This window comes from Myxococcus sp. CA005 (genome assembly GCF_006518205.1).
GTDB classification, from domain to species: Bacteria; Myxococcota; Myxococcia; order Myxococcales; family Myxococcaceae; genus Myxococcus; species Myxococcus xanthus.
Window position 1 is genome coordinate 1 of the sequence record NZ_SRLV01000025.1, and the last position, 55,763, is coordinate 55,763.

A 55,763-nucleotide genomic window follows, 5' to 3' on the forward strand; every position below is an offset into this window, starting at 1 on the left:
GGGTGGGCGACGGCCCGGACAGGGGGTGGATCAGCCGGCCGCGAGCACCCCTCCAGGTTGTCCTACACTGAGGGTAAAGGTGGCCACGGGCAGTCGCTTGCGGGCATCCAGGTGGGATTTACCGGCATCCAGGCGAAGCTCCTGGCTGTCATCAGGATGGGAACCGTGAGGCGGCGCAGGGCCCTCACTGGCTGCCCGTCGAGGCGGAGTCAAGGCCGTCCATTTTGCAATCCCTCGCGAGGAGCGCAGGTTGGCGAGGGCCGGTCGTCCGGCCGGCACACGCCTGTTTCAATCGGGTATAGAAGAGGAGGTCATGCCCGAATCCCCCCCTTCCGGCATTCTCCGTTCCTGGTGGCCGCGCCTGCTCGTGGGGGCCGTGCTGGGTGTGTTGCTGTTCGCCGCCGAGTCGTGGCTGCTGCTGCGCTCGGGTGTCGTGGGCATGGACATCCCGGTGGATGGCCCCTACGCCGCGTTGATGGCGGCCGTGCGGCCTGTCCTCCCTGGCCTGCTGTTGCGAGTCGCTGCCGTGTACGCCGTGGCCGGCATGGTGCTGGCCGTAGCGGGGACATTGCTGGCGCGTGCCTGGGGACGGGGCGGCGCTTGGGCGACGTTGGGGCAGGGGCTGCTGTTATTCGTGCTGCTGGCGTGGGACCGGGCCATCGCGCGTCCGGCCCTCTTCGATGACCTGCCCGCGCTCCGGTTGCTGCTGGCCTGGCTGGTGGATCATGGCGAGCCCTGGCATCCCCGCGCGGTGCTGGCGGTCTGGCTGGTGTCGCACGCGGCGGTGTGGGTGGCGCGCACGCGGCAGTGGCGGCGTGCGGGATGGGCAGGCGCAGCGCTGGCGGGCGTGGCGGGGCTGCTGGTGGTGGGGAAGGGGATGGCTGGACGCGGCACGCCTGAGCATCCGCTGGTGGTCGTCATCGGCATCGACGCGTTCCGGCCGGACCGGCTGAAGTCGCAGGGAGGCTCGGGCGAGGTGGCGCCCCATGTGGAGCGCCTGCTGGAGGAGGCCACGCTCTTCACCCGCGCGTACACGCCCATTGCCCAGACGGAGCCCGCGTGGCGTTCGCTGCTCACCGCGCGGTGGCCGCATGAGACGGGCGTGCGCTACTCGCTGACGTCCGACTCGCGGATGCAACTCCAGCGAACCTTCGCGGAGTCCTTCGCCCAGGCGGGGTGGCGCACGGTGTTCGCCACCGACTGCTCGCGCTTCCACGCGGAGGGGCCCGCGTCCGGCTTCGAGACGCGCCTGCAGCCGCCGCGCGGGGCGGTGAACTTCCTCCTGGAGAAGCTGCGTTACCGCGCGCTGGGCATGTTCGCCGACCACGCGTTGGGCGCCGCCTGGTTGCCCGAGTTCATCGACAACCGCGCGCTGGCCGGTATCCATGACCCCATGGGCTACGCGGAGCGGCTGGCCTCACGGCTGGTGGACGAAGCGAGCGAGGGCCCCACGTTGTTCGCCTTCCACGCGACGGCGGCGCACTTCCCGGGCGACCCGGTGCATCCGTTCTATCGCCGCTTCGTGCCCGCCTCGGAGCCGCTGGAGCGCCGGCTGCGCATGCACTTCGCCCCAGTGTCTCCAGGCGCGAAGGGCGGCTGGAACCGGGCGGGCGCGGAGGCGCTCTACGACGAGCTGATTGCGCAGGCGGACGCGCAGGTGGGGACGCTGCTGGACGCGCTGCGCCGCTCAGGGCGCTATGACGATGCGCTCATCCTCCTGATGTCGGACCATGGCGAGAGCTTCCACGCGGACCGCGAGGACCTCGCGGGCGCCACGCCGGTGCATGGCGCGCGGCTGTCGGAGGAGGAGAACCGCATCCTCCTGGCGGTGAAGCCACCCAAGGGACGGGGGACGGCGCCAGCCCTGGTGGATTCGCTGGTGCGGCTCGTGGACGTGGGGCCCACCCTGCTGGAGTTGTCCGAGCTGCCGAACCTGTCGGATGTGGACGGCGTGTCGCTGGCGCCGCTGCTGCGCGGCGAGGACCTGGGGCCGCTGTCGCTGTACGCGGAGACGGGCTTTACCCATGTGCTGCCGGAGGTGTTCGACGCGGGGCACTGGCCGGGGGCGCCTCGCTCCTTCGATGCGTACCGCATCCGTCCGGATGGCGTGGTGGAGATGGGGCCCGCGGCCCACGCCCGCATCCTCCAGGAGAAGGACGTGGGTGCCTTCGACGGCCAGCGCTGGTGGGTGGACCGGCCCCAGGCCAACGGCACGTTGCTGCGCGCCTGCCAGGGCGACTGTGAAGGGCCGGACGCCCTCGCGCTGGAGGCGTGGTTCGACCGCGTGCAGGGGCGGACGGTGGCGGGAGGCTGGCGTAAGGTGGCCGGCCATGTCGACGACTCCGGACACCCCGAGCCTTCAGGAACGCTACGCGCCCCAAAACAGCTGCTTCGGCTGCGGCCCGGCCAACGCCCAGGGCCTGCGCATCCGCAGCCGCGTGGAGGGTGATGCCGTCGTCGCGGAGTGGACGCCGCAAGAGCACCACCACGCCTTCGAGGGCGTGCTCAGCGGCGGCATCGTCGGCACGCTGCTGGACTGTCACTGCAACTGGACAGCGGCGTACCACCTGATGCGCGCGCAGGGCGGGGATGCGCCGCCGTGCACCGTCACCGCCGAGTACACCATCACCCTCAAGCGCCCCACGCCCATGGCCGGGCCGCTGCGCCTGGAGGCGAAGCCGGTGGAAATCCAGGGTGACCGCGCCGTCATCGAAGGCACGCTCACCGCGGGTGGGAAGGTGACGGCCACTTGCCGGGGCACCTTCGTCGCCGTGAAGCCGGGCCACCCCGCGTACCATCGCTGGTAGTGGCGCCAGAAATACCAAGGCCCCGGCGCTTCCACCGACTGAGGCGGGAAGCGGGCGGGGCCCTGGCGGTACCGCGCGTGGGGCGCGTTACTTGTTCATGGACAGCAGCAGGTTGTGCCGAGCGGCCGTGGGGTTGGCCTCCTCGCGCTCCGCGATGCGGTGGACCTGGTTGCCAATCTTGTCCTGCAGGAGCATCAGGCCGTCGAGCACCTGCTCCGGGCGCGGCGGGCAGCCGGGGATGTAGACGTCCACCGGGATGATGCGGTCGATGCCCTGGAGCACCGCGTAGTTGTCGTAGAAGCCGCCCGAGGACGCGCACACGCCGAAGGCCACGACCCACTTGGGCTCGGCCATCTGCTCATAGACGCGCTTGAGGATGGGGGCCTGCTTCAGGTTGATGGTGCCCACCACCATCAGCAGGTCCGCCTGGCGCGGCGAGAAGCGGGGGAACTCCGCGCCGAAGCGGGAGATGTCGTGCCGGCTGGCGGCCACGGACATGTACTCCATGCCGCAGCAGGCCGTGGCGTACGGATAGGTGAAGAGCGAGTACTTGCGCGCCCAACCGAGGCCCTTGGAGACGATGGACTGGAGCCAGCCCATGGACTCGTCACGGCGGGTCGTCACGATGTTTGCGAGGTCAGCGTCAGCCATGATGTCTCAGCTCTCCCAGTCCAGGGCGCCCTTCTTCCAGATATAGATAAGGCCGACCACCAGCGTCACGGCGAAAACCAGCATCTCCACGTACCCGAACCAGCCGAGCGCCTGGAAGTTCACCGCCCAGGGGTACAGGAACACCGCTTCCACGTCGAACACGATGAACAGCAGGGCCACGACGTAGAACTTCACCGCGAAGCGCTGCCGCGCCGGGCCGCTCGACTCGGAGCCGGCCTCGAAGCTGGTCGCCTTGATGGCGCTCGGGCGGCGAGGACCCAGCCGCGTGGTGATCTGGGGAATGAGCATCGCCATGCCACCCGCCAGCAGCAGGACGACGGCCAGCGGCAGGTATGGCGTGAGGGGAGTCGGAGTCATCGCGCGCGGAACCTAATGACACCGTGCTCGCAATGTCAAAGGGAAAGTCCAGGGAGCGGCGCGCCAACCCCTTGAGATGACGGCGAAAAGCGGTGTTCATGGGACCCCGGGGCGCGCCTGGCGTGGATCAGCCGCCCGCACGGCTCCAGTCTGGCCGGCCGGTTTGACGCTCCGCGAAGGGACGCCTACCGTCCGAGAACCGTCGGCATCCATCCGGCGTGAAACTTTCTCACCGGGGAGATGGCAAGCATGTGGGGCCGGCTCGGCTTGCGGACGCAGGTGGCCATCGCGGTGCTCGTGCCGTGCCTGGCGGTGGTGAGCTTCTGCGTCGTGTACTTCCCCATGCACCAGCGGGAAGTCACGCTGGAGTTGCTCCAGAAGCGGGTGCGGGTGGTGGCGCGGCTGATATCGCAGCACCCCGCGCTCCTGTCCGCGGACAGCACGCCGGAATCCACGGCCCGGGTGCGGGACGTGTTGTCGATGCTGGAGGCCCCGGAGGCGCTGAACGAGCGCGGTGGCTTCACCCTGCGCTACCAGGGGCTGGTGTCGGCGGAAGGCACCGTGCTCCATGGGCGCGGCTCCATTCCCACGGCCATCCGCTCGCTCGGCGTGGAGGGGCTGGAGGGCTGCGCCACGTCCACCCAACACGACGAGGTGTCGGTCCGCTGCGCCAGTGGTGAGCGCATCTACGTGGCGGGCTTCGGCGTCCAGGAGGCGCTCAGCTCGGTGGATGACATGCGGGGCGCGGTGCTGGCCGGCCTGGCGGGCGCGCTGGTGCTGGGGCTGGCCCTGTCGTTGTTCATCAGCCGCGCCATCGCCGAACCGGTGGCCCGGGTGACGGAGGTGGTGCGGGACGTGGCCCGGGGTGACATGTCGCGCGGGGAACTGGACGTGCCGGCCACGGGCGAGGTGCGCCTCATGGCGCAGTCGTTCAACAAGATGCTGGGCACGCTGCGCACCTCGGTGATGGAGATGGTTTCGCGCACGGAGCAGTTGTCCGGCGCATCGCGGGGCCTGTTGGGGGCGTCCGCGGACCAGGAACACGTCATCAGCCAGCAGGCGGCGTACGCGCAGCAGATTGCCGCCACGTTCGAGGAGCTGAGCCGCACGGCCGAGCAGATCTCCAGCTCCACGGAGGTGGTGGAGTCGAGCGCGCGGCGCACCCACGAGGCCGTGGCGGAGGCCATGGCGGTGGTTGCGCAGGTGGTGGCGGGCATCAACGACATCCGCACCGAGTCCAAGGGCGTCGCGGACGCGATTGTCGGCCTCAACCAGGACCTTCAGCAGGTGTCGAAGATTGCCCAGGTCATCAACCAGGTGGCGGAGCGCTCCGACTTGCTGGCGCTGAACGCGGCGCTGGAGGGCACCAAGGCGGGCGAGGTGGGGCGGGGCTTCTCGCTGGTGGCCGCGGAGATGCGCAAGCTGGCGGAGAACGTGTCCGCATCCGCGCGTGACATCGCCCGCATCGTGGAGAAGGTGCAGGACTCCGGCGAGGAAGCGGCAGCCAAGGCCCGCGTGGGCATGGCCACCAGCGACCGGGGCGTGGAGGTGGCCGAGCAGGCCTCCTCCGTGTTCCAGCGAATCGTCGAGCTGGCGCGCGGCACCAGCGAGGCGGCCCGGCAGATCACCATCGCCACCCGTCAGCAGCGCCAGTCCAGTGAGCAGGCCGTGCAGGGCGCCCGCAACGTCGCGGAGCTGGTGAAGCAGGGCGTGGACGCGACGGGACGCACCACGCGCATCGCCCAGGACCTGCAGGCGGTGGCCGAGGGGCTCACCGCCGTCACCAGCCGCTTCAAGACGACGCGGAACTGAGGCTCACTCCCGCTGCCAGCGCAGCTGGAACTCGACCTCGTCCACGCCGTCCCCGCGCTCGTGCTCGATGTTGAAGAGCGCGTCGGCGGGGATGCGCAGGCGCTCGCCAGCGACCTGGATGTTGAAGGCCTTGCCCTCCTCGATGGCGTCCGCCAACCGCCGCAGCTTCGCGACGAAGTCCTTGCGCGGGTACGTCTTCTCCAGGTCTCGGTTCGCTCGCTTCGCCTTCTTTTGCGCCATCGTTGAGGGCTCTTTCGTCCAGGGTTTCCCCGGATGATGGCATCGCCTGCGATGGATGCGCAGCCTGAATCAGCGCGGCATTCGAGACACGCATCAGCTCATCAGACGGTGGAGGCTGAGGTCCAGGCGGCTCTGGACCAGGCCCAGGAGGCTCTCCACCTCGCGCCCGTCCAGCTTCAGCCGGGCGGCCAGCTCTCGGTGGGTCAGCTTCAGGAGCCGCTCACGGGCCTGGGCCACGTGGCGTGCGACACTGGAGCGGGGCTCCGCGTACAGCGTGGCGATGCGGTCCATGGTGAGGCCGTGGAGGTGGTGCAGGCGCAAAAGCGCGCGCTCCCGTTCGGACAACGTCGCCAGCGCGGCCTGGAGGGATTCGGACAGGGCTTGCCGGGAGTGGGCCTGGAGCACGTTTCGCTCGGGGTCGTCCCGGGACAACAGTTGCTCCAAGGCCTCCGGAGGCGTGGAGGACTGCTCGTGGCGGCCGGTCTGCTCCAGCAGCTCGCCGCCGATGCGCGAGGCGACGATTCGCACCCAGCCGCCCAGCGAGCCCCGGCCCGAGTACTCCGCGATTTTCGGCGCGCAGCCGTGAACGCCCAGTAGCAGCCGCTGGCGCGTCACCTGGAGCACCTCGTCCACCATCGCCGTGAGGTGCCGGGACAGTCGTGCGGCGGCTTTCTGGAGGACGTGCTTCTCGAAGAGCTGCAACGCCTGGGGCTCTCCCTGGGCACAGGCACATGCCAGGTAGACGTCCGCGGCATGGAGCTGCTTGAGCGCATCCAGGGGTGTGCCTTCCTCGCGCAGGTGCCGGCCCACGTGGTGCAACAGGGCCGCGGGCGCCAGCGCCACGGTGGGCCACGCCGCACGGCCTTGGTCGAGCAGCTCCGTGAGCAGGGCCTCCAGCGCGGGCGCGGAGCGCAGCGTGTCGTGCAGTGACTCGGGTGCCCCCGCGAGCAGCAGCGGCGTCAGCGTTTCCGGAGCCTGGCTCATCGGGTGACCTCGCTCACACGGGGCAGGTGCCGCGTCTGCCATGCCACGAGCTCGTCGTGTTCGCGCCGGGCGCGCAGACCCTGGGCTTCCAGCCACGCTTTCGCCTCGTGGATGAGGGCCGTGGCCTGCTCGCGCCCCTCCGGGGCGGGCCGTTCCCATAGGGCCTGTGCGAGGAGGAAGGACACTCGCGCGGCTTCCTTCCGGTCCAGCCACACGCGAGCATGGATGCGCCGTGCGCGCTCGAGCAACGGGACGGCTCGCTCCGGCGCGCGCAGGCTCAGGTGGGCCTCGCCGAGGCAGGCGAGGTCGAGCGCGACGTCCGGGCTGTCGTCACCCTGCGCGGCTTCATCCAGCGCCAGGGCGCGCTGGCAGCGGGTCAGTGCCGCCCGGAATGCGCCCGTCTCGAGGTCCACCCGGGCCAGGTCCCGCTCCACGCCACATGCCACCACGCTGTCGGTGCCGTTCGCCTTCTGGAGGAGGCCAAGCGCCTGCGTCAGGTTGCGCCGCGCCACCGCCGGCCGGCCCGCGCGCAGGTGAATGAGGCCCAGGTTGCGCAGCGACATCTCCAGGCGCGGCGAGTCCTGGCCCACGCTGCGTTGGATGCGCTCCAGCGCCTGCTGGTTGTGGGCGAGCGCCTCGTCGAGCTGGTCGGAATCATAGGCCACCATGCCCAGCCCGCCGAGCGCGGTGACGGTGTTGGGGTGGTCCGTCCCCTTGCTGCGCTCGAAGATGGCCAGGGCTCGCGCATAGTGGCTCCGGGCTTCCTCCAGGCGCCCCTCGCGGCGCAGCAGGCCGGCCAGGTTGTTGAGGGGGGCGGCCAGGCTCGCGTGGTCCTTGGAGCGCGCGGCCTCCAGCAGCGCCAGCGAGCGTTGGAACGTGTCGAGCGCTTCTTGCGTGCGGCCCAGGGCGAGCAGTTCGGTGGCGATGTTGTTGAGGTTGAGCGCGAGCACCGGGTGCTCGGGGCTCCACTGTCGCTCCTGGAATGCGTAGGCCTGCGCCTCCTGGTAGAGCGCCAGGGCCTCCTCCGCGCGAAGCTGGCGCGAGCGGACGCGTCCCAGTCCGGTGAGGAAGTACGTCACGCGAGGCCGTGAGGGGCCCGCGGTCCTCCGCGCCAGCTCCAGTCCCTGGGTGAACTCCGCGTCCGCTTCGTCCAGCTTGCCCTGCACCAGGAGCAAGCCGCCCATTCGCAGGTGCAGGTCGGTGGCGATGTGCGGGAAGCGCTCCCGGCCCAGCCGCTCCACCGCGGCGCGGGCGTGGTGCACCAGCCGGTTCGCCTCGTCCATGCGCGCCATCTGGTCGCCCACCACCCACAGGAGGAGGTTCCAGACACGGGCCACGGTTTCGTCGTCGCGGCCCGCCTCGGCGGCCCACAGCGCCTTGTAGAGGTGCTCCTCGGCTTCTTTGGGCTTGCCCGCGAGCCCATGGGCATAGCCGTGCAGCGTGAGGACCTCTGCCTCCAGCGGCCGGTAGTCCAGCCCCTGGATGTCCTGAAGCAAGGCCGTCGTCTCCTTCAGCGCGCCGGGGTGGTTGCCCGCGTCCATGTGGGCCCGCGCCTCGGCCAGCTTGCGTCGCGCCGCGTCCACGCGAGGCCGCAGGGCATCCGGAGGCTGCGGCCGGTTCGCCAGCTCCGGAGCATCCCGGCAGCCGGAGACGCCCTCCAGGGACGCCACCATCTGCGGCGCGTGCTGCACCGTTCGCGCGTCCGCCTTCTCCAGCACGTCGACGACGGCGGCCAGGTGCCACAGCCGCGTGTCCAGGCACGCGGCCGTCTGCCATGATGCATGGGGGGCATCGCGCGAGGCCGTGCACGCGTCGGTGCGCAGCTCGCGCCACGTGTCCGCGTGTCCGTCGAGCGTGCTGGCGACGGCTTCCCACGCGGCGGCGGCGAAGGGCTTTCCCGTGGCCAGGAAGGCCGCGTGGATTCGCGCACGGCGCTCCGGTCCCCAGATGGTGGTGAGCCGCTCCGCCTCCAACTCGCAGCGGGCCTGCCTCCGATGCGCCGCCACGTAGCCCACGGTGAGCCCTACGAGACACGCCACGGCCGTGGAGGCGCCCACCCAGGCAAGGCGCCTTCCAGCGCGGGGGGCCAGCTCGGTCAGCAGCGCCTCCATCGATGGGAAGCGCTCTTCCGGCTGGGCTCGTAAACCCCGCAGCACGGCGCGCCGCACTCGGGCCGGGATTTTCGACTCGCGCTCTGGCGCGCGGATGCGTCCTTCCCGCGCGGCCTGACCCAACGCCTCCAGCGTCCGGCCCTCGAAGGGGCGCACGCCGTGGAGCGCTTCGTACAGCGCCACGCAGAAGCTGAACTGGTCCGAGCGTGCGTCCACGCCGTGACCTTGAAGCTGCTCGGGCGCCATGTACGCGGGCGTGCCCAGCAGCGCGCCCGAATGGGTCAGCGGCGAGTCCACCAGCGACGCCGGCGCCGTCACCGTGTCCAGGCTCGCTGGCGCGGCGTGGCCCGAGACTCCCCGGTGGGAAGGCCGGGCCAGACCGAAGTCCGTCACCCGCACGCGCCCATCCTTCCCGACCAGCACGTTGCCTGGCTTGAAGTCGCGGTGGACCAGTCCGGCGGCGTGAGCGGCCGCCAGTCCCCGGCCCGCGTCCACGAAGACGCGCACCACGTCCTGCCAGGGCCTCGGCGCCTCCAGCCACTCCGCCAGCGACGCGCCCTCCACCAACTCCAGCGCCAGGAAGACACAGTCCTCGCAGACGCCCACGTCGTAGACAGTGACGACGTGCGGATGGGCCAGCCGGGCCAGGGCCTGAGCCTCGCGCAGCAGCCGCAAGCGCAGCTCCTCCAGGTGTCGGCCCTCGGGGCGCAGCAGCTTCAGCGCGACCCTTCGGTCCAGCTCCGGGTCATGGGCCGCGTACACCTCGCCCATGGCGCCCCGGCCAATGCGCTGCTGCACCACGTAGCGTGAGAGCTGGGTGCCCGTGGTCACCAGCGGGCCCTCGACGGGCGGGGGCACGGCCTCCGCCGCGCTGGCGCCCAGGGCCAGGTGCTCCTGGCAGCGCTCACATCCTTCCACGTGGGCCAGTACGCGCGTGCGGTGCGCGTCCGGGAGCGCCCCTTCGAGGAAGTCGCTCAGTGTCGTCTCGCTCGGGCACCCCATGGAGGCCCGGAGACTAACAAATTCCTGGACTTTTCACTTTTACCCGCCTGGGCGGTTCAGGCCTGGGCGCGTGACTTGAGGCGGGCGAAGAGCTCGGGAGGCATGGAGGCGGTGCCCAGCCGGTGGTCGGCGGAGATGGCCTCGCCGTGGAAGTCGCTGCCAGCGGTGGGGACCAGGCCCAGCTCCTTGGCCAGGCTGAGATACTTCTGGCGCACGCTGGGGTTGTGGTCCTCGTGCAGTACCTCGAGGCCCGCCAGTCCCGCCTGGGCGAGCGCGCGGATCTCCAGTCGCTCCATGCGCGATGAACCCGGGTGGGCGAGGGTGGCCGTGCCGCCCGCGTTGCGGATGAGGCGGATGGCGTCCTCGCCCGTCAGCTTGAAGCGCTCCACCCAGGCGGCGCCGCGCATGCCCAGGAAGCGGTCGAAGGCCTCCTTCACGTCCACCACCCAGCCGCGGTCCACCAGCACACGGGCCAGGTGGGGACGTCCCAACTGCGCGTCGCCGGCCACCGCCCGGACGTGCTCCATGCGCACGGGGTAGCCGAGCTGCCGCATGCGCTCCAGCAGGGCTTCCATGCGCTGCTCGCGCTCCAGTCGGAGCCGGTCGGCGAAGCGAGCGATGTCCTCGTCGTCCGGCCTCAGGAAGTGCCCCAGGATGTGGCACTCGCGTCCATGAATGAACGCGGAGATTTCGATGCCCGGCACCAGCTCCACGCCGTGGGCGCGCGCCGCCACCTCGGCCTCGGCCAACCCCGCGACGGTGTCGTGGTCGGTAATCGCCAACACCGTCACCCCGGCGGCGGCGGCGCGGGCCAGCAGCTCCGTGGGAGCATATTGACCGTCGCTGGCGGTGGTGTGCGAGTGCAGGTCAATCACGGCGGGCTCCAGGGTGTGGGGGGAATGTTCCCCATACGCGACCTATGCCGGGTTTCACACCAACTTGCGGCATGGGGGGTGCCGCCGCCACCCAGGATGTGGCTACTGTCCGAGCCCTATGGGCAAGAAGTCCGATACGACCATCGAGAACCGGGTCTACCTCTTCGAGTCATTGGCGAGCAGCTACGTGGCGTCCGCCACCGAGGTCTTGTCCTCGGAGGACCCCGCGGTGCGGCAGCGCGCGCGCCGGGCCCTGGCGGAGCTGGCCTTCGTGTCCTGTGTCATGGCGGACACTGCTCATCTGCCGGCCGAGCAGGTTCGGGCCCAGGTGCTCGGCGCGCCCGAGCGCGTCCCGGAGGCTCCGTCGAAGGTGTCCGGCGGCGCGGCCCGGAAGCGCAACAAGTAGCGGCCTCTGTCGCGGTTCGGGTGGTATGTCGGCGGAGCCCTTTTGCTTCGAGGAGCGCCGACATGAGCCCGCCGCAGACGCCCGCCACGGGCGTGGTGATGACGCTGGTCAGCCAGCCCCAGTTCAAGACGCAGCTCACCCATGGCCCGTCGGGCACGGTGAATCAGACGGAGGCGCCGCGCGACAACGGCGGCACCGGTGGCAGTTTCTCGCCCACGGACCTGGTGGGCGCGGCGCTGATGTCGTGCGCGGTGACGACGATGCACCTGTTCGCCTCGCGTGAAGGCATTGCCCTGGGCGAGGTGAGCGCCCGTGTGGAGAAGCGGATGTCGCCGCCGCCGCGCCGCATCGCCGAGCTGGTGCTGGACATCCAGATGCCGGCCGGCCTGTCCGCCGAGCACCGGGCCACCCTGGAGAAGGTGGGCCGCGAGTGCCCGGTGGCCCGCAGCCTCCACCCGGACGTGAAGCTGCCGCTGACGTTCAGCTATCCGGACTGAGGGCGCCAGGCCGCTTGCCCTCCAGGGGGCCTGCCCGCGAATGCTGCGGGTGGGCCCCTTCGTGTTCATCCTCCCCGACTGCGGGGCTCGTCCTGGAGGACACGGCATGCATGCGAAGCGGCTGGGCATCTACCTCAATGACCACCTGGCGGGCTCGGTGGGCGGGCTGGAGCTGGCAATCCGCACAGAGGTGGAGAACCGCGGCAACCTGCTGGGCCGCTATCTGGCGACGCTCGTCCCCGAGCTGAAGGAAGACCAGTCCACGCTGCTAGCGGTGATGGACGCCCTGGCGCTGAAGCGAGATGGGCTGAAGACGCGCGCCGCGTGGGCCGTAGAGAAGGTGAGCCGGCTGAAGCTGAACGGCACGCTCGTGCGCTATTCGCCCTTGAGCCGGCTGCTGGAATTGGAAGGCCTGTGCGCGGCCACGGAGGGCCGCTTGTCCCTCTGGCGCACGCTGGCGCGCGTGTCGGTGAAAGACGCGCGGCTCGCGGTGTTTCCCTTCGAGTCGCTCGTGCAGCGCGGCGAGGCGCAGCGCTCCGTGCTCCAGCGCCTGAGGGCCCAGGCGGCCGACGTGGCCTTCGCGGAGGAGCCGCAGCCTTTCGGCACCGGAGAGCCTCTCATCGCGGGCCACTGACGGAACGCCCGGGGATGAAAAAGCCCCCTGCCGCGGCGAGCGACAGAGGGCGAGGACTTCATTCTGGCGCGGGGCTCAGGTGCCCGACGTTCCCGACGCGCCGGCGGGCGGTGTCGTGGGCCGGGCGCCCGAGGCGTCCGGCGTGGGCACCAGACGGAGCTGGCTGGCGCTGCTGCCGAAGCTCGCGTCCACCTCGCGCTCCAGGTACGTGTAGCCGGACAGGCCATCCTCGTACATGCGCAGCAGGTTGCGCGATTCGTCCAGGGTGATGCGGCCCTGGCGCAGCGCGGCCTCAGTGAACTTGCGCAGCTTCGCCACCAGGTCGTCCTTGGTGTAGCTGACGTAGTTGAGCACCTCCGTTACCGTGTCGCCGGCCACCACATTGTCGATGAGGTAGCCCCCGTTGGGCCCCAGCGACACCTGCACGGCGTGCGTATCGCCGAACAGGTTGTGGAGGTCGCCGAGGATCTCCTGGTAGGCGCCCACCATGAAGATGCCCAGGTAGTAGTCGTCATCGTTGAGCGCGTGCAGCTCAAGGGCGTCCTTCACCTCGCGCTTGTCGATGAAGTGCTCGATCTTCCCGTCCGAGTCGCAGGTGATGTCCGCCAGCGTCGCGCGGCGGGTCGGCTTCTCCGCCAGCCGGTGGATGGGCATCATCGGGAAGAGCTGGTCGATGGCCCACGAGTCCGGCAGCGACTGGAACACGGAGAAGTTGCAGAAGTACGTGTCGTTGAGCGCCTTCTCCAGGGAGTCCAGCTCCTCGGGAATCTCGCCCTGCTCACGCGCGATGCGCATGATCTTGTGGCAGGTGGCCCAGTAGATGTTCTCCGCCGCCACGCGCTGCTCCAGCGACAGGTGGCCCAGCGAGAAGAGGGTGAGGCTCTCCTCCTTGGCGTCCTGCGCGTCGTGCCACGCCTCCAGCAGGTTCTTGTTGGTGACCTCGCGGTAGGTGGACCAGAGGTTGCGCACCACGGAGGGGGCCTTCTCGTCCACCTTGTCGGGGACCGGCGCCGGGCCGAACTCACTGGTGCCCAGCACGTCCACCACCAGCACCGCGTGGTGCGCCACCACGGCGCGGCCGGACTCCGACACCAGCGTGGGGTGCGGTACGCCGGCCCGGTCGCAGGCCTCCATGACGCCGAACACCACGTCGTTGGCGTACTCCTCCGTGGTGTAGTTCATGGAAGAGGCGAAGTTCGTCTGGGAGCCGTCGTAGTCCACGCCCAGGCCGCCGCCCACGTCCAGGTACTTCAGCGGCGCGCCCTGACGGGCCACCTCCACGTAGAAGCAGCCCACCTCACGCAGCGCGTTCTTCACGTTGCGGATGTTGGAAATCTGGCTGCCCAGGTGGAAGTGCAGCAGCTCGAAGGAGTTGAGCAGGCCCGCGTCCTTCATGAAGCCGATGCAGTTCATCAGCTCGGAGGAGGTCAGGCCGAACTTGGAGCGGTCGCCGCCGCTGGCCTCCCACTTGCCGGCGCCGCGCGTGGACAGCTTCACGCGAATGCCCAGCCGGGGGGCGATGCCCGTGCGCCGGGCGACCTCCGCGATGAGCGGCAGCTCGCTGGGCTTCTCCACCACCAGGATGACGTTGCGGCCCAGGCGCGAGTAGAAGAGCGCCGTCTCGATGTACTCCTCGTCCTTGTAGCCGTTGCAGATGACGAGCGCGTTCTCGTTCTCCAACAGCGCCATCACCGCGAGCAGCTCCGGCTTGCTGCCGGCCTCCAGCCCGTAGTTGTAGCCCTTGCCCGCCTCGATGAGGGTCTCCACCACGTAGCGGTGCTGGTTCACCTTGATGGGGTACACGCCGCGGTAGCCGCCCTTGAACCCCTGATCGCTCATGGCCTTACGGAAGGCTTCGTTCAGGTGGACCACGCGGTGGCGCAGCACGTCCGTGAAGCGGATGAGCAGCGGCAGGCCGATGCCCCGGCGGCGCACTTCGTCGACCAGCTCCTTCAGGTCCATGTTCGGGGCCTGGGGACCGTCCGGGTGGACGATGACATGGCCCTTCTCATTGATGCCGAAGTAGGGGTTGCCCCAGTTCCGGATTCCGTACAGCTCATGCGCGTCGGCGAGGGTCCAGCGGTGGGGAGGGGCGTTTACGGGCATCGGCGTCTCGAGGCTCCCTGGGGTAGATGGGGTGGACTCCCGTGAACAACGGACGATCACAGGAATCGCGCGGGAACTATCGGAAAGCCTCTCGGTATTCAACAGCCGCTTGTGCGGAGGGCAAGCAGGCTGGCGGGGCGGCCGCCCGGTGCTCCTCCTCCCGCGGGCCGACCCTCCATTCAATTCCTACCCTTTCCCCGTGAGTCCTGAGGGACGCGTGGAAACAAGGGGAGGGTACATGGAGTCGTCCGCACGCAGGGAAGAGGCGCTGCTGACCCCGCGGGAAATCTACGAGCGGCTGGATCGCTTCGTCATCGGCCAGGACGGGGCCAAGCGCGCGGTGGCCATTGCGGCCCACAATCACCTCAAGCGACTGCTGGCGCGAAGGCTGCGCCGGACGTCGCTCATCAAGAAATCCAACATCTTGCTGATGGGACCCACCGGGAGCGGCAAGACGCACATCGCCCGCAACCTGGCGGACATCCTCCACGTGCCGTTCACCACCGTGGACGCCACCGAGTACACGGAGGCCGGCTACTACGGGAAGGACGTGGAGGTGATGATCTCCGACCTCCTCTTCAAGGCGAACCACTCCGTGGAGGACACCCAGCGGGGCATCATCTTCATCGACGAGGTGGACAAGATTGCCCGCCGCTCCCAGGGCGCCCGCAACGGCGCGGGCAGCCGCGACATCGGCGGCGAGGGTGTCCAGCAGTCGCTGCTGAAGCTGCTGGAGGGCCGCGAGGTGTACGTACCCCTCAACGTCACCCAGGCCTGGAACAAGAGCGACTTCGTGCAGGTGGACACGCGCGACATCCTCTTCATTTGCGCGGGCACGTTCAGTGACTTGCACGACGATGGGGATGAAGGGCGCCGCGCCATGGGCTTTGGCGCGGAGGACTCGGCGAAGCGCAGCCAGAAGCGCATCAGCACCCGCCAGTTGACGGACTTCGGCATGCTGGCGGAGTTCCTCGGCCGTCTGCCGGTGGTGGTGCAACTGGAGCGGCTGGGCGAGGAGGACCTGATGCGTGTGCTCACCGAGCCGCCGGACTCCATCGTGCGCGAGTTCCGCGAACTGCTGTCCATGGACGACCTGGAGGTGGACTTCGCCGACCCGGGCCTGCGTGAGGTGGTGCGTTATTCCGTGGAGCGCGGGCTGGGCGCTCGAGGATTGCGGTCCGTCCTGGAGCACGTCATGGCGGACGTCATGTTCGAGGCGCCCGAGCGGCGGCGGCGCCAGGTGATGGTGGACGCGGGCTTCGTGCGAGAGCGGCTGCGGGGGCTGGATTCGACGCAGTTGGACGTGTGAATCAGGGCTCGCGCTCGGAGGCGCGGGCCGCGGCGCCCAACCGGGCCGCCACGTCCGGGTCCTGGATGAGCTGGAGCACACCGTCGTGGCGCAGCAGCGCGGCGGTGTCTCCTCGCGCCAGGGCCTGCTTCAGCTTCGGGTCCTGGAGCAGGCGCTGGAAGCGAGGGTCCTTGCGCAGGGCCTTGTAGGCCGGGTCGTCCTGGAGCCGACCCGCGCGCTTCGGATCACCGGCGGCCTTGGCGACCTCCACCAGATTCTTCACCGGGGCGAACTGCGTCATCTCGAAGAGGTTGTAGCGGCGGGCGACTTCGATGGAGAGCGACTCCTTCGGGGACAGGCCCACGCGGCGGCCCGCGATGACGACGTGCTGTTCGAAGAAGGCGATGGCGCTGAGGACGACCCAGGCGATGATGCCCATCTTCGCGCCGCCCAGCACGAAGCCGAGGAAGCGGTCCACGCCCCGGTTCTCATTGTGCTGACCGGTGGAGAGGATGCGCAGCAGCAACGCGCCCAGGGCGTAGCGCACCGCGAGCCACGTGCAGATGAACAGGAGCACCGTGCCCACGATGGCGCCCAGGAAGAGCGGACTGCCCAGGGCCTCGGCCAGGTGTGGGGCCGCCACGGGGCCCAGGCGGCGCGAGGCGAAGTAGCCCACCGCCAGGCCCACCACGTTGGCGACCTGGCGCGACGCCCCGGTGATGGCGCCGATCATGGCGAAGAACAGCACCAGTCCGAGGATGATGAGGTCGATGACCATGGGCGCCGCCGCCGTCAGCGGATCTTGAACGAGCCGCCCTTGTCGCGCGCCTCGTCCTGGGACTGCTTCTGGACCTCCGCCAGCCGCTCCTTGTAGCGGGCGTTGGAGGGCTCATAGGTGAGCGCCATCTTCAGATTCCGCTCGGCCGCGGACCAGTTGCCGGCGTCCGCGTCCTTCTGCGCCTGCTGGAAGAACTGGCGTCCCTTGGGGTGGGTGCCGATCTGCTCTTCCTGCTCCTTCTTGGCGGCGGCCTTGGTCTCCGCTTCGGAGGCTTCGGTGAAGCGCAGCTTCTGGGCGCGCTCGGGGCCCGTCACGTCGACGACGTACTTCTTGCGCTTCGTGTCGTCGCGCAGGACGTAGTAGGCCTCGGTGACGCGCTTGTAGAGATCGTTGATGCGCTCCTTCAGCTCCTTCGAGTCCATGTGGAAGAAGCGGTCCGGGTGGTAGGTGCGGCTCTCCCGGTAGAAGGCGCGCTTGATGTCCGCGGGGGTGGCGGTCCTCTCCAGCATGAGCACTTCGAAGTAGTCGAGTTGGTCCAGCTTCGCGCAGCGCGATTCCAGGTCGGCGAGCTGCTGGATGTCCAGTCCCAGGTCCGTTGACGCAGCAGGCGCCGGCGGTGGCGTGACCGCCGTGGCCGCAGCCGGGGCGACGGACGGGACGATGGGCGCCACGGAAGGAATCGAGGGCACCGCGCCGGATGGAGCGTGTGGGGCCGGCGTCAGCGGTGCGATGCCTGGGACGGCGGGCGCCACGGACGGAACGGCGGGCGCCACGGATGGGGGAGGGCGCGGCGGCGTGGCGCCGGCGGGCACCAGCGCTGGGAGGGACATGGTGGGCCGGGCACCGGGCTTCTGCTGTGGGGCCGTGGAGGGCGTCACGGGAGGGACAACCTGTCCCAGCGCGAGTACGGGAGGCGGCCTCAGCGTCGGTGCTGTTCCTTGGGCGCGCGCCGGTGCGGAAGGTACGGCGCCTGCCTGCGGCGCGGCTGCGGGGATTGCCGGGGCGACGGGCGGGACAGTCCTCGTCTGGGCCGGAGCGCGGGGCGCTACCGGGGCAACGGAGGGGACGACGCCTGTCGATGCGGGCGAAGTTGGAGCGCCCACGGGTGCGATGGAGGGCACTGCGCCCGCGAGTGGAGCGGAGGCACCCACGGGAGCGATGGGGGGAGCGACACCAGCCGAGCTTGGCGACGCTGTTGCACCCACGGGCGCGATGGCAGGGGCAACGGCGGGGATTGCGCCCATGGTGGGTCGCTGCGCCGGAGGAACTGCACCGGCCGGGCGCGGAGGAAGCGTGTTTCCTCCACCTGCCGGGCGAGGCGCGGGCGTCGGTGCCCCCGCCGCATTGGGATTCGAGCCCTGGCGCGGGGCGGACGTGTTGGCTCCAGTGGCAGTGGCGCCAGCCGTCGCGACGCGTGGCACGGGCGTACTCGCGCCAGCGGCGGGGGAGGCCGGTGCAGGTCGCGAAGCGGGCGTAGTGGTGCCCGCAGGGGGCACGCGGGGGACAGGTGTGTTGGCGCCTGCGCCCGCCACCTGGCTCGGTACGGGCGTGGCGGCCCCCGCTGCATCGGTAGGCGGACGCGGTACGGCTGTGGCGGCTCCCGCTGCACCGGCAGGGGGACGCGGTACAGGTGTGGCGGTTCCCGCTGTCCCGGTGGCCGGATGCGGCACAGGCGTGGCAGCCCCAGCTGCTCCGGCGGCCGGATGCGGCACGGGCGTGGCAGCCCCCGCTGTTCCGGTGGCCGGGCGCGGTACGGGCGTGGCGGCTCCCGCTGCTCCGGTGGCCGGACGCGGTACGGGCGTGGCGGCTCCCGCTGCTCCGGTGGCCGGACGCGGTACGGGCGCGGCAACCCCCGCTGCTCCGGCGGACGGGTGCGGCGCGGGTGTCCGCGCGTCAGCTCCGCTAGTGCCCTGCGGAGCCGTGGGCGCCTGCGCGCCAGGGTTCGCGAGCGCCGAACGCGGCACGGATGTCCGAGCGTCAGCGCCAGTTGCACTCGCGCCAGCCGCCGTACCCGGCGCGGACGCCAAGGTCCCTGTGCCAGCTCCAGCCGGGCGCGGCACCGCCGTCGTGGCGACCGCGGCGGATGGCGCATCTCCAGCAGCACTCCGCGGCCCAGGCACTACGCCAGTTGCCGGCTGCCTCGCGGCAGGACTCGTCGCGGCACCCACAGCAGGAATCGCAGGCAGCGTCGTGGGCGTGCCTCGCGGCGCACTCCCCGAACCCGGCGCAGACGGCACCGCACCCGACGCCGGACGTGCCGGTGCCGCCGCAGGACTCGCACCCGGCGCCGTCGCACGTCCGGGAGTGGAAGGCGCACCCTCTCCAGCGCCCGTGCGCACCGTGGGAATCCCCGTCGTCGTGGCCCGGGGCGGCACCGGGGGCGTCACGCCGGTGGGACGTGCGAGAGGTGTTCCCTGGGGCCGAGGCGGCGGAGTCGGCGCGCTGGCGGCGGGCGACGACGGAATCGTCCCGGGCGTGACGGGGCCGGGGACGGCGGCCGTCACGCGCGGGACTGCCGGCCGGGCGGGCGTGGCCGGTGTCCCGGGCGTTGCTCCCGGCGGTTTGCCGGCGCTGGGGTCTGAAGGCTCGGACATCGGCGTGGTCGAGTCGCGGCCTTACTGCGCCGCGGCGGGCAGGTCGTCGCTGTTGTGGCCAGCAAGCCGAATGTTCCGGTTGGCCTGGATGGACTGCTGGATATCGGCCTCGCTCATGCCGGAGGACAGGGTGATGGAGGTCGACGTCTTCTGACCCGTCGCCGTGTCGCACGCGGACACGTGCACCAGACCATCCGTGTTGATTTCGAAGGTGACCTCAATCTTCACCTCGCCGCGGTAGCCGATGCGGAAGCCCGCGAACTCGAACTCGCCGAGCATCTCGCACTCGTCGGCGCGGTTGGACTCGCCCTGGTACACGCGAATCTTCACCTTCTCCTGGCCGTCGCGGCTGGTGGTGAACGTCTTCGAGCGGTCGATGGGAACCGGCGTGTTCTTGTCGATGATCTTCTCGGTGTACCCACCCACCGTGCCGATGCGCAGCGACAGCGGCGTGACGTCCACCAGGAACGTCTGCGTCTTGCTGTCCAGCAGCGCGTGCGACTGGAGCGCCGCGCCCATGGCCACGACCTGGTCCGGGTTGATGCCTTCCAGCGGTTCCTTCTGGAAGTAGTGCTTCACCGAATTGCGGATGATGGGCAGCCGCGTCGGCCCGCCCACGAGGATGACCGCGTCGATGTCTGCAGCCGTCAGGCGCGCGCTCTGCAGCGCCTCGTCGCACACCTTGAAGGTGCGCTGCACCAGGTCCATCACCATGCGGTTGAACTGGTCCTGGTTGAGCTGCCCACGCAGGTCCATGACGTTGCCGTCGGCGTCCTGGCAGATGCCCTGGCAGAGAATCTCCGCGGAGCCCGTCTGGCCCACGTCGATCTTCGCCTTCTCCGCGGCCTCCTTGAGCATCTGCAGGCAGAACTTGTTCTGCCGCACGTCCAGGCGCGTGCGGGCCAGGAAGTCATCCGCCAGCCACGTCATGATGCGGTCGTCGAAGTCGTCGCCGCCCAGGTACGTGTCGCCAGCGGTGGCCAGCACCTCGAAGACGTCCTTGCCAATCTCCAGGATGGAGACGTCGAAGGTGCCGCCGCCCAGGTCGTAGACCACCACGCGCTGGTTGACGTCACGCCCGAAGCCGTACGCGAGCGCCGCGGCGGTGGGCTCGTTGAGGATGCGCAGCACCTCCATGCCGGCGATGCGGCCCGCGTCCTTGGTGGCCTGGCGCTGGTTGTCGTTGAAGTACGCGGGCACGGTGACCACGGCCTTGGTCACCTCCTGGCCCAGGTACGTCTCCGCCACCGCCTTCAGCTCCTTGAGCACCAGCGCGCTGATCTCCGGGAGCGAATAGGAGTGCTCGTTCATCGCGATGCGCACCGAGTTGTTGTCGCCCTCGACGATGCGGTACGGCATCACCGCCTGCGCCTTCTTCACCTCGTCGGAGAAGTAGTAGCGGCCGATGAGGCGCTTGGCGGAATAGACGGTCTGCTCGGGGTTGGTGATGATGTTCTTCTTGGCCGCGTTACCGACCAGGACCGAGCCATCCTCGAGGAACGAGACGCAGGAGGCGTGAGTCGTCTCTCCCCACTCGTTGGGGATGACGGTGGGCTGGCCGTCCTGGACAACCGCCACGCACGAGAATGACGTGCCCAGGTCGATGCCGATTGCGATGTCGTCCGCCATTCCGTCTCCGGTGAGGACCTTCATCAGAGGTCCGTCGGTGAAGGGCACGGAGGTTAGGCACCCCCAGAAGCGGGTGTCAACGTTCCCGTGTCAATAAAGCCCAGCCATTTCAAGGGCTTAGCGAGGGTGCAAGGGAGCACGCCCACTGGCTTGAGGGGGCGCTCCGAGGCCATTATCTCTCATGGCGAAGGGGGTTTACTCATCCATGTCCGTCATCCTCGCCGCTCTGACGTCCGACCCGAACCTGCTGCGCTGTGAGCTGCACCGCCTCCAAGGCCAGGTCCTGCTCCAGGGAGAGCCGAGGGCGAACGCCGTGGGGGTGGGAGCCTACGCCCAGGAGGAGGTCCTGTTGCGGCGCTTCTCCAGTGGCGAGGAGCTGACCCTGGACTCGCTCGTGCCCCCGCATGAATCGGAGGCGCTGCTGTTCCACGCCGGCCAACTGCCCGTGGGCTTGTCGCTGGAGGAGAACACCCAGCCCTTCCGCTCCCGGCGCTGGTTGTTCGCCCTTCATGGCGGCGTACAGGGTTTCGAGCTGCTTCGCGCCCCGTTGCTGGCGTCGCTGCCGGACCACCTGCGGCGTCAGGTGCGTGGCGGAACCGAAGGGGAGCTGCTGTTCGCCGTCTTCCTCAGGCGCCTGCGCGACCTGGGCCGCACGGAGGATCCTCGGCTGGAGGCCGAGGTCGCTGGACGCGTGCTGGCGGACACGGCGCGCGAGGTGGCCCAGGCCGCGACCCAGGCCGGCGTGACACGCACGCCCACGCTCAACCTGGTGGCCACCAACGGCATCCTCCTGGCGGCGACCCGGTACGGCGAGCACCCCTTGTACTGCACGCGGCTGGAGGGGGCGGCCGAATGCGAATTGTGCGAGGTGACGCCCTCGACACCCGATACGCAGCCCGCGGTGGGAGCGCACCGCCGCCGTCGCACCGTGGTGGTGGCCAGCGCGCTCAAGCGCACCACGGGATGGGTGGAGCTGGCTCATGGCCACACGCTGGCGGTGGGGCCGGATCTGCAGATGCACGAGCTGTCCGGCACGTGAGCGACGTGCGCGAGGCAGGCGCCCGGAGGCCGCTCCCGAAGGGGATGCGGGTCTCGGCGCCACCTCGTGGAAGTCCCGGCGGTCCCGCCATGAAGGGCTGAACTCCCGACCGCGCTTCACGAACACCCCTCATTCACACCCAGGCTTTCCCGAGATGGGCGCTCCGGGTCCAGGATGACTGCGGGCCGCTTTACATCCCCGGAGGGGAAGTGCTTCCATTGAGGGTGCTTCATTGAAATATTGAAGAATCGCTGGATTTTTGGTGCTCGTGTCTCCCATGCTCTCAGAAGTTGAGCCGATGTTCAGCATCGAGATCCGCTTGAGGTCGGATGCGGCGGTCGCCGCCGCGTTGAGCCGCCGCTACGCCCGTGAGCATGGCCTGACGGCGCAAGCCAGCGCCGAGGTGGCGGTGGTGGTGAGCGAGCTGGCCACCAATCTGGCGCGCCACGCGGGTGGCCGGGGCTGGGTGGAGCTGTGGCTCGAGGCTGAGTGGCTCTTCATCCGCTCCCGCGACCGCGGCCCTGGCATGGAGGACCCATCCCGGTTCTTTGCTGGCAGGGAAGGGCGTCCAAGCCCGCTGCCCGGAGACAGCCTGGGGGAAGGCGGGGCCGCGGTGCGACGGCTCACCGACGACGTCCAGGTGGCCAACCGCGAAGGTGGAGGGTTCGAGGTGCTGGCGCGCAAGCGGGTGGTGGTCCAGGCGAAAAGGAGGCACGGGTGAGCGGTGGTTGGGTGTGCTCGGCGCTGTTGCGCGTCTTGCAGCAGTTCATGTCGGAGACGGCGGCGTGGTTGGTGCTGCGAGGCACCGTGGAGTCCCTCGGACTGTCCCTGGACACGGCGACCGCGGCGGACCTGCCGCGCATCATCGAGGCGCTGGAACCCGCCACCCGCCACTTCGTGGACCCTTCTCGCCGGCCGCAGATGATGGCGCAGCTTCGCGCGCAGCGCGCGCCCTCGGCGGGGCCGGAGGGCACGGCCACTTCCGCCTCGGCGGAGGTTCGGGCGACCACCTATCTGGTGCGCACGGAAGCGGACGCCAGTCACGCGCGGCTTGCCGCCCGGATGCTGTGCGAATCCCTGGGCGGGCGCGGCTACGAGTGCCAGAAGGTGGCCACGGCGGTGAGTGAACTGGCGCGCAACCAGATTTCGTATGCGGGTGGCGGCACCATCCAGCTCGCGCCGCAGCTTGCGCCCAAGCGGCTGCTGCGTGTCAGCGCCGAGGACTCCGGGCAAGGCATCCCGGACCTGGAGCGCGTCCTGTCGGGGACGTACAAGAGCAAGACGGGCATGGGCCTGGGCTTGTTGGGCGTGAAGCGGTTGGCGGACCGCTTCGACGTGCGCACCGGCCCGACGGGCACGCAGGTGGACTTCGAGGTGTGGCTGTGAGGCTCGCGGTCGCCCACCGCTCCCGTCCGAAGGTGGGGGCGTTGGAGAATGGCGACGGCTTCATGGTGCGCCAGGAATGCGCCCGGACGCTGGTGGCGGTGGTGGACGCGCTGGGGCACGGGCCCGTGGCCGCGCAGATGCTGGCGGAGGAGATGCTCGGCCTGGTGTTGCCCGCGCCCACGAAGTCCTCTGTTTGATCGCCCGGGGAGTGGGGTGTGCCGGCGCGTGCCGCGAGGTGTGAGGGCACTGCTCTCGCTCTCAAGCGCGGCGCGTCGACGACTGTGTGTCCATACCGCACAGTCGGGGCATTGTACGAAGATGGGCCATGGGAACTACGCTATGGCTCCGTCCCACGTGGGGGCTGTGTCCACCTCCGCGCAGATGCTCGCCGTTGACGAATCGCCGTAGTGGCATTCCATTGGGTGAGGTCTGATGGTGCGGCTTAATCGGGACCGGATGGAATCAAGGAGCGGGTCGATGGCCGGCAACTCAGGGGAAGACAACGCCAACCCGGGAAACGCCCGGGAGGTGGCCCCAGAGCGCCCTGACGAGGGCGATTCGCCCGTGTTGGATGGCGTGTCGGATGCGGAGCTGGATGCCATCGTGGGCCAGCTGCGCACGGACAAGAGCCTTCGTACCCGGCCCAGCGCGCAGCCGCGCTACCGCGAGGCCACGCAGTCGGAGCGACTGCACCGGGGCGCGGGCCGTTCACGGGCGTCCACCTTGGGCGAAGAGGAGGCGCCGCCGAAGGAAGCCGCGCCCGTCGTGAAGCATGCCTGGTACTTCGTTGCGGGCGGCGCGGCCTACGGTCCTCACGACCTCGCGGACCTGAAGGCCCACGTGGAGCGGGGTTTTCTGGGCTTTGATTCCCTGTGCTGGCGCGAGGGGTTCAGTGAGTGGCTGCCCCTGGGGCACATCCCGGAACTCGCTTCCGCGCTGCTGCCGCCAGCCGTGCCCGCGGGACCTCCGCCCATTCCGCCGGAAGCGTCCGGGGCCTTCATGCCCCCGGTTGCGCGCGCGGTGGACGTGTCCGAGGCCACCACGGAGCGGGTGATCCTGAACGCACCGGGCACGGTGGTGCCCCCCTTCGCGGCCATTGCCCCTGCCGCCGTCGTGGCCACTCCCGCGGTGAGCGCTGCCGCCATGCCGCAGACGCAGGCCTCCGGCGCATCACTTTCTGTGGATGCGCCAAGGGCTCCGGCCGCGGGCGCTGTCGTCGGGCCTGCTCCGGAAGCTGATGTCGCGGCGCTCGCACCGGAACCTGTCACCGTGCCGGCCGCGAGTGACTTCGCCGCGCACGGAGCCCCTGCGCCGGACCCGATGCCCGTGGCGGAGCCCGTGGGAACCCACGCGGTGCTCGCGTCGCCGTCCCCCGAGGAACGCGCGCGTCGCAAGCGCCGGCTGGGTTTCATCCTGGCGGGTGGTGCCATCGGCGGCGTGTCGGTGGCCCTGGCGCTGAGCGTCCTGGGCGTTGGGGCTGGCCGTGGTGCCTCGAGCCCCGGTGAGGCCGTGGACACGACGCGTGGCTCCGGTGCGCCGCCGCCCGTGGAACAGCCGGTGGCCGCAGCGCCCACGCCAGAAGCGGTCGCGGCTGGCGGCACGGCGTCGGGTTCCTCCACGTCAGTGGGCGGCACAGGCAGCGCGGGTCCTGGCCTCCGCGGCGCGGGCGTCGCGACGTCGGCCGCCGAGAGCGCGCGCGACCCGAGCCCGGTGCAGGAGCCCACACGCCCTTCGACGCCCGCGCTCTCGGCTGTCTCGGTCGAGCGCGGAGGCCGCGTGCCGGAGCTGACCGGCACGGAGAGCACGGCGCGCGCCGCGACTGGCGGCGGACGACCGTCGCCGGAAGAGCGCGTCTTCGAGCGGCCCACGGGCAGTCTCTCCTCGCGAGACGTCGCCGTGGCCTTCGTCATCGGGAAGCACTCCGTGGCGCCTGCTCCGGAGCCGGAGCCAGCCAAGCGGCCCGCGACGACTGTGGCGGAAGCCGCGACGGCTGGCAGCTCGGAGGACGACCTGGGGCCCGACGCGGACTTCGACCGCGTGCTCTCCGGCCCAGGGCCCAACGCCACCAAGCACCACAAGCCGACCGTCTATGTTCCGCCCGACCCGACGGCGCCGCGCGAGTCGCTCGACCTGGCCACCGTCTTCGCGGTGGTGCATGCCCGGCGTTCGGAGCTGGCGGCGTGTGCCCGGGAGCAGTCCGCGCCGCCGCAGGAGGGGGACCGGGCAGTCCTGCGCTTGAGCGTCCTTCCGAGCGGGAAGGTGGAGTCCATCACCACCGAGACGCCGTGGCTGCGAGGCACGTCGCTCGTGCGTTGCATGCAGCAGAAGATAGGCGCCTGGACGTTTCCCAGGCATCGAACGCAGGGAGCGCCCGTCGTCTTCCGATACGAGTTCTGAGCCGCCGCGAGGAGCGCCCATGCCTGCTTACGTCCTGGTCGAGGTCTCGGTGCACGACGCGCAGACCTACGAGCGGTACAAGCAGCTCGCGCCTCCGTCGCTCAAGGCCTACGGGGGCCGCTACCTTGTCAAGGGTGGCCCCACCCAGGCCCTGGAAGGCACCTGGCAGCCTCCGCGCTTCGTCCTGCTGGAGTTCCCCAGCGTGGAGCTCGCCAGGGCCTGGTGGGCATCCCCGGAATACGCCGCCGCCAAGGCGCTCCGCCACGAAAGCGCGCACTCCATCATGTTGCTGGTGGAGGGCGTGCCGGCCACGACGCCCGTTACCGAAGTAGGGGAGTCGCCGGCCTGAGCGGCCGCTGGAAAGCCGAAGCCCGGCGCCAGTCCGCGGTGTGTCGCGGGCCGGGCCGGGCTCGGGTGTCTTCAGTGAAGCGGGAGGACTAGTTCACGCCGACGGCGGTCCAGCTCTCCTTGACCTTCGCCACTTCAGCGGAGTCCGCGCCGTAGAGGTCCGTCGCCGCGTTGATGGTCGCGGTGCGGGCCTGGGCGAACGTGGTGCTCGGCGTCATGTAGTGAGCCAGGGCGCGGTAGTAGATCTTCAGGCCCTTCTCCATGCCGATGGCGTCCTTCACTTCGATGCCGGACGTGCGGTTGGTTCCGCCGTTGGTCAGCAGGTAGAAGGCGTTGTTCGCGATGCCGCTGGAGCCGTGCACCTCGGTCTGCTTCGGGTAGTTCTTGTAGTTGTCGACCGAGTAGTTGTCCTTCGTCGGATCGTCCATGTAGCGCAGGCCGTCGGTGGGGTCGCCGTTCTTCGGCGTCCAGGCCGTCTCGCCCACCGTCCAGTTGAACTTCACGTCGGGGTTCTTCTGGGACGCGTACCACTCGAGGCCAGCGCCCATGATGTCGCTCATCGCCTCGTTCAGACCACCGGACTCGCCGCGGTAGATGAGGCCGGCGGTGCGCTCGGTGAGGCCGTGGGCAATCTCATGGCCCGCGATGTCCAGCGCGGTGAGCGGACCGGAGTTGCGGCCGTCGCCGTCGCCGTAGCTCATCTTCTCGCCGTCCCAGTACGCGTTCACGTAGTTGTTGCTGACGTGGACGTAGGACACCAGCTTCTCACCCGCGCCGTCGATGGAGTCACGGCCGAGGATGTCCTTCATGTAGTCGTACATCATCTGGCCGCCGTAGTGCGCGTCCACCGCGGCCTTGTTGCGCTCCGGGTCCGTGGCCTCGCCCCAGACGTCGTTGTTGTCCTTGATCTGCGTCTGGCCGCTGGCGCGCTCGCGGTTCATCGCGTCGTAGGTCGCCACGCCCTTGCCGCGCGTGCCGTCCTCGAGCGTGTACGTGCCGTCCGCCTGCTTCTTCGTTTCCAGCGCGACCTTGCCGCTGTACATGGACGTGTCGTCCGCGATCTTCTCGCCGGGACCGGGCTCGTTGGGCTCAACGGCCTTCGGGGTGATGGTCAGGCCCCAGCTGTTCAGCGTGCCCGTGTCGCGGCGCGCGTTGTCCTTCACCGACAGCGTCCACTCGCCCTTCGCGGACTCGCCCGCGAAGCCGCTCAGGTCGAAGCTGCCCTTGATGTGGTCCGCGCTGCCACCCTTGCGGTTGTGCACCGTCTCCGACTTGCCGGAGGGGCTGGTGAGCGTGACCGACAGGTCGCCCTTGAACGTGTGGTCGATGTCCAGGTCCAGCTTCAGCTGGTCCACGGTGCCGTCCTGGGTCACGTTGATCTTCGACGTGACGGTGGCCAGGTCGGCGATCTCCGCCTTCGGCGTGGCCGAGGCCTTGATCTCGGAAGCCGTCGCGGCAGCGCCGTGGGCGTGGTCGGCGTGGTCCGCGCCTTCGGCGTGGGTGTGGCCATGCGCGGCGCCGTGCTGGCGGGCGAAGCCGTCAATGGTGTTGAACTGCTCGAAGAGCTTCCCGGTGTTGGCGTCCACCAGGTAGTTCATCTTGCGCGGATTGTCGGTGCCATCCACGTTGGTGACTTCCACCCGGTAGGCGGAGTGGTACTCACCGGAGATGTCCTTGTAGATGACGCGCTCGGAGTTCGGCTGGCGGTCCGGCTTGCCGTCGAACGCCTTCATCGCGATGTCCAGCGCCTGGCTGTGCGACACCTTGGGCTTCTCCTTGCCCAGGCCGGCCGGGATCTCAGACTGGTCGCCGGTGGTGCTCTTGACCTTGCCCTCGGCGTCGAGGTGCGTGACGACCTGCTCGCCGAAGACCTTCACGCCCTCGTGCTGGCGGTCCAGACGCACGTGCGTCATGCCCAGCGAGTCACGCTCCACGCTCTTCGGCGTGTACGCCGGGAACTGCACGCCGCCGATGATGCCGGGGTTGCGGATGGAGGTCTGGGTGGAGGGGGCCAGGTGCGCCAGCGACGTCTGGATGGCGGTCTGCGCCTCGCGGCTTTCCAGGGAGAGCCGGCCCACGGGAGGCGGCAGCGGCTTCAGCGTCTTCTCCGCGCGCGCCAGGTCCGACGTCTTGGCCGCGGGGCCGAACCCGTCCTTGATGACGTTCGGGGCGATGGTCGCGGGCTTCGCGGCCGTCTTCGACTGAGCCTCGGAAGCAGCAGTGGAGCGAATCGTGGGCTTCGGACCTTCGGTGCGGCGAATCGTCATTGGGGGTCTCGAACTCAGTGCAAGGGGGTTGAAGAGTTATCGCCGCAGTGTGGCGCGGAGTTTCTTGCGATATTTTCAACGCAATAAGCCATTCTCGAAAGGCAAGTAAAACCCTGTCGAGGTTCCGTTGAAATCAGGTTACGGACGTGTAAACACGCCCGTTCTTTCACGGGGTGTGTGCGCGATGCTGCTGCACGGAGTGGAGGGGCGGCGAAATTCGGCAGAAATCAGCCGAAAAAAGAAACCTCGAGAAACCGCACATAGAGGTTGCAAGCCGCGTGAAACAAGGCGGCGCCGATGACGGTGCCGGTGCGCTCCCGCATCCACCCGAAGATCAGCGCTGGGAAGAACACGGACAGCCGCCACGCCTGGAAGATGGCCAGGTGGCCCAGGGCGAACAGCAGCGCCGTCAGCCAGAAGGCGGGGCCCAGCCGGCCCCCCAGGAACTTGCGGCCCTGGGGCCAGGCGTCGCGCAGCCGCGTCTGGAGGTAGCCCCGGTAGAAGAACTCCTCCGGCAGCGCGACGACGAAGAGCTGGTCGATGAACCACTCGCCGAAGCGCGGGGGCAGGCGGGGCTGGAAGCGGGCCTCGCCCATCAGCGGAGTGAGGTGCTTGGCCAGCGCCGGGGGCAGGTGGGGGAGCACCTCCACGAACGCGGCGAAACCCAGGAAGAAGAGGGGGCCCACCACCGCGGACAGCAGCAGGAACAGGCGCAGGTCCTCGCGCCACGCGCGCAGTGACAGGCCGTAGTCCCCGTAGTCCTCGTCCCGCCAGCGCATGGGGATGAGCGGCAGGTAGAGGAAGCCCACTGTCGCGACCAGCTTGGGGATGCTGGTGCCGCCCAACAGGAGGAACGCGGCGACGATGGACAGGAAGCCCACGGCCCACAATCCCACCGCTTCCTGAACGGCGTTCGGTCGCCAGGGCGTCGTCACGGCCTGGGTCATGGCATGTCCACCGACGCCAGCTCCACCTTCACGGCGCTCAGCGGAAGCACCCGGCAGCCGCGACGGTGCTTCTTCACCACCACCGCCACCAGCCGCCCCTCCGCGTCGAAGACGGGGCTGCCCGCGGGCAGGGCCAGGGGGACATCATAGAAGGGGGGCTGGGCCGCCCGGGCTCGCGCCGGCACGGGGCGCGCGGGCTGGCCCTTCTTGGCGGGGAGGACGCCCACCAGCCAGCGGCCGTCAAGGCTGTCGCCGTCCCGAAGCACCTTCACGGGCGCCGCCGGGTACGCGCCATCCGGAGCGGCGAGCACCGCCACCTGGAGGTCCTGGCTGGCCATCACCACGCGGGCGGGCAGCGTCTTACCGTCGTGCTCCACCGTGGCGGCATTCAGGCCGGTGAAGCTGGCCCCCACTGGAGTGACGGACGTGAGGACCTGTCCCGCGGACCCCACGAAGACACCGGGCCCCGCGTTCCGAGGACCCTTGACGTGCACCACCGAGCGCCCGTGTCGCTCCAGCACCCGTTGGAGGTCGGCGCGCGAGGGCTTGTCGGCCTCCGCCGCGGCGGAGGCGAAGGGGAGGAGGCAGAGGAGGAGCAGCGGCGGCAGGCGGGACATCGGCGGGTGCCGCAGCCTATCACCGGCGCTCGCGCAGCGCGGTGACGAAGCGGTCCGTCGGGAGCGTGTTGAGCACGTCCCCCTTTCGGGCCCAGCCCCGGCGCGCGGTAGCCACCGCGAAGGCCAGGTTCCTCAGGTCCTCCTTCTGGTGCGCGTCGCAGCTCACCACCAGGCGGACGCCCCGCTTCACAGCCTGCCGGACATATTCGGCCTTGATGTCCAGGCGCGCGGGCTTGCCGTTGACCTCCACGGCCACGCCGCGTTCGGCGGCCCGCTCCAGGACCTCGTCCATGCGGACGGGGTAGGGTTCCCGGCTGTTGATGAGCCGGCCGGTGGGGTGCCCCAGAATCTGGAGGCAGGGGTTGTCCATCGCGGCCAGCAGCCGGCGCGTCATCTGGTCCTCGTCCATGCCGTGCCGGACGTGGATGGAGCCGATGACGACCTCGAGCTGCTCCAGGACGCTGTCGGCGTAGTCGAGCGCGCCGGACTCCAGGATGTCGACCTCGATGCCCTTGAGCAGCCGCACGCCGGAGACCGCCGCGTTGATGCGGTCGATCTCCTCCCACTGGCGCTTGAGGTCATCCACCTTCAAGCCGCCTGCGTAGATGGCTGCCTCGCTGTGCTCGGTGACGGTCAGGTACTTCAGACCCAGCGCCCGCGCCGCGAGCGCCATCTCCTCCAGGCTGTTGCGCCCGTCGGACCAGGTGCTGTGCGCGTGGACCGCACCCTGGACGTCCTCCAGCGTGAGCAGGTCCTGGGGAAGCTGTCCCTCGCGTGCGGCCTCCACCTCGCCGTTGTCCTCCCGCAGCTCGGGGGGCACGTACTGCATGTCCAGCAGGGCGTAGAGCCCGGACTCGTCCGTCACGGGCACCTTGGTGCCGTCGTCCCGGTGGACGCCCCATTCGGAAATCTTGAGGCCGCGTTCCTGCCCCAGGTTGCGCAGGCGGATGTGGTGCGCCTTGGAGCCGGTGAAGTGGTGCAGGGCGGTGGCGAAGTCCTCGTCGGGCAGCACGCGCAGGTCCACCTGGAGGTCGCCGGCCTCCAACCGCACGGAGCATTTGCTTTCGCCCTTGCCCAGCACCGCGGCCACGCCGGGTGCGTTCGCCAGGGCATCCAGCACCGGTCCCGCCTCCGGCGCGGAGGCGATGATGTCCACGTCCGCCACGGTCTCCGCCTGTCGGCGCACGCTGCCGCCCAGGCTGGCGCGCACCACGCCCGGCGCGGCCTTCACCCGCTCCAGCAGCGCCGTGGCCACCGGCAGTACCTCGCCCAGCAGCTTGCGCTCGCCGCGCGCGCGGCGGTACAGGGCGATGCCTTCCAGCATCTTCGCTTCGCTCTTCGCGCCGAAGCCGCGGACCTGCCGCACGCGGCCCTCACGGCAGGCCCGCTCCAACTCCTCGATGCTGCTCACCTGGAGCTCACGCCAGAGCGTGGCCACCTTCTTCGGCCCCACGTCGGGCAACTGCGTCAGCTCCAGCAGCCCAGGAGGAAACTAAGCCCGCAGCTCCTCCAGGTAGCCGAGCCGGCCGGTGGACACCAGCTCGGAGATTTTCTCGGCGAGCGCGCGGCCGATGCCTGGGAGGCTCTCCAGCCGGCCTTCCGCGACCAGGGGGCCCAGCTCCTGGGGAAGCCCGGCGATGCGGTCCGCCGCCATGTCATAGGCGCGGACGCGGAACCCGCTTTCTCCCTGGAGCTGGAGCAGGAGGGAGATGTCACGGAGGACCTGGGCGACGGTGGCCTTGTCGACAACGGTGGGGATGGTCACGTCGGGAGTCACGGGGAGAAGGTAATGCCCGGGCATCGGGAGTGCAGCCAGTCCCGCGTTGTGGGAAAAGGGGCCGCGATGACGAAGATCAAGCTGGGACCGGCGGACTTCGCCGAGAGGGAAATGCGGGGCTACGAGGTCGGCAAGCGCAACGTGTGTATCGCGAAGATCCACGGGCGCTACAAGGGCCTGGATGACTGGTGCAACCACGCCGGGTGTCTGCTGTCCGGCGGTCGCATCGAGGACAACATGGTCGTCTGCCCGTGCCATGAGGTCGGTTTCGACATGGACACCGGGCGCAACGCGACCTCGCCGGGGGTCTGTGACGACCAGCCGACGGTGCAGGTCGCGGTCGAAGACGGCTCGCTCGTCATCGATTGGCCCGACACGCCCTGAAGTCCCTCTCGCACTCCGGAGTACCTGTCATGGCACACGACCACGACCACGACCACGACCATGGGCCTCACGGGCACCATCATCATGACCACGGGCCTCATGGGCACCACGGTCATGACCACGACCACACGCATCATCACCACGACCACCATCATCATCACCCGCACGGCCACGACCACGGCCCGGCGGAGGAGCACAAGGCGCGAGCGCCGGTGCATGTCAGCACCTTCATCGTGACGTGCTCGGACAGCCGCGACGCGGCGCGCGATGAGAGTGGCCAGGTCCTGCGCGAGGGCCTGGAGGCGGCGGGCCACGGCATTGCTGGCACCCTCGTGGTGAAGGATGACCCGGAAGCCATTCGCGGCGCGCTGGATGCCGCGCGCGAGGCGGGGGCCCGGGCCGTGTTGTTCACCGGAGGCACCGGGATTGGCCGGCGCGACTGCACGGTGGAGACGTTGCGTCCGCTGTTCGAGAAGGAACTGCCAGGGTTTGGTGAACTCTTCCGGATGCTGTCCTACCGACAGGTGGGGAGCGCGGCGATGATGTCCCGCGCCACGGCGGGCACCTACCAGGGGATGATTCTCTTCGCGCTGCCGGGCTCGCCCAAGGCCGTACGGCTCGCGCTGGAGGCGCTCATCCTCCCTGAGCTGGGCCACGCCGTGCGTGAGCTGTCGCGATAGCGTCCGCTCCGCGCTTGTCTCAATCCATGAGAATGGCTGAGGCCGGCGTGTTTCGTTGCGAGGAGTGTCCCCTGTTTTCGCCGGAAGTGTAAGTTAACGGTGAAGGCGGGGATTTCTCTCCCTGCCATCTCAACCGCACGTCCCCGCCTGGCAGTGGAGAAACGTATGTATATGAAGCGCCTCGCTTCAGTCCTCCTGGTGCTCTGTAGTGTCTCGGCGTTCGCGAAGGCGCCCCCGGCGAAGGCTCCCGACCGCGAGGTGTGGATCACCCTCGGCTCCGATGCCCTCGAACACGTCAACGCCGCTTTCGCCAACGCCGGACATGCGGCGCCATCGATGAGAGGGCAGACGGCGGACGTCACCGCGCTACGCGTGCGTGAGTCCCAGCTCAACCTCATCTCGCGAATGATGCACGAGAAGCTCAACCGCTGCGGTGGCTTCATCTACCACGACACCGAAGCGGCCGCGCTCACCGCCCTGGACCCGTCGGTCGCGGCGAAGGCCGCCAAGGCCACCGCCGTCACGTACAGCCTGGACAACGCGTCGACGGTCAACGCGTTGCAAGCGGGGGTTCAGGAGCTGGCCATCCGATGGGTCATCGACCACCTGTCCAGCTACGCGACGCGTTACTACACGTCGACGACGGGCGTGGCGTCAGCCAACTGGCTGAAGGGCCATTGGGAGTCGCTGGTTCCGCCGGCGCGCTCCGACGTTACCGTTGAACTCTTCAACCACGCCTCGTGGGCGCAGCCTTCCGTCATCTTGACGATTACCGGCACCACCCTGTCGGAAGAGGTCGTCGTGCTCGGTGGCCACCTGGACTCCACCAGCAACGGCAGCACGGCTCCCGGCGCGGACGACGATGCATCGGGAATCGCCACGCTCACCGAGGTGATTCGCGTGGCCATGCTCCAGAACTACCGCCCGGAGCGCACCGTGAAGTTCATGGCCTACGCGGCCGAGGAAGTGGGCCTGCGCGGCTCTTCGGCAATCGCCACCAAGTACGCGGCGGATGCAGTCGACGTGGTGGGCGTGCTCCAGCTCGACATGACGAACTACAACCTGCGGTCGAACATCGACGTGGCCTTGGTGAGCGACCGGACGAACGCGGCGCAAAACACGTTCGTCACCAACCTCATCGACACGTATCAGCCCGAACTCGAATGGACCACGACGACGTGCGGCTACGCGTGCTCGGACCATGCGTCATGGACGAGCGCGGGCTTCGCGGCCTCGATGCCCTTCGAGGCGCCGCTGAGCGCGTCCAACCCGTACATCCACACCGTCAATGACACGCTCCACAACAGCGGGGGCGATGCCCGTCACGCGCTCAAGTTCGCGAAGCTGGCCGCCGCGTACGTGGCGGAGCTGGCGAAGGGTGGGGTGACGATTGACGAGACGCCGCCGGAGGTCGCCATCACCGCCCCTGCCGCCGGAAGCACGGTGGCTGGAGTTACGACCGTCACGGCCTCGGCCACGGATGCTTCCGGTGTGAACCGCGTGGAGTTCTTCGTGGACGGCGAACTGAAGGCGACGGACACCACGGCGCCGTACGCGTTCGACTGGGACACGGCCGCGGTGCCCAATGGCAGCCACATCGTGACGGCGCGGGCGGTTGACCTCGTGGGCGTCGCGGCGACCAGCGCCGGGGTGTCCGTGACGGTGAGCAACGCGACCAGTACGGCTGGATTCGATTCTGTCCTGAGGGCGCCGCGGTGTGCCTCGGCCTCCAACGCGTGTGATTCCGGTACGCTGCTCAATGGCCGCGGCGGCTTCGTCGGGCCCGAGGTGAACGCGCCGAACACCATCAAGAACTCCTGCAGGGACGGCTTGTCGGGTGCGCACCTGGTTGACCAGTCGAACGAGCGCATCGTGGTGTCCACGCTGGACGGGACGAACTTCGCGCCGGGCAAGTTGGTGCGCGTCGATGCAACGGTCTTCGCCTACAACAAGCTCAACGACAAGTTGGACCTGTTCTACGCGGCCGACGCCAACAACCCTGTCTGGCAGCTCATCACCACGATGCCCGTTCCGTCCAAGGGCCTCCACACGCTGTCCGCCACCTACACGCTGCCGGAGGGCGACGCCGCCCAGGCCGTGCGAGCGGTCTTCCGCAACCGCGGAAGCACGGCGCCTTGCGTGGAAGGCAACTACAACGACCACGACGACCTCATCTTCGCCGCGCAGCCGTCCGCGCTGCTGCGCTGACGCTCCTGGTGCGTCGGGTCCCCAGGCTTCGTTGTTGTCTGGGCCTGGGGACCTCTGACGGAGCGCGCACCTTGAGTCGCCCCAAGCGCGTCGATAGGGTGCGCGCATGCGAACCGTGGATGAGTGGAAGGCGGCACTGCGCGCTGCATTGAAGGAGGCCATGCGCACGCGGAGCCCGCAGGCTTCAGCGGTGCTTCGCGAGCTGCTCGCGGCCATCGACAACGCGGAAGCGCCGGACATGCGCGTGGCGCCCACCGCCGTGGGTGACGTGTTCGCCGGAAGCGCTGGTGGGCTGGGGCATGGCGAAGTGCCCCGGCTGGCCTTGACTCCGGAGGCCGTGCAGGCCGTCATCGACCGCGAGCTTCAAGAGCGGCGTGACGCGGTGGCCCTCTACGAGAAGCTCGGCAAGCAGGACGAGGCGAGTGCCGTGAAGGCCCAGTTGGATGTGCTCCTGGCGCTATGAGGCGCGAAGGCGCACGAATGCCCGCGGCGAGCATCGGGAAGACGGGCGGGCCGCTTGCCGTTCCTGGACCATGTGGGACCGCCTGACGTGACACCTCGCTCGAAGAGACGCACCGCCCCGGTCGTTGGACTCTCGCCTCGAGCCGCCGAGCACCTCCGGCCACGGCTGGAGGCCGTGCTGACGTCCACCGACGCGCGCGCCCGCATCGCCTTCGATCCGGTGGAGTTCCCGCACCGCTACCAGGACCCACGAGACATCGAGGTCAGCGCGCTGCTGGCGGCCGGGTTGGCGTACGGCCGCGCGGACCTGTTCCGTCCCAAGGTGGACGCACTGCTGCGCCGCATGGGGCCGTCTCCCGCCGCCTTCGTCACGGCCCTTGGCGTAGCGGGCGCGCGGGCGCTGCTCGAAGGCTTCGTGTACCGCTTCAACGTGGGTACGGACGTGGCGGTGCTCCTGCTGGGCATGGGGCGTGTGCTGCGGGAGCAGGGCAGCCTGGAGGCGTTGTTCCTTCAGGGGCTCCAGTCGCGTGACACCTTGCACGGCGCGTTGGACCACTTCACGACGGGCCTGCGCGCCATCCCCATGGACGCCTTGCGAAAGGCCCTGGGGCCGGAGCGCGGCCTGCATCACCTGCTGCCCTCGCCGCTGGGCGGGGGAGCGGCCAAGCGGCTCAACCTCTACCTCAGGTGGATGGTGCGGGGTCCGGACACCGTGGACTTCGGCATCTGGAAGCGCGTGCCACCTTCCGCGCTCCTGATTCCTTTGGACACCCACATTGGTCGCATCTCGCGGCACCTGGGACTGACTTTCCGCAATGATTTGACGTGGCGCACGGCGGAGGAGGTGACAGCCGCGTTGCGTGTGTTGGACCCGGCCGACCCTGTCCGTTACGACTTCGCACTGTGTCACTACGGCATGAGTGGGGCCTGCCCCGCCCAACCCATCGCGGAGAATTGCGGTCGCTGCCCGCTGCTGCCGGCGTGTGCCGTGGGGCCACAGGTGGTGGCGACGGCGACCCGCCGGGTCCAAGGAACCACCGCTCGGAAGCGCAGGGAACTGTCGGCGACGCGACGACGTTGACCGTGAAGCGCCCGGGCGCTGCAATGGGGACGTGGCTCCGGCTCCTGCGCGCGGAACCCGGGGCTCTTGGGGCCGGAGGATTGACGCCGTGTTTGTGACGCTGGTGGCATTACCTCCCGAGGTGTCGGAGGAGGTCGAGCGAGGGATTCTCGAGTCCGACGCGGGGCGGAACTGCCAGATCTTGCGTGTGCCCCTGGCGGGTACCTTGCCCGGGGCCATCTCCGAGGGACTCATCGTCCTGTGGGACGACGGCGGCCCGCTGTCGGAGCTGTGCACGAGCTGTCAGCGGTTGAATGCCCTGCGCCGCGTACCCCGCACGCACCTGGTCGTCCTCACGGGCCGCGCGCCTGTGGAAGCCGACGCCCTGGCCGCAGCCGGTGCGGATGAGTGTCTGACCGCGCCCGGGACACACTGGGGCGTACGGCTCGCGAGCCTGCGCCGGCGCCTGTCGGCGCTGTCGGATGGGGATGCCTCGCCCGCGCCGAGCCTCCTTGAAGCCTCGGATCGCGCGCGGCTGGAGTCGCAGTGGGTGCTGGCGGATCGGATGGCGTCGATTGGCACGCTCGCCGCGGGCGTCGCGCACGAAATCAACAACCCCCTGTCCTACGTCAGCTCCAATCTCTCGTACCTGCGCGAGCTGCTCGCCCAGCCGGAGCTGTCCCACGAACAGCTCATGGAGCTGCGTGAGGTGGTGGCCGAAGCGCAGGAGGGCGCTGGTCGCGTCAGCGCGATTGTCCGCGACCTGCGCACCTTCTCCCGCGCGGATGAAGAGCTGCATGGTCCGGTGGACATGGTGCACGTGGTGGACGGCGCGCTGCGGCTGCTCCGCAACCAGATTGGGTTGGTCGCCCGGTTGACGTGCACGTTGGAGCCGGTGCTGCCCGTGCATGGCAACGAAGGGCGCCTCACCCAGATTGTCGTGAACCTGCTGTTGAACGCGCTCCAGGCGCTGCCGGACCGTGCGCCCGAGGAGAACCGGGTGCGGGTGTCCCTGCGCGCCAGCAGCAGCCGGCACGTGGAGCTGGAGGTCTCCGACAACGGACACGGCATGGCGCCGGACGTGCAACGCCGCATCTTTGACCCGTTCTTCTCTACACGCCCCGTCGGAGAGGGCACGGGGCTGGGGCTGTCCATCAGCCTGACGCTGGTGCAGGCCATGGGTGGACGCATCGAGGTCTCCAGCGCGCCCGGCTGGGGCAGCACCTTCCGCATCGTCCTACCCGCGCAGGCCGCGGGCTGGACGGATGGCGCGGAGCAAACGCAGGTTGTGGAGCCGGCGCCCGCTCGTATCCGTCGACGTCTGCTGCTCATCGATGACGAGCCCTCCGTGGGCAACTCGGTGAGCCGGCTGGTGCGTGACGTGTATGAGATTCACGTCGTCCAGGACGCGCGCGAGGCCCTGCGCTTGCTCACCATGGGAGAGCGGTTCGATGCCATCCTGTGTGACGTGATGATGCCGGGCATGAGCGGGCTGGACTTCGTGGTGGAGCTGGAGCGGCTGGCGCCGGAGCTCGCGCTGCGCACCGGGCTGATGACGGGGGGCGCCTTCACCGCGCAGGCGCGTGAGTTCGTGGGCCGCCGCACGCGCGGGCTGCTGGAGAAGCCCTTCGAGCGCGAGCGCCTGTGCACCTTCGTGGAGCACCTCATCCAATGATCCGTGCGGCGCGGCGGAGTCTGGCGGCGTCGCTGGTGGCGCTGCTGGCCGCGGGCTTGTTCGTGGTGCCGGGGTGGCTGCAGGGCTTGTCGCTGGTGGTGCGCGCTGCGGGCATGCAGGGTCGCGTGGAGACGGCGCTCGCGGACTGGCGCACCGGGCCCTTCGACGTGAGCGACGTCCAGGTGCCCACGCGCCACGGTCCGGTGCGTGCCCGGTTGTACCGGCCGGTGACGCAGCGCGGACGCACGGTGGTGTTGACCTCGGGCGTCCACGCGGATGGCATCGACGAGCCTCGGCTCGTGAAGCTGGCGGAGGACCTGGCCATGGGCGGCCAGGCGGTGCTTACCCCGGAGCCGCCGGACCTGCTGCGCTACGAAATCACGCCGCGCCTGCCGGACATCATCGAGGACGCCGCCGTGTGGGCCGCGTCGCAAGCAGACCTGGCGCCCGACGGCAAGGTGAATCTGTTCGGCATCAGCTTCTCCGGCGGCTTGTCGGTGGTGGCGGCGGGACGGCCCGCCTTGCAGGACCGGGTGGCGGCCACGCTCTCCTTCGGCGGTCATGGGGACTTGCCGCGCGTGCTCACCTTCCTGTGCTCGGGCGACTTGCCGGATGGAAGTCACCTGGCCCCGCATGACTATGGCGTGGTCATCATCCTGCTCAACGTGGCGGAGATGCTGGTTCCTCCCGAACAGGTGGAGCCCCTGCGCGCGGGCATCCGGACCTTCCTGCGCGCATCCCATCAGGCCATGGTGGATGGCCGCCTCGCGGCGGAGACGTTCGCCAAGGCGCGTGACCTCCAGGCGGAGCTGCCGGAGCCTGCGGCCACGTTGATGGGCTACGTGAACACGCGCGACGTGGCGGCGCTCGGCCCACGCTTGCTGCCCTTCGTGAAGACGTTCGCCGCGGACCCGGCGCTGTCGCCAGAGCGCTCGCCTCCGCCCACCGCGCCCGTCTTCCTGTTGCATGGCGCGGGGGACACGGTGATTCCCGCCATGGAGTCCAGCCGGCTGGCCGCGGCTCTGCGTCCCCACACCGAGGTCAACGCGCTGGCCACGCCGCTCATCACCCACGCGGAGATGGACGGGCCACAGGCACTGATGGACGTGTTGCGGCTGGTACACTTCTGGGCGGACCTGCTCGACGCCTGAGCGGCGCCGGCCTCCGCTTCGCGAGGCGATGCTCGCGGCGGTGCGCCTCCCTATACCTTCTTGGCCTTGGGCGCGCGTCTGGGCTTGGGAGCAGCACGTGGGGCCGGAGCTGCCGGTTCGGCCGAGGCACCTCGAGCCGGAGCCGCCACGGGCGCCTGAGCCGCCGAGAGCTGCTGTCGCGCACGGGAGCTGAAGTTGGGGTTGGTCGTCCACCAGTCCAGGCCCATCTCCTGTGCCCGCTCCACCGAGCAGATGATCAGTCGGATCTGGATGGTCAGCAGCTCGACGTTCGTCAGATTGATCTTGATGTCCCCGGTGATGACGATGCCCTTGTCCAGCACCCGCTCGAGGATGTCAGCCACGGAGCTGCTGCGGGTCGAGGTGGGCGGGTAGTGTCGCTGAGGGGGCGGCGTCACGCGATCGTCGATTTGGGCCATGGCTCCTCGCTCTCTGTCCGCTGCTCGGCCAGCCTCACAGCGTCGTGCCCAGCGGCCCGAGGTCCAGATTCAGGTCCTCGTCCGTCAGGTCGAATTGCTTCTTCAAGACATCCATCTGCTCCTGCAGGCGCAGGAAGGTGACGCCCAGCCTTTCAATCTGCTCCTCGCTCAGTGAGCCGGCGTCGATCCGGCGCAGCGCCTGCCTCTCCAGCAACTGGCGGATGAGCTCGACGACGGCGAGCACCAGCCGTACGAGCCCGGCCTGGACGTTCTCCTCGTCCAGTTCCAGCTTGGGCGGCTTCGTCGGCTCCAACGCTCGGGCGAGCTCCTCCACCGCCTGTGGTGCGCCCTCGACTGCCATGGTTCACCCCGTCTCCCATCCCGCGCGTGGGCGGGTCTTCCTCCCGCCTCACTGCAAGCGCTGCGGATGTTCGGGAAGGGTGCCCACCTCCAGCGCCGTCTCCACCGAGGTCAACAGCAGCCGCAGGCCCAGGTAGATGAGGTCCACGTCGGCCACTGAAATCACCAGGTCACCGCTGATGACCACGCCCTTGTTGAGCACCCGGTCCAGCAACTCCAACACCGAGGCGCGCTCCTGCTGTGCCTCGGGTGTCGTCGCCTGCCCGTTCATCTGTTTTCACCTCCAGGGCCTGTTTCAGGAGGCGCAGGCCCTGCCCCCTCCTGCGCTGCCTTCAACGCGTCCAGGCGGTCGAGCAGCTGCGACTCCTGCTCATCGAACTGCTCCTCCGTGATCTCGCCGCGCTCGAGCTCCTGGTACAGGTCGCTCAGGCGGGTGCGGAGGTCGGTCTGTTCCTGGGCCTGTTCGTCCTGAACGGCCTTGTGCACCGAGCGGAAGATCCACGCGATGCTCCGAACCGGGGACATCAGGATGTCGTCCAGGATGATCAAGGCGCCCCCTGCGCTGCCTCCTCCACCTCTTCGAAGTGGATTCGCAGATGGGTGAAGTTGTACGGCGGCCAGGGTCCGGTCACGTTCACCTGGAAGTTCTCGGGCAGCGTCGCGCCCAGCTTCTCCACGGTCGCGTTGAAGGCGTCGACCTTCTTTTGTGGCACCAGCGCGGCCAGATTCACCACCTCCGACTCATTGCGCGGCTCGTTGACCACGGTCTGCCTGGCCACGGACTCGATTCCATCGAGCACCTTGTCGGCGGTCGCCTCACGGAAGCCGTTGAGCAGGTCGACGAAGTACTTCCCCAGCTCGATCTTCTCTTCGCGCGACGGCTCCCCCTCGCGGTAGAGGTCGTCCCGCATCGCCTTGAGCTCGGGGAAGGCGTTGACGTAGTACCCGAACGCATCGGGGTCGCTCAGCCGGATCCGAAGGCCCATCTCCACGTTCCCTCTCACCGCACGGAGCTGCGTGAGGAAGTCGTTCGCGTGCTCGGCCAGCAGGTTCCGTACTTCCCGCTCGCTGCCGGCAATGATGCCGAACGCGACTGGTAGCATCGGCGCCTGGTCCATCACCTGACCCAGCACTGCGCTGTGGGTGCTGAGGTGTTTGCGCTCCGGCCGAAGCGTCTGCTGCTCGATATCGCTGACGATGGCCGCCAGCTTTCCGGACGTCACCGGGTGCACGTCCGCACCCTGGATGCCGGGAGTGTCGAGGTTCAGCGAGTCGACCACCTCTATCGGAACCACCGCGTACAGGTAGCGTCCCTCCGGGGTGGACTTCTCGTGTCGAGTCTTGGCGCGTGGCATGACGTTGTCCTGTCCTGTTCAGGTGAAGATTCAGACCGCGACAGGCGCAGCCGCAGCGGCGGTGAGGCCGATGGCGTCGGCGTACTTGAGGTAGGTCTCAATCGAAGCGATCACGACGCGTGCCTCGATAGAGAGCACTTCGATGCCGACCAGCGAGACCTTCACCCAGGCATCGACCACGATTCCCTTGTCCAGGATCCGGTCGATGACGTCGGCCGTCGAGGTCGTCCCGGTAGAAGTTGAGACGTTTGCCATGACGTATTCATCCTTTCTCTTGGAGGTGCTCCAGCTCGGCGAGGGCCGCGACGGCAGGCTTTGCCAGGTCTGCAACGAAGCCGTAGGGGGGCCACGGGCCGCTGCACATCACATTGCCGGGGCCGTCTTTCTGGAAGCGAAGGAAGGCCCGCCGGAACTCGGCGAGCTTGGGGCGCTCCACCAGGAAGGCCATGGAGAGCAGCTGCCCGTCTGGGCGAGCGGCATGGTCCCAGGTGCAGCGGACGAACTGCCCGGAGAAGGCCGCCTGCGCCCGCTCCGCCATGCGCCGGGCAGCGCGGTCCACACGTGTCTGCTGCGCGTAGAAGCGACGCCGGTTGTCCAGGTAGGCCCGTCCGCGGGTCTGGGCGTCCGCCCCGGTGGGCGCCCCTGCCTGCTCCGGGGGCTCGGCCACGTCCGACTCCTGGAACAGGATGCGCAGCCCCATCTCGTCACAGCCCTCCACCTGGGCCAGCGCGTCCGAGAACTGCCGCTCGTAGCGGTGCAGGAACTCCACCACCTGTTCGGGGTGATGGACGAAGCAGCCGTAGCGCATGGGCAACACCGAAAGTCGGCGGTGCAACTGCTCGACCACCCGGGCGTACTCCAGCGCCTGCTCGATGCCGGCCGAGGAGGCCAGCTCCTCCTCCACCGGCGAGATGGCCGCAGCCAGGTTGCCGTGCTTCACCGCCATCAGCGGCGCCTGGTTCAGCCCCGGCGGCAGCGACTCCTTCGCTGCCTGCCGTGCGTCCAGGATGCCGTACATGATTGACTTCACGGCCGCTCCTCCAGGCTGGGGCAGAAGCTGTAGGGAGGCCAGGGGCCGGTCGTCTCCACCGTCAACCCCTGCGGCTGGTACCGGGCCGCGAGCTGCTGCACGCGCTGGGCGAACCGCTGCACCTGCCCGGAGTGCACCAGGAACGCGGAGTTCAGCACCATGTCGTCCTGCCGGCCCGAGATCCCGCGATCTGCCAGGCGCAGGGGTTTCACCGAGAGCGCCGCCGGGGCGAGTTCCTCGCGGATGTGGGCCGCCAGGCTCTGTCCCTCGTTGCGGCTGCGCACGTCGAGCTCGCGCTGCATCTTCTTCTCGTGGAAGTAGCGCGCGCCGGGAGACTCGGGGAGGTGCTGGAGGCGCTGGCGGAACTCAGGCGCTCGCTCCAGATGCGCGCGCAGGCGTTGGGCGTTGGCGTAGACCTTGACTGCCCATTCCTCCTTGTCGGCGATGTCGTCGAGGAAGCTGGAGATCTCCTGCCGGTGGGCGTCGACCGCCTTGGACAACGCTCGCGGTGAGGAGAAGATCGCCCCGAAGCTCACCGGAAGCACCGGCGAGGACTGCATCACCTCCTCGAGCACGCCCTCGTGCCTGACCGCCCGGGGGGCCACCCACTCCAGGTCCTGGGTGTGGTCCGCACCCTCCGGCCCCAGGAACTCCTCCATCGAGAGCGGACTGTAGATGGCGGCAAGGTTCCCCAGCTTCAGCGCCCGCACGTCGGCGGCGCCGCTGATACCGGGAACGGAGAAGTGCTCCACCGCCCCTGCCCGCGTGAAGCCATAGACGTACAGGGCCTGCTGGCCCTTGCGTCGCCCCTGCACACCGGGATTGCTGTGGGCTCTCATGGCCGGCGTGCCTCCTTGTGCCCTCGGATCGCCTTGAGCAGGCTCTCGGATGTGATGACGAGCCGCTTTCCCTTGCCGCTGATGACGTGACGCACGGCTTCCCAGGCGGCCTGATTGCACACGGCCTGGATGTCGGCGCCGGAGAAGGACTCGCTGCGTGCAGCGAGTCCGCCCAGGTCGAGGTCCTTCTCCACCGGCTTGTCGCGCAGGTGGACCTGGAAGATGTCGCGCCGCGCTTCGCGGTCCGGCAGCGGCACATCGACGAGCAGGTCGAAGCGTCCCGGGCGCAGCAGCGCAGGGTCGAGCAGGTCCGCGCGGTTGGTGGCCGCGAGCACCAGCACGCCGGTCAGCTCCTCGATGCCATCCATCTCGGCCAGGAACTGGCTGACGACCCTCTCTGTGACGCGCTCGTCCATTCCCCCGGCGGAGCGCGTCGGCACGAGCGAGTCGATCTCATCGAAGAAGATGATGCAGGGGGCCGCTTGACGGGCCTTCTGAAAGGTCTCGCGCACCCCCCTCTCGGACTCCCCCACGAACTTGCTGAGCAGCGCCGGGCCCTTGACCGAGATGAAGTTGACCTGGCTCTCGTGGGCGGCGGCCTTGGCCATCAGCGTCTTGCCGCAGCCAGGAGGGCCGCTCAGCAGCACGCCCTTGGGGGGGCGGACCTTGGCCCGCGCGAACTCCTCGGGGTACCGGAGTGGCCACTCCACCGCCTCGATGAGCCGCTGCTTGAGCTGCCCCAGTCCGCCCACGTCCTTCCAGCCCACGTCCGGGGTCTCCACGAACACCTCGCGGATCGCCGATGGCCCCACCTCGTGCAGCGCCGCCTGGAAGTCGGCCATCGTCACCTGGACCTGTATCAGCTCGTCGTAGGGAATCTCGGCCGAGGCGAAGTCGATGTGGGGAATCAGCCGGCGCAGGCAGAGCATCGCCGCCTCGCGGCACAGGGCCTGGAGGTCTGCGCCTACGAAGCCATGCGTCACGGCCGCCAGATGGTCCAGGTCCACGTCCTCTGCCAGCGGCATGCCCCGGCTGTGGATGGCGAGGATCTCCTTGCGCGCCGTGCGGTCGGGGATGGAGATGGCGATCTCGCGGTCGAACCGCCCCGGGCGACGCAGCGCCGGGTCCAGCACGTTGGGGATGTTGGTGGCAGCCAGCACGATGACGTGCCGGCGTTGGGCCAGGCCGTCCATCAGCGACAGCAACTGCGCCACCACCCGCTTCTCCACCTCGCCCTGCACGTTCTCGCGCCGGGGAGCGATGGCGTCTATCTCGTCCACGAAGATGATGGCCGGGGCCCTGCGCTGGGCCTCGTCGAAGATCTGCCGGAGGTGGGCCTCACTCTCTCCGTAGAACTTGTGCATGATCTCCGGGCCGGTGATGGTGAAGAACGCCGCCGCCGTCTCGTGGGCCACCGCCCGGGCGATCAGCGTCTTGCCGCAGCCCGGCGGGCCATACAGCAGCACCCCCTTGGGGGCGTCGATCCCGAGCCGCTCGAACACCTCCGGATACCGCAGCGGCAGCTCCACGATCTCGCGGATGCGGCCCAGCTCCCGCTTCAGCCCACCCACGTCCTCGTAGCTGACGGCGCGCGCCCGCTCGTGCGTCACCTTCTCCTTCTCCGGCGCCTTGGCGACCTCCAGCAGGGTGTTGGGGTGAATCACCACCGCCCCCACAGGAGTGGTCTCGACGACGCGGAAGTCGGCCGTGCGGCTGCCGAACAGCAGCGCGCGGACCCGGTCTCCCTTCACCACCGGCAGTCCGTCCAGCAGCGTGCCGATGTAGGCCAGGTCACGCTGCGCGGGGGTGAACTCCAGGGGCGCCAGCACGACCTTCTCGGCGTGTCGGGCGGGGGCCAGGGTCAGCTTCACCGGTTCGTCCAACTGCACCCCGGTGTTGGCCCGGGTCACACCGTCAATCTGGAGGATTCCGCGCCCCCGGGCGTCCGGGTAGGAGGGCATCACCTTGGCCGCGCTGCGGCGCTTGCCGGACAGCGTGACGATGTCGCCGACATGCGCCCCCAGCCGCTTCATGTCGGCGGGGTCCATGCGGGCGAGGCCACGGCCCAGGTCTTTGCCGAGGGACTCGGCGGCGCGCAGCGTCCGCGTATGTTCCCGTGTCGCGACGGTCACGAGCGGCGCTCCTCCTGGGCGGTGAGGCGGATCTCGAGGACGCCGTTGCGGCAGTTGGTGTGCATCTGCCGGCGGGTGAAGCGCCTGGGGAGCAGGACCTCCTTGTGGTACTTGAGCGCCTCGTGCTCGGCATGCAGGGTCAGGATGTCTTCGCGGAGCTCCAGCGTGATGTCCTTGCGGTCGACACCCGGCAGCTCGGCCACCACCAGCACGTCCGGCCCCTCTTCGAAGACATCCACCAGGGGCTCGCGGATGGGGTGGACGACCGCCTTGCCGGTCTGGTGATCCTGGCGGATGTTCCCGAAGGGCTCCACGCGCGGAATGCCGCTCGGTTGACCGGGTGCGCCTCCTCCGATTCGCACGTTGAAGCCATAGACGCCCCTGAGCCCCTTGTCGGAGGCTCCGAACTCTCCGGAGCGTTGGAGCTGTTCGCTCTTCTCCGCGAGCTCCGCCAGTTTCGTGACGAGGGTGGTGATTCCTTCGAGGAACCCTCCACCGCTGATGCCAGTCTTCTCTGCCATTGCTCCACCTGTCGTGATTCAAAGCTCTGGCAGCCCCTCCTCCATGCCCAGCGGCAAGACTCTAAGGTGGGGATTCCGCCCGCCCCATGTCCGGCGAGGAGCGGCACGGATAGGGGCCGGCTGGTGATGCCTGGTCGGCGGGTATCGGCGCATCGCCTGAGGGGGGCTCGTCAGTCATGTCGCCCCCTGCCCATCGCCCGGGAGGTGGCAGATCGATCTGGGAGGGGCGGGGCCGCCTCACCTCCCTGAACTTCGCCGCCTGTCGTGTCTACGTTCTGCATGGACAACGCATGCGCGTCCGGCACGCGTGTGCGTCAGCGGTGTGAGTACCCATGGCCTCGGTCAAAGGAATTGCGAACGGGGGGAACACGCGCAAGCGCGTCCAGCAAGAGACGCTCCCCCAGGATGTACAGGCGCAGGAATTGGAACGCTTCCACGCGCAGCGCGAGGCGCTCATCGCCAACGTTGCGCAGTCCGGAGCGAGGCTCCTCACGGTCGCGGCCCGGCGGTTGCCGACCGTGCTGACGCGGCCCGTGCTCGAGGGGGGAAGCCGCATTCTCCAGGACACCACCCTCTACCTCCAGGAAGCGTCGATGGAGGAGTGGCTCCGCGCCGCGCAAAAAAAGCTGAAGGCGAGGCCCGGGAGCTCCATCCTTGGGCTGCTGGGCATTGGACTGCTCGCTGGGCGGCTGCTCCGTAAGGTGGCGGAGAAGGGGGGAGCCGAGTCCTTCCAAGACCGATTGCGCGAAAGCATGTTCCTGGCGACCCATGGTGGAGTGGGGCGGCCCCCAGCCGCCGCACGTCAGCGATTGCTCAGGGGTGGCGCGGGTGGAGCGCCGACGCAAGGAGGCGTGGCCGAGGGCTTCAAGGAGCGATTGCGCGAAGGCATGTCCATGGCGACTCTTGGTGGTGGAGTGGGGCGGCCCCCGGCCGCGATGCGCCTGCGCCTGCAGAAGGCTGGAGGGTCGAAGCAGGGGGCGCCACGCAAGCGCGACGTGAAGGAGCGAGCGCCGCGCGAGCCCGCGGTGAGGGCGAAGGAAGTGGCGCGAGACGTCGCCGAGGGCGCCCGGGACGCAACACGCGCCTTCGACGAGGTCACCAAGAGCGCCCAGGGTGCAACACGCGCGTTCGCAGAGGCGACCCGGGGCGCAGCGCGCAAGGGCGGTGAGGCTGCGAGCGGCGCGCGAAAGGCGATGAAGGACACAACGCGCGAGGTCGCTCGAGGGGCCGCGAAGCCAGGGGGAAAGAAGTCGCCGGCCAGCACCGAGGCCACGTCCACGAATGCGCCCTCACAAGCGCCGAGCGGCTACCTCGGGATGGGGGCCTTCCCCGTCCGGCTGCCGGAGAAGCTCGCGAAGACCCATGGCACCCAGAGCGGCCTCAAGGTCGCGAGCGTGGAGCCGGATGGCCCGGCCGAGGAGGCGGGGCTGCATCCGGGTGACACGCTGCTCACGCTCGAGGGGCAGCCATTGCGAGAGGTGGATGACCTGGTCGCGCAGCTGCCTCCGGAACGTGTGGGCCAGACCGTGCACGCAAAGGTGCTGCGCGCCGGGGCTGCCAAGGTCATCGACCTCACCGTTGGCGCGCACCCCTGAGCCGGGGGGCGCGAGCGCTCATGCGGCTCACGATGACTTGACGGGGCCGGAGGAGGACCTGCGGCGCGAGGAGGATGTGCGGGGCCTGGGCGCTCCCTGCGAACGAAGGCGCGCCAGCCCCGCGAGCCCTTTCAAGCCACTTCCGGAGTGCTTGCCTGGCGGTGGACATCTCCCAGCCGAGGAGGCTCGGGACGTGTCGATGTGTTTCGAGGCTCCGGATGGAGGAACTCCCGGGCATAGACTGGTGGCCGTTGTCCTCGCATCCTTCGAAGGGGCCCTCGCGCGTGCGTCCATTCTTCATCGTCCTTGGTTGTTCCTTCGTCCTCGGGTGCGCGTCCACGCCGAAGCCCGTCCCAGCAGCGCCTCCTGAAGCCGCCGAGACGTCCCAGGCGGAGCACGAGACACCGGCGTACCTCTCGCCCTCTGAAATCGTGAAGGTGCTGGAGGATTCCAAGGTCGCCTATCGGGTCGAGGGCAAGGACTCACCCCCGGGCGGGTGGGGCGACCAGTTGTGGCCTCAGCGCGTGGCCCTGATTGACGTCCCCCAGGTGGAGGTGGAGGACGGCCGCCGCACCATCCGCGAGTGGCCCACGCCCGCCGGGATGAAAGCCCTGCTCGATGAGGCCGAGCCCCACTTCCAGGCGAAGCGCTACGACGAGGCCGCGAAGCTGTACGCCCAGGCCACGGACCTGTGTCCCGAGTGCTACGTGGCGTGGGTCTTCCGGGGTGACGCGGACTACTTCGCCGGAGACGCGGCCACCGCGCTGGAGCACTACGGCCGCGCCACCACCCTCAACCCCTATGACCACCGTGCCTGGTTCTTCCAGGGCAATGCCTTGGCGAAGCTGGGGCGCTTCGAGGAGGCGCTGGATGCCTGGGCGCAGTGCCTGGCGCTGAGCCCGCGCTATCCCATCATCCGCCAGTTCTTCCGCACCAACGCCCACCTGGGGTTGGTCATCCGCGGTGACACCATTGTTCCGCGCGGGTACGCCGAGCGCGACGCGGAGGGCGTCTCCATCCAGTTCGACCCCAACCACGACCCTGCCTGGCTGGCGTTCGCCAATTGCAAGGCCCTGTGGCTGGGCGAGCCGTCACACCGGGCGAAGATGACGGGCTCCACCGAGGAGCAGTTCACCTCCGTGGAGGAGATGGAGTGCCTGGCATCGGCGCTGGCCGTCCATGAGAGCCAGAAGGCGGAGGGCAAGACGGATGCCTTGGACCCCACGCTGGACCGCCTCTTCGCCATCGCCCAGGAGGGGCTGCTGCTGGAGGCGGTGTTGTTCGAGGTGGGCGCGCGCGTCCACCCTCAAATCGCGCTCACCCTGGAGGATGAGCTCCGCCGGCGCCTCAAGAAGTACGTCCTGACGCACGTCCTGGTGCCGGCGGGAGGCCACGGGGGCTGAGCGCCCTAGCGCGGCAGCTTGAGCCGCAGGGTGAACACGTAGGACACGCTCACCGTCCGGCCCTGGAACTGCACCGGGGTGTAGCGTCGGGCGTGGAGCGCATCGAGCACGGCCTCATTCATGTGAGGCAGGCCCTTGATGATGCGGCAGTCCGTCACGTCGCCGCGCACCGTGATGACGCACTTGGCGATCATGGTGCCCTCCACGCGGGCGGCGAGCGCCTGGTGCGTGTACTCGATGCCCGGGTTTCCCATCAGTCTGGGCGGTGACATGCCCTGGCCAAAGGGCATGATGTCGGTGCCCGTGGCTTCCTGCCCAGGGACCAGGCCGGGCACGTACTGCACGCCAATCACGTTGCTATCCTTGTAGCCCTCCGGATGCCCACCCGGCACGCCAGTCCCCGGGTCGTCCGCCACCTCGTCCGTCGAGGTGCTGGTGTCGGTGCTCGCCACCGCTTCCACCGGCTTGGGCGGCGCGTCTACCACCGGCGGCGGCACGCGCGCGGGCACGCGGTCCCGGTTGCGCGGGCGAGGGCGTGGCGCGGTGGCTGCTTTCGGCTGCGCCGGGGCGGGGGAGCCCTTCGCCACGCGCGGGAGCTGCGCCACGCGGAGCACCAACTCTTTCGGCTCCGGAGGCTCGCTGGGACCCGGCGGCCTCGCGGAGATGAAGAGCACCGCCCCGAACAGGGCCGCATGCAGGGCGATGGACACCCACACGCCCGTGCCAATACGTCCAGCCCGCTGCCGCTCGATGACCGAATTGAACATTCCGGATGGCCTCCCTCAGCGTCTGGCGCTCCCGGTAACGGCCGTGCAAGACGGACGGCACCGACGGGGACGGGTGGCTGCGGAGCGCCCTGTCCACGCAAGAGTCAACCTACGGAGTTGGCGTCTTCGAATGGCGGTGGGGCGGCCATCGCTTCGTCATGGTTGTGTCATGACGAAGCGACCTCCATGCGGTAGCCCACGCCCCGGATGGTGTGGATGGAGAATCCAGAGGTGCTCGTCCACCCCAGCTTCTTCTTCAGGCTGGAGACGAAGTTGTCCACCGTCCGCGGGTCCACCACCACGTCGCGGCCCCAGACGGCGTCCAGGATTTCGCCTCGGGGCAGGGCCCGGTCCTGGTGCCGCAGCAGGAAGGCCAGCAGGTCGAACTCCGTGCGCGTCAGCTCCACCACCGAACCGTCCGCGCGCGACACCTGCCGCCGGCCCAGGTCCAGGGTGAAGCTGCTGAAGCCCATCTGCTCCGGCGGCGCCGTGCCGGAGCGGCGCACCAGGGCGCGTACCCGGGCCAGCAGCTCCCGCAGCCGGTAGGGCTTGGTGAGGTAGTCCTGCGCGCCCACCTCGAAGCCCCTGAGGATGTCGTCCTCCAGAGAGCGCGCGGTGAGCATCAGCACCATGCTCTTGTTGCCCTGCGTCCGCAGCCGGCGGCAGAAGCTGTAGCCGTCCTCGCCGGGCAGCATGACGTCCAGGATGAGCAGGTCGAACGCACGCTCTTGCAGCAGCCGCTCCGCGTCGCGGGTGCTGGGGGCCTCGGCGACGAGGTAACCCTCGTCCAGCAGGTTGTCCCGGAGGCCGACGCGCAGGTGGGCGTCGTCCTCGACGATGAGGATGGCGGGACGGAGGGGCGGGGTGGATGTGGCGGTGTTCATCGAGCCGGCTCGTTGAATATCAGCGCGAAGGTGGTGCCGTCGGGTCCCGAGGCGGCCACCTGGATGTCGCCCCGGTGCAGCTTCATGATTTTGCGGCACAGGGCAAGGCCCAACCCGCTGCCATGGACCTCCGGTCCGGGCACCGTCAGCCGGTAGAAGTCCAGGAAGGCGTTCTCCCATTCGGACTCGGGGATGCCGATGCCGTTGTCCTGGAAGAGCACCGTGCAGCCGTAGCCCGGAATCATCTGCGCGCGGATGGAGATTTCGACGGGGCTTCTCCGGTTGTAGGCGCACGCGTTGCGGCCCAGGTTGGAGAACACCATCCGCAGCAGGCCCGGGTCCGCTTCCAGCTCCACATCTTCCAGATCCGAGGTGATGTGGACGGGGACGTTGGTCGCATTGGCCAGGTCGTCGCGCAACGGGGGGATGAGCTCCTCCAACCGCACGCGCGAGGTCCGCAGCGTCCAGCGGCCCTTGTCGATGCGGTTGAACGACAGGATGTTCTCCACCAGGAAGTGCAGCCCGTCCGCGGCCTGGACGATGCGCGCCGGGTAGTCGCGCACCTCCGGTGCCTGCGCCAGCTTCCGCTCCAGCGTCTCACCGAGCAGGCGGATGGAGGCCAGGGGCGTGCGCAGCTCGTGGGAGACGGTGGCCACGAAGTCGCTCTTGAGCTCCAGGAAGCGGTACTTGCGCTGCTGGGCCACCACCGCGAGCGCGAAGATGGCCACCGCGAGCCCTCCGCACACGGCCACCAGCAGCGTCTTCAGCCCGTAGCGCGCGTCGATGTCCGCCTCCTGGCGCGCCCACTGAGGCATGTCCACCGCCAGCTTCAGCGTGCTCAGGGGACGGACGGCGCCGCCCGCGCGCAGCCGCAGGCGCCCCGTCGCGTCGAAGAGGCCGCGCGCCTGCATGTCCTGGGTGATGGGCTGGAGCATCGCCTCCAGGTCCACCGCGATGCCGTACACCGCCTCGCCGCGCAGCGCCACGTACCAGGACTCGCCCAGGAGGGTGGGCTCGTAGAGCTCCTCGGGAATCACCAGCATGCCCGCGCCCGCTTCGCCCGCTCGGGCGAGGAAGTCGCCCGTGGGCTCGCCCAGCGCGGCGCTCACCCGGACGATGCGCGCATGGAGGAAGTCGAAGTCCGCCCGCGTGAAGCGTGAGCGCTCGCGCAGCACGTCCCGCTGCAGCCCCGACGCCCGGGCGAAGCCGCCCAGGTCCTCTGGAAGGCCCTCGCGCAGCAGGGCCCGCACCAGCGGCATGGTGGCAGGGCCGCGCTGGAGCCGCTCCACCACCAGCAGCAGGAAGGGCAGCTCCTGCTCCGGTGTCAGCCGGTTCGCCGCGTGGTAGCGCAGCAGCTCCTCCACGCGGGTGGCCGCGCCCCGCGCGTCCCGGGCCGCCAGCGCCGCCTCCACCGCGCGCAGCCGCGTGAGGCGGGGCTCCCATTCCCCCGCGGGGGCGCCGTCCTTCAGCCTCGCGCCCAGCAGGGCATGCACGTCCCGCGCGGGCGTCCCGGTACCCGGCATGGGGATGGTGAGGCGCGGCAGGAACTGGTAGCCGCGGAAGTTGATGTAGTAGCCCTCGCCGGGCTCGAGCGGGTCGCCCACGGCGGCGTGGAGGGGGGGGATGCTCTCATCGAGCTTCTTCGCCAGGTTCTGCCGCAGGGCCTCTTCGGCCGCGTGGGCCAGCGCGTCCCGGCGCGAGCGCAGCTGCGCGTGGGCGTCATCACGCTCCTGGCTGAAGATGCGCTGGAGGCTGACCAGCCCCCAGCCAAGGGCCAGGAGGCCACAACCCAGGGCGACGAGCGTAGGAAGGAGCCGGCGCAGCATGTGGAGCCGCCGCTGACTATCGCACAGCCGCCTTCCCCCAGAGGCTTTTCACTTCAGCCTCCTGGCCGGGGCGAGTGTCCTGGGCCGGTGAGCGGGCGGACTTCGGGTCCACGTCCGGACAGCCCCGGTGCCGCGCGGCTGGCGTGGGACGTCCCCACCGGGGAGGTTGGGGATGGAGGTTCACGCATGCGCGTCGTGTTTCCCTTGTCACGGCCCTGGCCGGGGGGGCCGGTGGTGCTCTGGGGTGGAGCGCTTCCGGCGGGCAGTCTGAAGTACCTGACGTTCTCCCATCACCTCCAGTCCGCGCCCGCGGAGACAAAGGGCCTGGTGGAGCTGTCCGGTGCGTCGTCGGCGCTGGCGCTGGATGCGCTGGGCCGCGAGCGCGGGCTGCCGGTGGTGGCCCTCACGGACACGATGGGCACCGCGTACCTACGCGCCAACGGCTTTGGTGGGGAGGTGCGCACCGTGCACGGCTTCACGCAGGCCTGGGAGCTGGCGCTGGACTACGAGCGCCAGGGCTGGTTCTGGCCCCGGCAGCTCGCCAACGGCGCGCTGGTGGAGAGCGTGGAGTCATGGACCACGCGGCTGCTCGACATCGTCCAGGACGTGTATCCCGCCGTGCGCAGCGTGGTGTGTGGCTTCGGCACGGGCGCCACCGTCGCGGGGCTGTACCGGCCCTTCTCCGCCGCGGGCTACGAGGTGGTGGGCTTGCAACCCGCGTCCGGCAGGACGATGCCCGGCTGGCGGCGCTGGGCGGAGCAGAGCCTGGGCTCCAAGGACCTCTTCTATCCGTACCGCGAGGATGTGCCCCTGGAGACGGCGGATGCGAAGGCGGTGGACGCGCTCGCCGCGCTGCTGGCCTGGGCGCGCTCGGAGCGGCGGCCAGAGGAGGTGCTCGTCATCTCCCACAACGCGAGGCCCCCATTCGAATGATGGGGGCCTTCGTCACGGCGCTTCAGCGGCCGCGGCCCTGGCCACCGCGCTGACCGCCCGGGGGGCCACCCACGGGCCGGTCCTCGCGGCGCAGCGACTGGTACTGGGAGCGCTGGCCTTCGTCGAGGATGGCGTTCATCTCCTGGTCGGTCTGCTGGCTCTCCGTGCGCAGCGCCTGGCGCATGTCTCGCACGGTCTTCGTGCCGGCGCGGACCTCCTCCATGAGCGCCTGGCGCTTGGTGGACTCCGCCTCCAGCCGGCGCGACAGCGTCTGCTCCTGGGTGTAGTTCAGCCGAGCGTCGGTGATGAACTTGCGCACGCGCTCCTGCTGTTGCGCCTGCTGCTGAACCTGCGCCTGCTGCCACTGCTGCTGCCGCTCGGCGCGCTGCTCATTGCGCATCTCGTTCTGGACGTTGCGCACCGCGTCCTTGAGGTAGTCGCGGCCGCCCTCGGAGTTCAGCGCTTCGCCGGCGACCATGCCGCGCACCTCGGCGCGCAGTTGCTCCACCTCCGCCGCGAGCGCCGCGGGCGGCGGCGAGGCCACCACCTTCCCATCCGCCGTCAACGTGGGGCGCCGCTCCACCTCCATCAGCCGCCGGGACAGGCTGATGGACGTGTCCTCCAGGGCTTTGACCCGGCGCTCCAGGTTGATGACGTCCGCGGCGACGCTGGTGGGCTGCTCGGGCGGAGGGGACGGGGGCGGAGCCTGCACCGTCTCACGTGGACTCCAGAGGGCCACCACGAGCGCCGTGGCGGCAAGGAAGAGGGCGGCGATGCTGGCGAGCTTGTTCACGTCTACTCCGACGGAAGCTGGAACAGCTTATTCCATATCAGGTGCTGTCCAGCCCTGTCCGCCGGCCAACAGGGGCGGAAAGTGGCTCCCCGGCGGGCCCGTTCTGGCCGCCCGGATGCCCGCCCCCCGCGCAAGGGGCCTTCCCAGATGAAGCAGGCGTGAGCCCTAGTCCGCGCGCAGGGACTCCGACGGGGAGACGCGGCTGGCGCGAAGCGCGGGCACCAGGCACGCCAGCAGGGAGAGGGCCGCCAGCGCCACGGCCACGCCCAGGAAGATGTCCGGGGCGAAGGGCTCCACGCCATAGAGCGTCGCCGCCATGAACCGGGTGGCGCCATACGCGGCGATGAGCCCCACGCCCACGCCCAGGGCCGTCAACCACAGCCCCTGGCTCAGCACCAGCCGCAGCACCTGGAGGGGATGGGCCCCCAGCGCCATCCGGATGCCTAGCTCTCGCGTCCGCTGGCCCACCGAATACGCCAGCACGCCATAGACACCGACGCCGGCCAGGATGACGGCGAGCCCGGCGAAGGCCGCCAGCAGCCGCGTCGTGGCCCTGGGCCGCAGCAGGAGCTTCTCCACCCGGTCCGTGAAGGGCAGCAAGTCGTAGACGGGCTGCTGGGCGTCCACCGCCTTCACCTCTTCGCGCAGCGCGGCCAGCGCCGAGGCGGGCGGCCCCTGGGTGCGCACCAGCATCGTCATGGCTCGCAGGGGAAACTGCGCATAGGGCAGATAGCTTTCGGGCGTGGCGGGCTGGGTGAGCGACTCGTGACGGACGTCCTCCACCACGCCGATGATTTCCCGGAACGGCTGCAGGTCATTCCAGGTCAGCCGCACCCGCCGGCCCAGGGCATCCCCGCCACCGAGGTACCTCTGGACGAAGGCCTCGTTGACGATGATGACGGGGGCGCTCTTCTCCGTGTCCTCGGGCCCGAAGTCGCGGCCCTGCCGCACGCCAATGCGCAACGCGGAGAAGTAGCCGGGCGAGGCCACCCGGTAGGCCGTGATGTGGCGGTCACCGGGCGAGGCCGACATCCCTTCCAGGATGAAGTCACCATTCGAGCTCGAGCCTCCCAGCGGGGCATCGTTGACGAAGCCCACCGCTTCCATGCCGGGCCGCGCCATCAGCCGCTCCGCGACGCCTTCGAAGAAGGCCCGCTTGCGCGCGTCCTCCTGGTACGCGTCGGGGGCGAGCGTCAATTGCGCGCCGACGACCCCCTCCGCGTCGAAACCCGGGTCCACCGCCTGGATGTTCTGCAGCGAGCGCACGATGAGGCCCGTGCCCACCATCAGCACCAGCGCGAGCGCGAGCTGCACCATGACGAGCGCGCTGCGCAGCGGATGCCCGGAGCGCGCGCCCACGGCGCTGCCGGATTGCCGCAGCAGGGGCAGCACGTTCATCCCCGACGCATGCATCGCGGGCGCCAGGCCGAAGAGCAGGCCGGTGCCCACCGACAGCAGCACGCTGAAGCCCAGGACGGTGCCGTTGAGCTCCAGCGGCGCCACGCGCAGCATGCTGGCGGGCAGCAGGGTGCGCACCAGTTCCATGCCCCACAGCATCAGCAAGAGCCCCAGCACGCCGCCGAAGAGGGACAGCAGCACGCTCTCCACCAGGGACTGCTGGAGCCGCCGTCCCTGGCTGGCGCCCAGCGCCGCCCGGATGGCGCCATCCCGCTGCCGGGACAACGTGCGCACCAGCAT

General features: G+C 69.5%; 51 protein-coding genes and 1 pseudogene (1 of these 52 running past the window's edge). 23 read left to right on the forward strand and 29 right to left on the reverse strand.

All coding sequences use genetic code 11. From position 1 onward, the window contains the following. Positions 1 to 313: 313 nt before the first annotated feature. Positions 314 to 2,449 (forward strand): sulfatase-like hydrolase/transferase, encoded by a 2,136-nt coding sequence (locus FMQ63_RS13420; RefSeq protein ID WP_020478793.1) that lies wholly within the window; start codon positions 314 to 316, stop codon positions 2,447 to 2,449. Then, the gene (locus FMQ63_RS13425; protein WP_020478792.1) at positions 2,439 to 2,807 is read left to right on the forward strand and encodes a PaaI family thioesterase; all 369 of its coding nucleotides are present in this window, start codon (positions 2,439 to 2,441) and stop codon (positions 2,805 to 2,807) included. Before FMQ63_RS13420 ends, FMQ63_RS13425 begins: the two co-directional genes overlap by 11 nt. Before the next feature lie 87 nt (positions 2,808 to 2,894). On the opposite strand, the gene FMQ63_RS13430 is transcribed toward FMQ63_RS13425, so the two are convergent. Together FMQ63_RS13430 and FMQ63_RS13435 are read right to left on the reverse strand one after the other, a co-directional pair. Further along, entirely contained in the window at positions 2,895 to 3,458 is a 564-nt protein-coding gene (locus tag FMQ63_RS13430; protein ID WP_011552800.1) for an NADH-quinone oxidoreductase subunit B, read from the reverse strand. A gap of 6 nt (positions 3,459 to 3,464) precedes the next feature. Continuing rightward, a complete protein-coding gene (locus tag FMQ63_RS13435; protein WP_011552801.1) occupies positions 3,465 to 3,836 on the reverse strand; it encodes an NADH-quinone oxidoreductase subunit A in 372 nt (123 codons plus the stop codon). Positions 3,837 to 4,085: 249 nt separating this feature from the next. Here FMQ63_RS13435 and FMQ63_RS13440 point away from each other — a divergent pair, with 249 nt between their 5' ends. Beyond that, complete coding sequence (locus FMQ63_RS13440) at positions 4,086 to 5,648, forward strand: methyl-accepting chemotaxis protein (RefSeq protein ID WP_026113956.1); 1,563 nt, start codon at positions 4,086 to 4,088, stop codon at positions 5,646 to 5,648. Between the two features lie 3 nt (positions 5,649 to 5,651). Here FMQ63_RS13440 and FMQ63_RS13445 read toward each other — a convergent pair whose 3' ends face one another. The 4 genes from FMQ63_RS13445 to FMQ63_RS13460 form a co-directional block, all read right to left on the reverse strand. Next, positions 5,652 to 5,888 (reverse strand): amphi-Trp domain-containing protein, encoded by a 237-nt coding sequence (locus tag FMQ63_RS13445; RefSeq protein WP_011552803.1) that lies wholly within the window; start codon positions 5,886 to 5,888, stop codon positions 5,652 to 5,654. Positions 5,889 to 5,981: 93 nt separating this feature from the next. Further along, positions 5,982 to 6,872 (reverse strand): sigma-70 family RNA polymerase sigma factor, encoded by an 891-nt coding sequence (locus FMQ63_RS13450; RefSeq protein ID WP_011552804.1) that lies wholly within the window; start codon positions 6,870 to 6,872, stop codon positions 5,982 to 5,984. Continuing rightward, positions 6,869 to 9,985, reverse strand: a complete 3,117-nt coding sequence (locus tag FMQ63_RS13455; protein ID WP_011552805.1) for a tetratricopeptide repeat protein — start codon at positions 9,983 to 9,985, stop codon at positions 6,869 to 6,871. Before FMQ63_RS13455 ends, FMQ63_RS13450 begins: the two co-directional genes overlap by 4 nt. Positions 9,986 to 10,041: 56 nt before the next feature. Further along, complete coding sequence (locus FMQ63_RS13460; RefSeq protein ID WP_011552806.1) at positions 10,042 to 10,860, reverse strand: PHP domain-containing protein; 819 nt, start codon at positions 10,858 to 10,860, stop codon at positions 10,042 to 10,044. A gap of 118 nt (positions 10,861 to 10,978) precedes the next feature. Between FMQ63_RS13460 and FMQ63_RS13465 the strand changes: the two genes are divergently transcribed. The 3 genes from FMQ63_RS13465 (at position 10,979) to FMQ63_RS13475 (ending at position 12,397) form a co-directional block, all read left to right on the forward strand. After that, a complete protein-coding gene (locus tag FMQ63_RS13465; protein WP_020478791.1) occupies positions 10,979 to 11,266 on the forward strand; it encodes a hypothetical protein in 288 nt (95 codons plus the stop codon). Between the two features lie 62 nt (positions 11,267 to 11,328). Then, positions 11,329 to 11,763 carry an OsmC family protein gene (locus FMQ63_RS13470; RefSeq protein ID WP_011552807.1) on the forward strand — a complete coding sequence of 145 codons (435 nt, stop codon included), beginning with the start codon at positions 11,329 to 11,331 and terminating at the stop codon, positions 11,761 to 11,763. A 106-nt stretch (positions 11,764 to 11,869) separates the two neighbouring features. Continuing rightward, positions 11,870 to 12,397 (forward strand): hypothetical protein, encoded by a 528-nt coding sequence (locus FMQ63_RS13475; protein ID WP_225909937.1) that lies wholly within the window; start codon positions 11,870 to 11,872, stop codon positions 12,395 to 12,397. Between the two features lie 75 nt (positions 12,398 to 12,472). On the opposite strand, the gene speA is transcribed toward FMQ63_RS13475, so the two are convergent. Then, positions 12,473 to 14,503: a biosynthetic arginine decarboxylase gene (speA, locus tag FMQ63_RS13480; protein WP_171452255.1), complete on the reverse strand. Its 2,031-nt coding sequence runs from the start codon at positions 14,501 to 14,503 to the stop codon at positions 12,473 to 12,475. Positions 14,504 to 14,741: 238 nt separating this feature from the next. On the opposite strand from speA, the gene clpX reads away from it, so the two are divergent. Then, the gene (clpX, locus tag FMQ63_RS13485) at positions 14,742 to 15,812 is read left to right on the forward strand and encodes an ATP-dependent Clp protease ATP-binding subunit ClpX (protein ID WP_026113955.1); all 1,071 of its coding nucleotides are present in this window, start codon (positions 14,742 to 14,744) and stop codon (positions 15,810 to 15,812) included. A gap of 1 nt (position 15,813) precedes the next feature. Here the strand turns inward: clpX and FMQ63_RS13490 are convergent, their stop codons facing one another. From FMQ63_RS13490 to dnaK, 3 genes are all read right to left on the reverse strand, one after another. Next, the gene (locus FMQ63_RS13490) at positions 15,814 to 16,569 is read right to left on the reverse strand and encodes a CvpA family protein (RefSeq protein ID WP_011552811.1); all 756 of its coding nucleotides are present in this window, start codon (positions 16,567 to 16,569) and stop codon (positions 15,814 to 15,816) included. Positions 16,570 to 16,583: 14 nt separating this feature from the next. Beyond that, complete coding sequence (locus tag FMQ63_RS13495; protein ID WP_020480714.1) at positions 16,584 to 17,447, reverse strand: J domain-containing protein; 864 nt, start codon at positions 17,445 to 17,447, stop codon at positions 16,584 to 16,586. Positions 17,448 to 19,184: 1,737 nt separating this feature from the next. Further along, positions 19,185 to 20,792 (reverse strand): molecular chaperone DnaK, encoded by a 1,608-nt coding sequence (gene dnaK / locus FMQ63_RS13500; RefSeq protein WP_011552814.1) that lies wholly within the window; start codon positions 20,790 to 20,792, stop codon positions 19,185 to 19,187. A gap of 181 nt (positions 20,793 to 20,973) precedes the next feature. Between dnaK and FMQ63_RS13505 the strand changes: the two genes are divergently transcribed. The 6 genes from FMQ63_RS13505 (at position 20,974) to FMQ63_RS13530 (ending at position 25,963) form a co-directional block, all read left to right on the forward strand. Beyond that, positions 20,974 to 21,831: a class II glutamine amidotransferase gene (locus tag FMQ63_RS13505; RefSeq protein ID WP_020478789.1), complete on the forward strand. Its 858-nt coding sequence runs from the start codon at positions 20,974 to 20,976 to the stop codon at positions 21,829 to 21,831. Between the two features lie 277 nt (positions 21,832 to 22,108). Next, complete coding sequence (locus FMQ63_RS13510; RefSeq protein ID WP_228556415.1) at positions 22,109 to 22,552, forward strand: ATP-binding protein; 444 nt, start codon at positions 22,109 to 22,111, stop codon at positions 22,550 to 22,552. Continuing rightward, positions 22,549 to 23,217: an ATP-binding protein gene (locus FMQ63_RS13515; RefSeq protein ID WP_020478788.1), complete on the forward strand. Its 669-nt coding sequence runs from the start codon at positions 22,549 to 22,551 to the stop codon at positions 23,215 to 23,217. Before FMQ63_RS13510 ends, FMQ63_RS13515 begins: the two co-directional genes overlap by 4 nt. Continuing rightward, positions 23,214 to 23,414, forward strand: coding sequence for a hypothetical protein (locus FMQ63_RS13520; protein WP_020478787.1), 201 nt, complete (start codon positions 23,214 to 23,216; stop codon positions 23,412 to 23,414). Before FMQ63_RS13515 ends, FMQ63_RS13520 begins: the two co-directional genes overlap by 4 nt. A gap of 280 nt (positions 23,415 to 23,694) precedes the next feature. Beyond that, positions 23,695 to 25,614, forward strand: a complete 1,920-nt coding sequence (locus FMQ63_RS13525; protein WP_225909939.1) for a GYF domain-containing protein — start codon at positions 23,695 to 23,697, stop codon at positions 25,612 to 25,614. Between the two features lie 19 nt (positions 25,615 to 25,633). Further along, positions 25,634 to 25,963 (forward strand): DUF1330 domain-containing protein, encoded by a 330-nt coding sequence (locus FMQ63_RS13530; protein ID WP_011552820.1) that lies wholly within the window; start codon positions 25,634 to 25,636, stop codon positions 25,961 to 25,963. 88 nt (positions 25,964 to 26,051) lie between these two features. Here the strand turns inward: FMQ63_RS13530 and FMQ63_RS13535 are convergent, their stop codons facing one another. From FMQ63_RS13535 to polX, 4 genes and pseudogenes are all read right to left on the reverse strand, one after another. Beyond that, a complete protein-coding gene (locus FMQ63_RS13535; protein WP_011552821.1) occupies positions 26,052 to 28,229 on the reverse strand; it encodes a M4 family metallopeptidase in 2,178 nt (725 codons plus the stop codon). A gap of 227 nt (positions 28,230 to 28,456) precedes the next feature. Then, entirely contained in the window at positions 28,457 to 29,176 is a 720-nt protein-coding gene (gene mrtX, locus FMQ63_RS13540; RefSeq protein ID WP_011552822.1) for a myxosortase MrtX, read from the reverse strand. Then, the gene (locus FMQ63_RS13545; protein ID WP_011552823.1) at positions 29,173 to 29,793 is read right to left on the reverse strand and encodes a serine protease; all 621 of its coding nucleotides are present in this window, start codon (positions 29,791 to 29,793) and stop codon (positions 29,173 to 29,175) included. Before FMQ63_RS13545 ends, mrtX begins: the two co-directional genes overlap by 4 nt. A gap of 19 nt (positions 29,794 to 29,812) precedes the next feature. Then, positions 29,813 to 31,558, reverse strand: a pseudogene (gene polX, locus FMQ63_RS13550) (DNA polymerase/3'-5' exonuclease PolX). A 78-nt stretch (positions 31,559 to 31,636) separates the two neighbouring features. On the opposite strand from polX, the gene FMQ63_RS13555 reads away from it, so the two are divergent. From FMQ63_RS13555 to FMQ63_RS13585, 7 genes are all read left to right on the forward strand, one after another. Beyond that, positions 31,637 to 31,954, forward strand: a complete 318-nt coding sequence (locus FMQ63_RS13555; RefSeq protein ID WP_011552825.1) for a Rieske 2Fe-2S domain-containing protein — start codon at positions 31,637 to 31,639, stop codon at positions 31,952 to 31,954. Between the two features lie 212 nt (positions 31,955 to 32,166). Then, positions 32,167 to 32,634, forward strand: a complete 468-nt coding sequence (locus tag FMQ63_RS13560) for a molybdenum cofactor biosynthesis protein B (protein ID WP_011552826.1) — start codon at positions 32,167 to 32,169, stop codon at positions 32,632 to 32,634. Positions 32,635 to 32,799: 165 nt separating this feature from the next. Then, positions 32,800 to 34,842, forward strand: coding sequence for a M20/M25/M40 family metallo-hydrolase (locus tag FMQ63_RS13565; RefSeq protein ID WP_011552827.1), 2,043 nt, complete (start codon positions 32,800 to 32,802; stop codon positions 34,840 to 34,842). A gap of 106 nt (positions 34,843 to 34,948) precedes the next feature. Then, the gene (locus FMQ63_RS13570) at positions 34,949 to 35,305 is read left to right on the forward strand and encodes a GatB/YqeY domain-containing protein (protein ID WP_011552828.1); all 357 of its coding nucleotides are present in this window, start codon (positions 34,949 to 34,951) and stop codon (positions 35,303 to 35,305) included. Positions 35,306 to 35,479: 174 nt separating this feature from the next. Further along, on the forward strand, positions 35,480 to 36,385 hold the full coding sequence (locus FMQ63_RS13575; RefSeq protein ID WP_011552829.1) for a TIGR02757 family protein: 906 nt from the start codon (positions 35,480 to 35,482) through the stop codon (positions 36,383 to 36,385). A gap of 88 nt (positions 36,386 to 36,473) precedes the next feature. Beyond that, positions 36,474 to 38,039, forward strand: coding sequence for an ATP-binding protein (locus FMQ63_RS13580; protein ID WP_011552830.1), 1,566 nt, complete (start codon positions 36,474 to 36,476; stop codon positions 38,037 to 38,039). Next, on the forward strand, positions 38,036 to 39,190 hold the full coding sequence (locus tag FMQ63_RS13585) for a hypothetical protein (RefSeq protein WP_026113954.1): 1,155 nt from the start codon (positions 38,036 to 38,038) through the stop codon (positions 39,188 to 39,190). Before FMQ63_RS13580 ends, FMQ63_RS13585 begins: the two co-directional genes overlap by 4 nt. Before the next feature lie 50 nt (positions 39,191 to 39,240). Here the strand turns inward: FMQ63_RS13585 and FMQ63_RS13590 are convergent, their stop codons facing one another. From FMQ63_RS13590 to hsp20, 10 genes are read right to left on the reverse strand one after another with little or no spacing between them, the layout of a single operon-like run. Continuing rightward, positions 39,241 to 39,627, reverse strand: a complete 387-nt coding sequence (locus FMQ63_RS13590) for a gas vesicle protein (RefSeq protein ID WP_020478783.1) — start codon at positions 39,625 to 39,627, stop codon at positions 39,241 to 39,243. Between the two features lie 34 nt (positions 39,628 to 39,661). Beyond that, complete coding sequence (locus FMQ63_RS13595) at positions 39,662 to 39,988, reverse strand: gas vesicle protein K (protein WP_011552833.1); 327 nt, start codon at positions 39,986 to 39,988, stop codon at positions 39,662 to 39,664. Positions 39,989 to 40,036: 48 nt separating this feature from the next. Next, the gene (locus FMQ63_RS13600; protein ID WP_011552834.1) at positions 40,037 to 40,258 is read right to left on the reverse strand and encodes a gas vesicle protein; all 222 of its coding nucleotides are present in this window, start codon (positions 40,256 to 40,258) and stop codon (positions 40,037 to 40,039) included. Further along, positions 40,255 to 40,536: a gas vesicle protein GvpG gene (locus FMQ63_RS13605; RefSeq protein ID WP_011552835.1), complete on the reverse strand. Its 282-nt coding sequence runs from the start codon at positions 40,534 to 40,536 to the stop codon at positions 40,255 to 40,257. Before FMQ63_RS13605 ends, FMQ63_RS13600 begins: the two co-directional genes overlap by 4 nt. Then, on the reverse strand, positions 40,533 to 41,342 hold the full coding sequence (locus FMQ63_RS13610) for a GvpL/GvpF family gas vesicle protein (protein WP_011552836.1): 810 nt from the start codon (positions 41,340 to 41,342) through the stop codon (positions 40,533 to 40,535). Before FMQ63_RS13610 ends, FMQ63_RS13605 begins: the two co-directional genes overlap by 4 nt. Before the next feature lie 30 nt (positions 41,343 to 41,372). After that, positions 41,373 to 41,597 carry a gas vesicle protein GvpJ gene (gene gvpJ / locus FMQ63_RS13615; RefSeq protein WP_011552837.1) on the reverse strand — a complete coding sequence of 75 codons (225 nt, stop codon included), beginning with the start codon at positions 41,595 to 41,597 and terminating at the stop codon, positions 41,373 to 41,375. A 7-nt stretch (positions 41,598 to 41,604) separates the two neighbouring features. Beyond that, entirely contained in the window at positions 41,605 to 42,372 is a 768-nt protein-coding gene (locus tag FMQ63_RS13620) for a GvpL/GvpF family gas vesicle protein (RefSeq protein WP_011552838.1), read from the reverse strand. Next, entirely contained in the window at positions 42,369 to 43,211 is an 843-nt protein-coding gene (locus FMQ63_RS13625) for a GvpL/GvpF family gas vesicle protein (RefSeq protein WP_011552839.1), read from the reverse strand. Before FMQ63_RS13625 ends, FMQ63_RS13620 begins: the two co-directional genes overlap by 4 nt. Then, positions 43,208 to 45,343 carry a CDC48 family AAA ATPase gene (locus FMQ63_RS13630; RefSeq protein WP_011552840.1) on the reverse strand — a complete coding sequence of 712 codons (2,136 nt, stop codon included), beginning with the start codon at positions 45,341 to 45,343 and terminating at the stop codon, positions 43,208 to 43,210. The genes FMQ63_RS13625 and FMQ63_RS13630 overlap by 4 nt, the downstream gene beginning before the upstream one ends. Then, positions 45,340 to 45,864 (reverse strand): archaeal heat shock protein Hsp20, encoded by a 525-nt coding sequence (hsp20, locus tag FMQ63_RS13635; RefSeq protein WP_011552841.1) that lies wholly within the window; start codon positions 45,862 to 45,864, stop codon positions 45,340 to 45,342. Before hsp20 ends, FMQ63_RS13630 begins: the two co-directional genes overlap by 4 nt. Before the next feature lie 332 nt (positions 45,865 to 46,196). Here hsp20 and FMQ63_RS13640 point away from each other — a divergent pair, with 332 nt between their 5' ends. After that, the gene (locus tag FMQ63_RS13640; protein WP_011552842.1) at positions 46,197 to 47,459 is read left to right on the forward strand and encodes a PDZ domain-containing protein; all 1,263 of its coding nucleotides are present in this window, start codon (positions 46,197 to 46,199) and stop codon (positions 47,457 to 47,459) included. Between the two features lie 284 nt (positions 47,460 to 47,743). After that, positions 47,744 to 48,862, forward strand: coding sequence for a tetratricopeptide repeat protein (locus FMQ63_RS13645; RefSeq protein ID WP_225909940.1), 1,119 nt, complete (start codon positions 47,744 to 47,746; stop codon positions 48,860 to 48,862). A 5-nt stretch (positions 48,863 to 48,867) separates the two neighbouring features. On the opposite strand, the gene FMQ63_RS13650 is transcribed toward FMQ63_RS13645, so the two are convergent. The 3 genes from FMQ63_RS13650 to FMQ63_RS13660 form a co-directional block, all read right to left on the reverse strand. Beyond that, on the reverse strand, positions 48,868 to 49,629 hold the full coding sequence (locus FMQ63_RS13650; RefSeq protein WP_011552844.1) for an energy transducer TonB: 762 nt from the start codon (positions 49,627 to 49,629) through the stop codon (positions 48,868 to 48,870). 167 nt (positions 49,630 to 49,796) lie between these two features. After that, positions 49,797 to 50,513 carry a response regulator transcription factor gene (locus FMQ63_RS13655; protein WP_011552845.1) on the reverse strand — a complete coding sequence of 239 codons (717 nt, stop codon included), beginning with the start codon at positions 50,511 to 50,513 and terminating at the stop codon, positions 49,797 to 49,799. Continuing rightward, a complete protein-coding gene (locus FMQ63_RS13660) occupies positions 50,510 to 52,339 on the reverse strand; it encodes a HAMP domain-containing sensor histidine kinase (protein ID WP_011552846.1) in 1,830 nt (609 codons plus the stop codon). The genes FMQ63_RS13655 and FMQ63_RS13660 overlap by 4 nt, the downstream gene beginning before the upstream one ends. Positions 52,340 to 52,525: 186 nt before the next feature. Here FMQ63_RS13660 and FMQ63_RS13665 point away from each other — a divergent pair, with 186 nt between their 5' ends. Next, entirely contained in the window at positions 52,526 to 53,272 is a 747-nt protein-coding gene (locus FMQ63_RS13665; protein WP_216608866.1) for a pyridoxal-phosphate dependent enzyme, read from the forward strand. 22 nt (positions 53,273 to 53,294) lie between these two features. Here FMQ63_RS13665 and FMQ63_RS13670 read toward each other — a convergent pair whose 3' ends face one another. Beyond that, positions 53,295 to 54,065 (reverse strand): hypothetical protein, encoded by a 771-nt coding sequence (locus tag FMQ63_RS13670; RefSeq protein ID WP_011552849.1) that lies wholly within the window; start codon positions 54,063 to 54,065, stop codon positions 53,295 to 53,297. 165 nt (positions 54,066 to 54,230) lie between these two features. Continuing rightward, positions 54,231 to 55,763, reverse strand: partial view of an ABC transporter permease gene (locus FMQ63_RS13675; RefSeq protein ID WP_011552850.1) — the 3' portion only. 870 nt of this gene lie beyond the right edge of the window; only the last 1,533 of its 2,403 coding nucleotides appear in the window; its start codon lies beyond the right edge, outside the window — the gene reads right to left on this strand; it ends in the stop codon at positions 54,231 to 54,233.

Excerpts from the sequence above, each read along its gene's own strand:
- FMQ63_RS13610 (WP_011552836.1), bottom strand. The coding sequence starts at position 41,342 with ATGCCACGCGCCAAGACTCGACACGAGAAGTCCACCCCGGAGGGACGC.
- FMQ63_RS13435 (WP_011552801.1), bottom strand. The coding sequence starts at position 3,836 with ATGACTCCGACTCCCCTCACGCCATACCTGCCGCTGGCCGTCGTCCTG.
- FMQ63_RS13590 (WP_020478783.1), bottom strand. The coding sequence starts at position 39,627 with ATGGCCCAAATCGACGATCGCGTGACGCCGCCCCCTCAGCGACACTAC.
- FMQ63_RS13660 (WP_011552846.1), bottom strand. The coding sequence starts at position 52,339 with ATGCTGCGCCGGCTCCTTCCTACGCTCGTCGCCCTGGGTTGTGGCCTC.
- FMQ63_RS13490 (WP_011552811.1), bottom strand. The coding sequence starts at position 16,569 with ATGGTCATCGACCTCATCATCCTCGGACTGGTGCTGTTCTTCGCCATG.
- FMQ63_RS13585 (WP_026113954.1), top strand. The coding sequence starts at position 38,036 with ATGATCCGTGCGGCGCGGCGGAGTCTGGCGGCGTCGCTGGTGGCGCTG.
- FMQ63_RS13440 (WP_026113956.1), top strand. The coding sequence starts at position 4,086 with ATGTGGGGCCGGCTCGGCTTGCGGACGCAGGTGGCCATCGCGGTGCTC.
- FMQ63_RS13455 (WP_011552805.1), bottom strand. The coding sequence starts at position 9,985 with ATGGGGTGCCCGAGCGAGACGACACTGAGCGACTTCCTCGAAGGGGCG.
- FMQ63_RS13475 (WP_225909937.1), top strand. The coding sequence starts at position 11,870 with ATGCATGCGAAGCGGCTGGGCATCTACCTCAATGACCACCTGGCGGGC.
- FMQ63_RS13650 (WP_011552844.1), bottom strand. The coding sequence starts at position 49,629 with ATGTTCAATTCGGTCATCGAGCGGCAGCGGGCTGGACGTATTGGCACG.
- FMQ63_RS13665 (WP_216608866.1), top strand. The coding sequence starts at position 52,526 with ATGCGCGTCGTGTTTCCCTTGTCACGGCCCTGGCCGGGGGGGCCGGTG.
- FMQ63_RS13625 (WP_011552839.1), bottom strand. The coding sequence starts at position 43,211 with ATGAGAGCCCACAGCAATCCCGGTGTGCAGGGGCGACGCAAGGGCCAG.
- FMQ63_RS13640 (WP_011552842.1), top strand. The coding sequence starts at position 46,197 with ATGGCCTCGGTCAAAGGAATTGCGAACGGGGGGAACACGCGCAAGCGC.
- speA (WP_171452255.1), bottom strand. The coding sequence starts at position 14,503 with ATGCCCGTAAACGCCCCTCCCCACCGCTGGACCCTCGCCGACGCGCAT.
- FMQ63_RS13595 (WP_011552833.1), bottom strand. The coding sequence starts at position 39,988 with ATGGCAGTCGAGGGCGCACCACAGGCGGTGGAGGAGCTCGCCCGAGCG.
- FMQ63_RS13565 (WP_011552827.1), top strand. The coding sequence starts at position 32,800 with ATGTATATGAAGCGCCTCGCTTCAGTCCTCCTGGTGCTCTGTAGTGTC.
- FMQ63_RS13430 (WP_011552800.1), bottom strand. The coding sequence starts at position 3,458 with ATGGCTGACGCTGACCTCGCAAACATCGTGACGACCCGCCGTGACGAG.
- FMQ63_RS13420 (WP_020478793.1), top strand. The coding sequence starts at position 314 with ATGCCCGAATCCCCCCCTTCCGGCATTCTCCGTTCCTGGTGGCCGCGC.
- mrtX (WP_011552822.1), bottom strand. The coding sequence starts at position 29,176 with ATGACCCAGGCCGTGACGACGCCCTGGCGACCGAACGCCGTTCAGGAA.
- FMQ63_RS13505 (WP_020478789.1), top strand. The coding sequence starts at position 20,974 with ATGGCGAAGGGGGTTTACTCATCCATGTCCGTCATCCTCGCCGCTCTG.
- FMQ63_RS13600 (WP_011552834.1), bottom strand. The coding sequence starts at position 40,258 with ATGAACGGGCAGGCGACGACACCCGAGGCACAGCAGGAGCGCGCCTCG.
- FMQ63_RS13525 (WP_225909939.1), top strand. The coding sequence starts at position 23,695 with ATGGCCGGCAACTCAGGGGAAGACAACGCCAACCCGGGAAACGCCCGG.
- gvpJ (WP_011552837.1), bottom strand. The coding sequence starts at position 41,597 with ATGGCAAACGTCTCAACTTCTACCGGGACGACCTCGACGGCCGACGTC.
- FMQ63_RS13465 (WP_020478791.1), top strand. The coding sequence starts at position 10,979 with ATGGGCAAGAAGTCCGATACGACCATCGAGAACCGGGTCTACCTCTTC.
- clpX (WP_026113955.1), top strand. The coding sequence starts at position 14,742 with ATGGAGTCGTCCGCACGCAGGGAAGAGGCGCTGCTGACCCCGCGGGAA.
- hsp20 (WP_011552841.1), bottom strand. The coding sequence starts at position 45,864 with ATGGCAGAGAAGACTGGCATCAGCGGTGGAGGGTTCCTCGAAGGAATC.
- FMQ63_RS13545 (WP_011552823.1), bottom strand. The coding sequence starts at position 29,793 with ATGTCCCGCCTGCCGCCGCTGCTCCTCCTCTGCCTCCTCCCCTTCGCC.
- FMQ63_RS13570 (WP_011552828.1), top strand. The coding sequence starts at position 34,949 with ATGCGAACCGTGGATGAGTGGAAGGCGGCACTGCGCGCTGCATTGAAG.
- FMQ63_RS13655 (WP_011552845.1), bottom strand. The coding sequence starts at position 50,513 with ATGAACACCGCCACATCCACCCCGCCCCTCCGTCCCGCCATCCTCATC.
- FMQ63_RS13530 (WP_011552820.1), top strand. The coding sequence starts at position 25,634 with ATGCCTGCTTACGTCCTGGTCGAGGTCTCGGTGCACGACGCGCAGACC.
- FMQ63_RS13445 (WP_011552803.1), bottom strand. The coding sequence starts at position 5,888 with ATGGCGCAAAAGAAGGCGAAGCGAGCGAACCGAGACCTGGAGAAGACG.
- FMQ63_RS13450 (WP_011552804.1), bottom strand. The coding sequence starts at position 6,872 with ATGAGCCAGGCTCCGGAAACGCTGACGCCGCTGCTGCTCGCGGGGGCA.
- FMQ63_RS13555 (WP_011552825.1), top strand. The coding sequence starts at position 31,637 with ATGACGAAGATCAAGCTGGGACCGGCGGACTTCGCCGAGAGGGAAATG.
- FMQ63_RS13510 (WP_228556415.1), top strand. The coding sequence starts at position 22,109 with ATGCTCTCAGAAGTTGAGCCGATGTTCAGCATCGAGATCCGCTTGAGG.
- FMQ63_RS13535 (WP_011552821.1), bottom strand. The coding sequence starts at position 28,229 with ATGACGATTCGCCGCACCGAAGGTCCGAAGCCCACGATTCGCTCCACT.
- dnaK (WP_011552814.1), bottom strand. The coding sequence starts at position 20,792 with ATGGCGGACGACATCGCAATCGGCATCGACCTGGGCACGTCATTCTCG.
- FMQ63_RS13470 (WP_011552807.1), top strand. The coding sequence starts at position 11,329 with ATGAGCCCGCCGCAGACGCCCGCCACGGGCGTGGTGATGACGCTGGTC.